Origin of the sequence: Streptomyces sp. NPDC057099, assembly GCF_042671245.1 — a bacterium.
GTDB lineage: Bacteria > Actinomycetota > Actinomycetes > Streptomycetales > Streptomycetaceae > Streptomyces > Streptomyces purpurascens.
Map to the genome: position 1 here is coordinate 1 of NZ_JBHUTX010000016.1, position 56,736 is coordinate 56,736.

Consider the following 56,736-nt stretch of genomic DNA (forward strand, 5'->3'; position numbering starts at 1 on the left):
GCCTGAAGCCATGGCTTCAGGCCCCCGCTCGCGTTCCCCTGAGGATGCAGGAGTGAAGCACTGCACTGGACCGAAGTCGGGGCGGAGCTGGCGATGTTCGCCAGCAATCCGGTCCGCAGCCCGCCGCCGTAGAGCAGACGGTGTGGTGGGCTCAGAGCTCGGGCGGTTCGCCGGGGGCAAGGTGGAGAACGGCCAGATACTCGCTGTAGGGCCATCTCTTCCCCCCCCCACCGGCTGCCACCGGAGGCGTCGGGAATCCACATTCCGTCGAGGAGGTACTTGTCGTCGAAGGCCGCGACGCGGTCTTTCTTCACCGCTGCCGCCATCAGCACCTGGATCCCCAGCAGAAGCACCGTGGAGGCTTCCCTGGCGGCGCAGACCTCAGCGTGCCCAGCGGCGAAGATCTTCATGTCCGCGTCGTCGATCGGCTCGGGAATGCCCGCACGGCCGTGTACCGCCTTCTCGTGCAGGGCAATCGCCTGCGCCACTCCCGTCGCGACCGGCGCGTCGCTGCCACCCGCATGGTCCGGGAAGTGTGTCCCAGATGCTCGGCGACCGCTCGTGCGTGCACGGGCAGTGCTTCGGCGTGGTGCTGCAGCTGCCGCTCGGCCGCCTCGACGAGGAGGCAGGGATGCGCAGCGTCGGGGTGCAGCAGCCGGACGAACCCTTCGAGCGCTGCGCGCAGGTAGACGAGCCGGACCTGGTGCAGCTGCCATTCCTCCATCATCTCTGTCCAGACGGCGTCGAAATCGCCGCCTACCGAGCACATGCCGCCGTCGTCGTAGGACATGTCGAAGGTCATCGTGCGCAGCCCCTGGGCGAGGCGCAGCCACTTGTAGGCGCTGTCCCAGACCTCCTGCGCCCCAGCACTCCGGCGACCGTGGAGGCGTGCTCGACCCAGTCGGTGATTTCACGGACGTGGTCCTCGGGCTCGGACAGCGCGAGGGTTGACGGCGTGCGGTAGGAGGGCAGGCAGGAGCCGCCTGTTTGGGTGGTGGTCATGGACCGAGCGTCTCACGCACCACTGCCAATCACACCGGGATCGAAGACTGGTGCGAGGCTCATGTGCTGGTGGTTCGCCGCACGAGCCGGTGACCTCGCAATTCCCTTTCACAGCGGACGAGTTCGCGCTCCCAACCCTCTTCAGTACCAATCAGGTGCGGGCTCTCGTAGAGGCCGGCGCGTACTTCGGCTTCGGTGAGGCGCCGGTACTTGGGTGCGTCGGGATCATCCTCGGCGAGGAACTCGTGCTTGCGGTGCAGCAGGGGACGGTTGGTGGAGTCCGCGTACGAGGTGAAGGAGGACTTGAGGGTCTTCAGGTCGACGGCGTACGAGGCCGCGATTCGCGGGTGGGGATCCGCGTCGAACTCGGGATAGTCGAGCCAGCTGACCCCGCGGCCCTGATGGCGGAGCTTGACGACAGACCACTCGCCAGGACGGCCGGCGGCAATGCTCGCGCACTGCTCGTACAGGCGCAGCACGGCCGGGATCCGATGGAGTGCGCGGCGGTGAACGTATAGGGCGGTCGCGGTGAACTTGCCGGCGATCGATCCGTTCATCGCCCGGCGGACGTAGGCGTCGTCGCGCAGTTTGAACAGCAGCCGATCCGCTCGGTGGCACGCCTCGGTGTACGACGGGAAGAAGGCACGGATGTCCAGTTGAACTGGCAGGGGCAGACTGCTGACCGGGCCCCGGCCGTGAAACAGCTCCAGCGCGAGGAACTGCAGTGTGTCGAGGGCTCCCCGCTCGGCGCTTCGTTCTACCTTCGCGGGGTCGGCTTCCTGCTCGGCAAGACGCTTGAGTTCAGCGGGGCGCAGGTGGCCGAGGAGGCTGATGATGGGCTGCGGCATTTCCTCCAGCTGAGGCATCCTGCCGCGCTGTTCAAGATGATCGACGACCGAGGTGATCGCCGAGGCGGTGTCCTCGGAGGCCAGCCACCCCCCGTCAGGAGCGACCTGTCGGGCGAGGTAACTCAGGCGGGCCGCATCGTCCTTGAACGCGTAAACAATGCCGGGCGCCGCCGACACGCAACGGACGCCGGTGGCCTCCTCGACGTAGTCGCGCAGCTCGCCAGCGGCGTAGAGGCGCTGGAAGGTGCGGCGCTGCGTGAGAATGCCGTCGCCGTACTCCGCGCCTTTGATCTGGTTGCGCTCCCACCTCAGCCGCGCGGATACGACCAGCACCGATTTAGCGAGGTCCCAGGCTCGTAGGAGCGTCTCACGTCGTTCGGCGGGATCCTCAATGACGTTCAGGACGTAGGTGAGAAGGACCACCTCGGCTGGCTCACGCCGCCCGTCCGGGAAGTGGACCGGGTCCCACCCCGCGGCGTCGAGGCCGAGGTGCTGCAGTGCCCGTACATCGCCGCCCCGTCCGCACCCGTAGTCCAGTACTCCCGTGTCGGGTTCCAGCTGGAGGTCGCCGACGGCGCGACGAGCCGGCAGCGAGAGGCCGACTCGGCCGATCGCGGTCTGATGCCTCTGGCTGCTCCAAAGCTGCTGTGTCATCGGCGTCCCCTGAGTCCACGGACAGGCCAGCATGCGACAGCACCGAACCTTAACTGACACCCGATCCGGCGACCCGGCTTACGCGGAGTCGCACCTCCCAGCTGACCTCGGGTGACGCTGCTCTCGTCACGATTGCGGGCGGGGCGGGTCGTCCACGTGACAACGCCGAGGGGTCTGCCCGGATTACGCCTGAAGCCGACAGGAGGGTGCGACTGCCACGCAGGTGACCCGGATCTCCAAAGAGGTGTGCCGCTCGCTTCAGCGCAGGGTGATGGGGCACTTGGGCACGCCGTTGGCGAGTAGCCCGGCAATCAGGCCGGGGAGGCCGTCCGGATAGATCGTCTCCGGCGTCTGCCGCAGTGGGGGCTCCGCCGCAGTGAATCCGGCATTTACCGCGACGGACGCCCCGGCCCCTGACCAGGACGTTGGATACCCGCAGACGACACCTGGCCGTAGCTATACGAGAACCGAGCCAACTAATCTGGCGGTAGATCTTCTGACCCGGAAAGGGAGGCCGCCGTGCCCGACCCGAGCACCCCCGACGAGGACGGCGAAAACGCCGCCTCCGTCGAGACCGCCAAGCCCCTGTCCAAGAAGAAGATCCTCCTCGTCCTCGGCATCGGCGCCGTGGCCGTCGTCGCGGTCGGCGGCCTGCTCATCAAGCTCGCCCAGAAGAACTACGCCACCGAGGACGTCGAGACTGACGAGTCACTCGATTTCAGGGTTCCGACACCCGCGGAGCTTGAGTTCGCCGCCATCGTGCGCGCTGCCGCAGAAAGCGTGGGGAAGATCATGAACGTCTCCACGAGCGGCTTCACCGTGGAAGCAAAGATCCGATCCAACTCCGGCAGGGGAACGTGGACGGCGTACTTCCAGTTTGATGAGGAGACAGGCCACTGCCACTACTCCCATCCCTACCGGGGCGCGACCGCGCCTCGGTTCTTCATCGAGGAGGTCCAACGGCGACTCAGCGAAGCAGCGGCCGCCTGACAGCCAGTTCCCCGCTCAGCTGGGGCAGCCAGCGGTAAGGACCCTCCCTGCACAGCGAGGGAGACGGCCATCTCCCTCGCCCAGCCGGCCCGGTACGGGATCTCCCGCTGCCCGTCCCAGATGAACGTACGCACCGCGGCCGCTAGGGATGAGGTGCGTGCTCCTGGCTGCTTGTTGGTCCGGACAGTCAGCGGGCGCGATTCCACCAGTCGACGCTCTCCAACGCTAGGACCTGTTCCTCCAGGACACGGGCGGCCTCGCCATCTGCGGTGATAGCCCAGCAGACATGCAGGTCGGCCCACGTCAAGGCAGCCTTACCCCACCCGGTCGCCCGCATCGGCTGGCCGCTCTCGACTTCCGCAAGGCGCTCGCGCAACCAGTCCAAGTCGGCCAGCGCCCGGTCGAAGACCGCCTCTCCAAGCCCAGAGGCCAATGCCTTTCCACTGGTGTACCGCCGTATCCGGCCCCGCAGCCCCTCGCCCTGGCGCTCACCCGACATGCCCACGTAGACAATCGGGCCGTTCTGGCCCCGCCTGGCAAGGTAGACGCCCGGCAACCGCGGTATCTCAGCGCCGACCAACGGCACCCACTCCGACCACGCAGCCAAGGCCAGGACACCCTGCCTGATCACCGGATGCACTCGTCCGACTCCGCCAGCTGCGGCCGACGGTTCCTGCTCTTCGGCTTCCTCGAAGAGCTCAAGTAGGTCAGGTTCGCGGGGGCTGGCCTCCCTGGCCTTGGAAATGTCGGGGACCTTGGCGGTCTTCGGAGCGCAGGCACCCGACGGCGTCCAGGACAGGAGCCCAACAGGCGGACCTACCGGCTCCAGGCCAACGTCGCGGATCTGCTGCCACGTCCGAAAGCGCTTGGGCAGCGTCTGCGGGGTGAACTCGCGCAGTTGCTCGGGCTCCGGCACAGCAACGTCGTCCTCGAAGTACGGGTCGCCGAACAGGTCGTAGCCCATCGGCTCACGGTGCATCATCAGTCCTCTGGCCGGAGGTACAGGGTGCTGATCAGGCTACGTAGCAGGGCCCGGCCGGCGGGGCCGAACTTCGGATCAGGCAGTGCCGAACAGAACATGATGGCGACTATTGGCTTTCATCCGCCTTCGTCGAGGGCCCTGCGCAGGTCCTCGACAAGAAGGTTCCCGATCTTGGCTTCGAGCTGGTCGATCTCGGCCAGCAGCCCGGCCTTGCGGGCCTTTGCCTCCTCGATCTGGGCCAGGGCGGCATGGTGATGGTGGCGCTCCGCGCGGAACTCGGTGAGGGCACTGCGGAACTCAGCGCCCTCAGCTGTGTCCGCCTTCACAGGCGACGTGCAGTTCTCCCTGCCTCATCACACCAGCCGCCGGCGGGAGCCGAGCTCTTGGCGGTTGCGGGCCTGGTCGGCAGTGTCCGGGATGGTGCAGCGGATCCCGCGGCGGCGCAGGTAGACGCGGTTTCTGCGGGAGGCGTACGCCTTGTCAGGTAGGACTCAACACGATCCGAAGGTCACTGGAGCGCCAGGCGACTTGACTGGGCCAGAGAAATAGCTTCCGCCCTCGTTGTGGTGGTGCAGCAGCAGGACCCGCTGGGCATCGTCAAGGGCGACGACGCGGGCGGCCTCCCGCAAGGGCGGGCTGATCATGCTGCCCATTGTGGCGTTCAGGTCCTCTCTCGACGAGACAGTCCCCCACTCATACGGTGTTCTGATCTCTGGCCGGGAAGGGCGCGAGTGCGTGGGCAGGTGCGTGCAGCCCAGCCGCACGGAGGACGTCAACACCTGGCGCAGTCGGACAGAGCGAGGTGCCCGAATATCTCGGGATCCGGCCCCGTGTGGTTGCTACGGTCCCGTACATGACGCTGCCTGTGACTCCTGCTGTTGATCTGCGCAGGGAATCGCTCGATGGAGTGCTGGACCGTGTGGAGCGGTCGCTGCAGGTGCGTCTCGACCGGGAGACGGTGGTGTGCAAGCGCCGTACGGTCGGGGCTCGGACGGACCGCGACAACTGGGTGCGCGTCGAGCGACGGGGGTTCGACCGGATCGGGGCCCAGGGGTGGAATGGCCCTGAATCCGCTGCTGTCCTGAGCGGGGTCGTCATGCCCTCGTGGTACGCAGGGTTCTCGTGGCGCGAGCCGGGTGAGCCGGTGATGTGGCGGGCGGATGAGATGGAACTGGTCAACGCCGCGCCTATCGGACAAGCCGCTCTTGTAATCGAAGATCCTCATCTCCCGGATGCGTGGTGGTCCGCGCTGAACGCTTCCCTAGACGCGCTCGCTACCCAGTCCGCACCCCGTGTCGCCACGCCTGACACCGAAACCATTAGAGGTCCTAACAAAGCCGTTGGACGTGGCGGTGGGTGATGAGGCAGGTGGCGAGGCCGAGAAAGGCTTCGTGGATGTCGTCGCGCCGTTCCCAGCGGATGCGCAGGCGGCGGAAGCCGTGCAGCCAGGAGATGGTGCGTTCGACCACCCAGCGGAAGATGCCCAGGCCAGAGCCGTGTGGCTGGCCGCGTTCGGCGATCACGGGCCGGATGCCGCGCTGCCACAGCAGTCGCCGGTACTTGTCGTGGTCGTAGCCGCGGTCAGCGAACAGCATGTCCGGCCGTCGCCGTGGCCTGCCGACGACGCCGGCGACCGGTGGGACCTTGTCCAGCAGCGGGATCAGCTGGGTGACGTCGTTGCGGTTTCCGCCGGTCAGAGACACCGCGAGCGGGATGCCCTGCCCGTCGGTGAGGACGTGGTGCTTGCTGCCCGGCCGTGCACGGTCGACCGGGCTGGGTCCGCTTTTGGGCCCCGCCGGGCCGCCCGCACGTGGGAGGAATCGATCACCGCCCTCGACCAGTCCAGTTGCTTCGCCGACCGCAGCTTCTTCAGCAACACCAGGTGCAGCTTCTCCCACACACCGGCCTCGTTCCAGGCGGCCAGGCGCCGCCAGCAGGTCATGCCCGAGCCGAAGCCGAGCTCCTGGGGCAGGTACTCCCACTGGATGCCGGTGTGCAGGACGAACAGGATCCCGCACAGAGCCTGCCGGTCCGGCACCGCGGCCGGCCCGTCACCAGCTTCGGCCCCGGCTCGGGCAGCAACGGCTCGATGAGCGACCACAGTTCGTCCGACACGATCCACGGCCGCGACTGACGCTTCCCCACGACCCGACCAACGAGCAGACAAGCGGATGGTTACTTGATCAACAACTTCTGTTAGGACCTCTTAGGCACGAGCTGGTGACAGCAACCCTCGGGGAGGTCTTTCCCGAGGTGACCGACACCACGGTGGAGGAGTGGTTGCCGGCCCATGCCCACCTGACGTGGGCGAACGTCACAGGCCCGGAATTCTGCATGATCGACTGGGAAGACTGAGGCATGGCACCACGAGGGCTGGACGCGGCAACGCTATGGGGCCACTCCCTCGCCGTCCCGGCCTTGGCGGAACGCGTGTGGAGCGAGCGTCGGCGGGACCTGGAGAGCAGGTCCGGTCGGCTGATGGCACTGTTCATGTGCGCGAAGATCGCAGGGCCACACGCGCACCCCGAGGATCCCCGGCTGGAGCCGGCCAGGAAAGAAGCCGCGCAGCTCCTTTCTGAGCTTCACGACTTCGGACGACGGCCTCCGGGCAGCTGCCCGGACTGGCCGTCATCCGGCCTCTGGCCAGCCGTCGAATGAAAGGATCGGGCCGCCGTCCAGGTACCGCTTGACGGCGACCAGGGTGGTGTGTGTGAACGGTTGCGGCAGATCATCCGGCGGCACCCAGGCGATGGTGTCGTGCTTGCGCGGCTCCGCGTTGTGGGGAATACCGCTCCACCGATCGGTGTGGAAGACCAGGGCCATGAACATCCCTGGGACCTCAGCTCCCCAGGAGCCGTGAACGACGTGGCCCAGGCGTAGGTCTGCCTCGACGGCCACGACGCCCGTCTCCTCCTTCAATTCCCGTACAGCGGTCGCGGTGATCGGTTCACGGGGCTCACCCTTGCCACTGGGGACATCCCACTCGCCAGGCGCGAAATCCAAGTGCGCGCTCCGCCGCAGGACGAGGAGTCTGCCGCTGTCCGGATCCGTGACGAGAACAGCGGCGATGAGCCGCGTCGTCATCGGTTCGCTCTTCCACCGGGCTGCTGGCTGATTCAACTTAGTCAAATCGCCTTCCTCCAAACGATCTCGAGCTGTGGGCGCGATATGCCCAGCACCGGGGATCGGTCAGTCTGCCGCAGCAGCCGTTTGGGCCGCCTCGATTTTTTCGCGCTCGGGTCTTGTCGAGACCTTGGGGCGGGCCCGTGGCGTCTATCACGTCGCGCTGATAACGAAGTTGATCGCGGAGGAGACATCGCCGGCAACGTGAGTGGGTCGGTAGGCGTCCTGGAGCCACGGCCGCCCACCCGACACCCACACGCTTCGAAGACCGAGCGCATTCGCTCCCGCGATGTCGGCGTGCGGTGAATCACCGATGATCCATCCGCCAACGCGGGGAGCTCCGACGGCTTCCGCCGCCGCTTGGAAGATCTCCGGGCCCGGCTTCTTATGACCGACGTGTTCGGAGATCACCCAGCCCTGGACGAGCCGGTCAAGCCCCGTGTTGCGGATCTTCGCTTCCTGCTGCACGGTCCGGCCGTTGGTGACGATCACGCAGGTCCAGCCGCGGGACAGCGCCTTGGCGAGCGCCTCGCGAGTGGTCCCGGCCAGTACGACGCGATCAGCCGCGCCACGGTCAAGAAGAGTCCGGATAGCACTCTCAGGAAGCGCCGTCCCATAGCGGTCCGCCATGGCCTCGGCGACAGCGGGTTTGGGTGTGTAGCCGCTCGCGTCGAGGGTCATCAGCCAGTCGATGTCGGTTTCAGGCAGTGCATGCTCCGCCAGGAGAGCAGTCGCCGCAGCCCGGAAGGCGGCGTCGCGGTCTACCAATGTGTTGTCGAGATCCAGCATCAGCAGCTGCATGAGCGGCAGTAGACCACGAGCCATAGCCTCCGGGCAGGTGGGTTTCCCGGCCGCGAACCGCGTGATCTCAAGATGAACCAACGTAGGTGGTCGCGCTCGGACTGGCCTTCGAACCGGACCGACGTCAGTGCGAGAGCCGGGCATCCACGAGTAGGCGCACACGATGAGCACTCCGTCCCGGAGCCCACTCAACGAGTTCGGCCGGGGACTGCCTCCGGGCGCTTGGCCCTGCCCCGGCACATCGGCTGGGGCCCGCACGACGAGTACGACCTAGCCGGCGCACCGTCGACTGACCCGCATCGGTCGGCGCGGTCGGTGACGGCTTCGGTCTCCTCCCTTCCCTCGATGGCTCAGGGAGGATGCGGGCTGGCATCGCAGGCCACCCGGCACCCGAAGCACCGCTGAGATTGCGGCGAGCTGATGACGGCTCGGGCAGGTGAACGCAGCCTGCTTCGAAGCGGGGCAACATAGCGCGGGATCGCCGGTTGGCCAAACCGGCGACCCCGCGCATCATTGGTGGTCCACCGCCATTACCTGCCCGTACGTCGGAGGGCACGATCACCACAACATCCGCAGCAGCCCAGCCCCGTACGCCTTCACGTCGCAAACACACCGGACGGCTACGCCGCCGCGTAGCTGGCGCGGAAGAGGTCTACGGCCCGCTCCATGTCCCGCTCGGAGCGCAACTGCACCTCCAGGTCGCCCGTGCCGTGGTGGCCCAGCCCCGTCACATCCCGAGTGAAGCCAGGCATGAGGTCGACCTCCTTCGGGTCGGCCTTGAGATAGACGAGGAGCTTGGTCTTCTGCGGCGGGCAAACGCAGGCGAAGTTCCGCAGGCGCTGATAGGCCCGGTACTGCTTGCGCTGCACCCGGCTGACGCCGTCCCCGAGGCCGAGCAGCACCTCATCAACCGCCTCCGCCAGCTCCGCCAGCGCACCGCCCTGCTCTCGGGCGGGCGGCAGCCCGGCCGCGCTCCCGCGAGCCCGCCGCGCGGCTGGCGTCCGCCCGGTGACGGAAGCCACGGTCTCAAGCCCAATCAGGTCCTTGCCGAAGAACCGGTAGCGGACCAGGTCGATGCTGCGCCTGTGCTCGCGTACGGCGTGCCCGTCGTAGCGGGTGAAATCGCCGGCGACACAGATCAGCCGGGGTGCGCTCCACAGCACCTGGGACGCGGCCGATACCCCGAGCCGGTCGCGGACCAGGTGCCGGAAGGCGTCCTTATGCGCCATCAGCCACGCCATGTAGTACAGGCCCTGATTGATCACGCCGGCCGCGGTGCCGCGCTTGAACTCCACGACCACCGGCGCCCCGTTCTCATCGAGCCCCAGCGAATCGATCCGGCCGCCGTCAGAACAGTCGATGACGTACTCGCTCGCCAGGAACCGCACCCCCAGCATCGTCTCCATGTGCGCCTCGACGAGGCCCTGCACATCCGCCTCGACCTCGGCAAGACGCGGCGCGACCTCCGTCACGCCGCCATTCGTCGTGTGGAACAGCTTCAGGCCCGACACCTTCTCCTCCTCGGCTCGAAGATCGAGAACGCAGGAGAGCGGTAGATCTATTTCCGCGCGGGCCCACCGAACAGGTGAGGAGATGCGAGACGGTGACCCCTTGGCACAGTCGGGAACCCCTGCATCCCATCCGTCCCAGAGGTACCCTCGTCCCACATACGTCCCACAAATCCCCTGACAGCGTGTCAGCGAGGAAGAAAGTGGCAGGTCAAAGCACCTGCCGACGAGATGCGCCAGGCGCCTTCTAAGCACCTAGTGCATTACGGCATGGCGCGTACAACTGTGCTAGCGGCATCTTCCTGACGCACGTTCGCATTTTCTGGCAACAAATCGCTTGCACCGTACGACGATCGTTCGAACGTCCGGAAGCCAGCCGACGCGGTCGGCACCGCGTCGTTCGTACCACTACCCAGCCGTTCCTCAGATGTATGCCACTTACGACTCGTTCCATCTGACTCGCCGCCCGTCAACGAATCCGCGCTCTGCAATCGAGGACGGGATACGTCCTACGTCCTGGCCTTCTCCGGGAGCCACCCGGCAGCGTTCGCCGTCGCTTACACGATCACCCCACGGGATGCATCGAACACATGAAAGCCAGGCATCGAACATGCGCACCCATTAGAGTGAGGCGATTAATGCACCTCCGATGGAAACAATCATAGGACACTAGACGGATTGCCCGACAGGCGCATCAAACGAAATTCGAACTGGTGATAGACAACGCGCTGCAGCAATGAAGCGACTGTCAGTGCCGCTTGGTACACAGTTCGTCGCTCGGGGAGCAGGTCCCCGACGTGACGAGTGGAGGCACCTCGGTGCAACTGACCTCGAATCAGCTGGCAGCGATCGACACCCTGGACCGGCACCTGGGAATCGTCGCGTGCGCTGGGTCCGGAAAGACCGAAGTCATCGCCCGGCGCGTGGTGAAGTTGCTCCGACAGCCCGGTGTCGAGCCGCGGCACATCGTCGCCTTCACTTTCACCGACCGGGCGGCCGGAGAGCTGAAACAGCGCATCGTCTCTCGTGTCCGAGAGGAGCTGGGAGATGTCCGTGGACTGGCGGAGCTCTTCGTCGGCACCATGCACGGATACGCCTTGAGCATGCTGCAGTCCCAGGTGCCGGAAACATTCAAATGCACCGTCCTCAGCGATGTGCAGGCTCGTGTTCTGATCGACCGCAACAGCCGGGCCAGCGGCCTCACGACCACACAGATCCGCACCAAGGACAAACCGACCCGCCCGATGAAGCGGTACGTGAACTCTCGTCTCTACCAACGGGTTTTGGGCATGCTCCGTGAGGACGAGATCGACCAGGACAAGTTGCCGTCCGACGTGCTTGACGGCCTGAGCAGTTACCGGGCGTTGCTCAGGCGCCTTCACTACCTCGACTACAGCGAAATCCTCCGACTCGCCGCGGACCTGCTGCTCCCGCCCCCGAGTACGGGAGGGCCGGCCACCGAACCTGTGGTCAATCTGCGCGCCCACGTGCGGGACACGGTCCGCTACGTCGTGGTGGACGAATACCAGGACACCAACCCGGTCCAGGAGCAGTTGATCGCCGGCCTCATCCAGTTCGGCGCGAACCTGTGTGTCGTCGGGGACGACGACCAGACGATCTACCAGTGGCGCGGAAGCGCGGTGAACAACATCCTGACGTTCGCCACCCACCACGGCAGCGCCAGGACCGTCACACTCAACGAGAATTTCCGCTCGTCCAAGGCGGTGGTCGACCTCGCCCGCCGGGTGGCCGAGGGCATCGATCCCTCGCGTCGGCTGAGCAAGGCGATGATCGCCAGTGGCCACCAGAGCTATGACCGCGGCGACCTGCTGGCCCTCTCTTTCAGTACGCCGCAGGAGGAGGCCGCCTGGATCTGCGACCGCATCGAGTGGATGATCGGCCTGCCCTTCACCGACCGCGCCGGCGCGCCGCCACGGGGACTGGCGTACTCGGACTTCGCCATCCTGTTCCGCAGCGTGTCGGGCGACGCCGACCCACTGGTCACGGAGATGCGCGCCCGGGGCATCCGCTACATCATCAAGGGCCTGAGCCGCCTGTTCCAGACGCCCGAGGTTCAGGCCGCCAAGACCTGCTTCGACTACATCGCCGGAACCGTCGACGGCGACGCCGTCGTCACGGCCTGGACGGACGCCCGGCTCGGGCTCCGCGAGGAGGCCCTGAAGCTCGGTGTGAAGATCCTCGACGAGGCCCGCGGCTGGGCGGAGGGCATGCCCTGGGACACCTACACGATCCAGGGCACCTACCAGCGATTCCTGGGCGAGGTCGGCGTCCGCGAGGAACACCTCACGGCCGAGGTCGGCCGCGAGCGCAGCGAGCTCGCCTTCTACAACCTGGGACGGTTCAGCACCGCCATCGGCGACTACGAGCGCATCCACTTCCTCAGCAGCCCGCCCGAACGGTTCGCCACCTTCTCCAAGTGGCTGGAGCACCAGGCCGGCGACTACTACGAGGAGAGCGACGCCGACGCCGGATACGCCCGGCCCGACGCCGTCACGATCGCCACCGTCCACCAGGCCAAAGGCATGCAGTGGCCGGCGGTGTTCGTGCCCTGTATGCGCCGCAACCGCTTCCCCAGCAAACGGCAAGGCGGACTCGGTGTGTTCCACATCGTTCCGGAGGCCGCCGTCAACGACGCCGACCGCTACCGAGGCAGCGAGGACGACGAGCGCCGGCTCTTCTACGTGGCCGCGACCCGCGCCCAGAAGTACCTCGCCCTCTCCTTCTCCCCCGGGCCGGGCAAGCTCTACCAGCGGGAGTCGCAGTTCTTCGCCGAGGCAACCCGCAACACCTACGTCCTGACCCAGGAGGCCGCCAGGCCCGACGAGTCCACGCTGAACCGGCTGCCCTCAACCCCCCTGGCCGACACGCCCGACATCGTCTTCAGCTTCAGCGAGCTGAAGTACCTGTTCGAATGCCCGTACCAGTTCAAGCTGCGATTCCTGTACGGCTTCGACTCGCCGTTGCAGAAGGAACTCGGGTACGGCAAGTCGCTTCATGACGTGATGGCGGAGGTTCATAAGCGCGCCGTGAAGGGCGACATCGTCGACACGACGGAGGTGGAGGCGCTCGTCGACCGGCACTTGCACGCTCCGTTCGCACCGGAGCCGCTCAAGGAACAGCTCCGCAACGCGGCCATCCGCTCCGTCCACCGCTACCTCCGCGAAAACGGCTCGCGACTGGCCCTCACCGAGCACTCCGAGCAGCCGGTGGAGGTGCACCTCACGCCGGGGGTGACCGTCAGCGGACGCATCGACCTGATCCGCCGGATCGACACCGGTGAGCAGTCCATCGTGGACTTCAAGTCCAAGGAACGCGCCCAGGCTGACGCTGTCACCCGCGATCAACTGCACATCTACGTCGCTGGGTACGAAGAGCTGAGCGGCAAGCGCGCCGACCTCGTCGAGGTCCTGAACCTCGACGAGGGCAGCCGCAGCAGCCGCGAGGAGGTCAACGACACCCTGCTGAAGGAGATCTCCGGCAAGGTCGCCAAGGCCGGGGACCAACTTCGCCACAACGACATGCCCCGCAAGACCTCGTGGTGCGGCACCTGCGCCGCCTGCGACTTCGCCGCGATCTGCCGGGACCGGCCCAGCACTCCGTAACACTGCACAACCACGTCGGCCCCTTGGGCCGCGGTGTTGTGTGACCCGGCACCACGGCCCAACCTCCACACCTCCGACGCGACCGGCGAGGGCGTCTGGAACCCGGACCAGGTCGAGGCGCTCTGGGGGGTGATCACTCGTGCACCGTGTAGGCGACTTCTCCCCCCGCCGAGGTATGCGGCTCGATGGTGACCCGGACCGTGTGCGTAGAGGTCTTGCCGCGAATCCGCTTCCGGAAGCCGTCCAAGACCCAGACCTTCAATCCGCCCTGGCGCTCTCGTGAGTCGCTCATGGCAATGGTCATTTCCAGCTCGATGCTGCTGTACTGAAATCGTAGAAGGTTATTGGCGCCCCCGTGTGCCGCAGCCGTCAGCTCGTCATACGTCGCCTGGATGGCTTCCTTCAGACCGATCACCGCGAGTGCCCCCCGCCGTCAAGGAATAGAAGGGCTAACGCTAGACCACGTCGGCAAGTTGTTGTTGCTCGGATGCCGAAGGCCGGGGGGCTTTCCCCTCTGCCTCTGGCGTTACCCCTTCGCGAACCGTGGCGACATGGCATCGGGCGGCGGATCGGGGACGTCGCTCATCGCGCTCTTGAAGTCGTCGGAGGGCCCGTCGGGCATCAGGTACCGCTGTGGCGGCTGACTGACCTGCATCTCGCGGTCCCGCACCGGTGGCAGTTCAATCCCCTGCAAAGGCGTGTCGTCGGGGTGGTGGAACAGTTCCCTGCGCGCGTTGCATGCGAAGCGCTGGTTCAGCTCCTTGGCCAGCTTGGTATGGGTTCGCACAACGAAGTCATCGTGTCCCGGCGACGCCATGATGATGGCCGCCCGGCGATCGATGGGTATCAGGATCGCAGCTGCGTTGCCGATGCCGACGCCCAAAAGCCTCGGCATGTTCTCCTCACGCACCAGCGTCACCGGATGATCTGGGATGAGCAGCGCGCGGCGCTCGAACTTGATCAGACCCCAGGAGCGCGCCATGAACACCTCGTACGCCGTCTTCATGGACTCGCCCATCGCCGCCATGTGGTCGTTGACCGACATCTCGACGTAGTAGCCCTCGAAGTCCGTTAGCTCTTCCCAGAGCGCCTCTACCTTCTCGTCCGGGACGGGCTCTGCGGCGTTCTCTTCGAGGCGCTTACGGATCTCGGGCTTGCCGCCCACGGCAATCAGGGCCTTGCCAAGATGATCGGCGATCTCGTTGTTTCTCGCACGGGCAGCAGGGATCCGCGCGTGTTGTGCCGCGATCCACTCTGCGAGGACCGCCCGCTCGTCGATCGGCAGGGGCCACTCCCCGTTGATGACCCTGCGGATGATCTTCGCCGCCTTGTCCTCAAGCTCGGCGAGCAGATCCTCCACAGTGTCGTCGAGCTGGCCTTCCTGATCCAGGATCGAATAAAAGTCGCGGCGGACAGTGACGTCGGCGATCCCGACCGATCGGCGCTCGCCCCCGCCGAGAGGCACTCGGATGATCTGCTCGCCATCGGCGAAGCGTCGCAGAAGCAGACGCGGCACGGTGTGATGGCGGCGCTTCAGCTTCGGCCCTTTTGGAGACTTACCCATGTCATGACTTTACGGGCACCCCATCACATCGTCATGACCTTTTCACGGGGTCACGTTCCTGCAGACAAGACCTCAGCCACCCCAGCCCCGATGCCCTGACCAGTCCCGCAATACGCCTGACACCCCATCAGAACGAGCGTCAAATGAGCGTCACGAGCGTCATTTCAGCGTCAAGATATCGCCCGTAACGCCCACACCGCACATAATGCGCACGCACGAAACCGCAGGTCAGGAGCCCTTTGCGACCGGTTCGAGGATCGCCACACACTCCACATGATGCGTCATCGGGAACAAATCAAACGCCCGAAGCGTCCGCACCCGATACCCCCCATCCCGGAAATACCCCAAGTCCCGCGCCAACGCCGCCGGATCGCACGCCACATACGCGATCCGCCGAGCCCCCAGCGACGACAGATGTTCCACCGTCTTCCGCCCCGCCCCCGCCCGCGGCGGATCCAGGACGATCAGGTCGACGTCCGTGATGCCCGTACGCGGCAGCACGCTCTCGACCTTGCCCTGCTCGATACGCACGCGGTCGAAGTCCGCGAGGTTGTGACGGGCATCCTCCACCGCCCGCTTGCCGGACTCGATTCCGAGGACCGCCCCGCCGTCGCCGACCCGGTCGGCGAGGGCGCCCGCGAAGAGGCCGACGCCGCAGTAGAGGTCGAGGGCCATGTCGCCCTTGCGCGGGAGCAGGCCCTGCATGACCGCCGTCACCAGGGTGTCGGCCGACTTCGGGTGGACCTGCCAGAAGCCGCCGTTGCCGACCCGGTGGGTCCGGCCGTCGGCGCGTTCGCGGACGAAGGGGCGGCCGTGGACGCGGTGGACGCCGCCGGTGCGTTCGTCCACTCGCAGGACGGACACCGGGCGGTCCAGTTCGACCAGCGGCAGGCGCGCGCCCGGCTTCGGCGTCAGGACCACCTGGCGGTCCTGGGAACCCGTCGCCGCGATCGCCTCGACGGAGTCCATGCCGGTCCAGTCGCGCTTCTCGACACCCAGCTCGCTGACCTCCTCGGCCGCGATCATGCAGTGGTCGATCGGCTCGACCTCGTGGGAGCGGTGCCGGCGCAGGCCCGCCCGGCCGTCGGCGGTGACGGCGTACTGGACGCGGGTGCGCCACGCGGGGACCTGGCCCGCGGGCAGCTTGTCGCCCTCGGCGGGCAGCACCGTGCCGTCCCAGCCGGCCTCCTCGGGCGTGAGCCCGGCGAGCCGCTGGAGCTGTTCGGCTATGACGTCGGCCTTCAGGCGCCGCTGCGCGCCCGGCTTGGCGTGCTGCCAGTCGCAGCCGCCGCAGCGGCCGGGGCCGGCGAACGGACAGGGCACGTCGATGCGGTCCTTGGAGGCGTCCAGGATCTCGACCGCGTCGGCGCGCAGGAAACGGGCACCCTCCTCGCCGTCCGTCACCCGCGCCACGACCCGCTCACCGGGCAGCGCGTGCCGTACGAACAGCACCTGCCCCTCGGACGTACGGGCGATGCAGTGGCCGCCGTGGGCGACGGGGCCGACCTCGACCTCGTACTCCTCCCCCACCAGCGACTTCCTCGGTTCTGCCTGCATGGCGGGGTGACTCCAAAAGCGTGAGGGGAAAGATCAAAGGGGTGCGGCCGAACGGAAACGGCCGGACAACAGCCCACCAGTCTACGTGGCTGTCGCCCGGCCGATTCACGCCCGTTTCGCCGAGGCCGCGGCCTCGGCAATTCACGCCCGTTGCACAGAAGCCTCGGGCCCGTCGAATCCCTGGTCTCAGCCCTTCGGCTCCGAGGACTCCTTCGACCGCACCTGCGCCGGCCCACGCCGCACCGACCCCGGCGCGTTCCAGTCCTGCTGCTTGCGGGCACGCCGCTTGGCCGCCTCGGAGGACTGGAGCTGGTAGGGCACCGAGGTCACCATGATGCCCGGCGTGAAGAGCAGCCGGCCCTTGAGGCGCAGGGCGCTCTGGTTGTGCAGCAGGTGCTCGTACCAGTGGCCGACGACGTACTCGGGGATGATCACGGACACTGCGTCCCGCGGCGATTCCTTGCGCAGTCCCTTGACGTACTCGATGATCGGCCGCGTGATCTCGCGGTAGGGCGAGTCCAGGACCTTCAGCGGTACGTCGATGCCGCGCCGCTCCCACTCGTCCCGCAGCGCCTTGGTCTCCGCCGGGTCGACGTTGACGCTCAGCGCCTCCAGGCTGTCCGAGCGCATCAGCTTGGCGTAGGCCAGGGCGCGCAGCGTCGGGCGGTGGATCTTGGAGATCAGGACGACGGAGTGGATGCGGGAGGGCCGCACGCTGTCGTCGCTCGGGCCCTCGGGGGCGGCGATCTCCTCGGCGACGCGGTCGTAGTGCTTACGGATGGCCGACATCGTCACGTAGAAGATCACCATGCCGAGCAGGGCGACCCACGCGCCGTGCGTGAACTTGGTGACGAGGACGACGACCAGCACGAGGCCGGTGAAGAAGGCGCCGAAGGCGTTGATCGCGCGGGAGCGGATCATGTGGCGTCGCTTGGCCGGGTCGGTCTCCGTCGCCAGGTGGCGGTTCCAGTGGCGGACCATGCCGGTCTGGCTGAGCGTGAAAGAGACGAACACGCCGACGATGTACAGCTGGATCAGGCGTGTGGAGTCGGCGCCGTAGATCCCCACCAGGAGTCCGGCGGCGCCGGCGAGGAGCACGATGCCGTTGGAGAAGGCCAGGCGGTCGCCGCGGGTGTGCAACTGGCGGGGCAGGTAGCGGTCCTGGGCGAGGATCGAGCCGAGCAGCGGGAAGCCGTTGTAGGCGGTGTTCGCGGCGAGGAACAGCACCAGCGCGGTGGCCGCGGCCAGGATGATGAAGAGGAAGCTGCCCTTGCCGAAGACGGCCTCGGCGACCTGGGAGATCACCGGGTTCTGGACGTAGTCCGCGCCGAGCGGGACGCCGTTGTGGATCAGGTCCTTGGCCGGGTTCTCGGCCATGCGGACGTCGGTCGCGGCGGCCAGCGCGATGATGCCGCAGAACATGGTGACGGCCAGCAGTCCCATCGCCGCGAGGGTGGTCGCGGCGTTCTTGGACTTGGGCTTGCGGAAGGCCGGGACGCCGTTGGAGATCGCCTCGACGCCGGTGAGGGCGGCACAGCCGGAGGAGAAGGCGCGCAGGAGGAGGAAGACGAGGGCGAAGCCCGCGAGGCCCTGGTGCTCGGGTTTGATGACGTAGTCCGCCGTCGGTGCCCGCATGGTGTCGTCCAGGACGAGCCCGCGGAAGGCGCCCCAGGCGATCATGGTGAAGACGCCCGCGACGAAGATGTACGTCGGGATCGCGAAGAGCGAGCCGGACTCCTTCACCCCGCGCAGGTTCATCAGGGTCAGCAGCACGATCACGCCTATCGCGCAGAGCACCTTGTGCTCGACCACGAACGGGATCGCCGAGCCCAGGTTCTCGATGCCGGAGGAGATCGACACCGCGACGGTGAGGACGTAGTCGACGAGCAGCGCGCTGGCGACGGTGAGCCCCGCCTTGGGGCCGAGGTTGGTGTTGGCCACCTCGTAGTCGCCGCCGCCGCTGGGGTAGGCGTGCACGTTCTGCCGGTACGAGGCCACCACGGTGAACATCAGCACGACGACCGCGACGGCGATCCACGGACTGAAGTGGTACGCCGTCACGCCCGCGATGGACAGGACCAGCAGCACCTCCCCGGGCGCATACGCCACGGAGGACAGCGGGTCGGAGGCGAAGACGGGTAGTGCGATGCGCTTCGGCAGGAGCGTTTCCCCGAGCCGGTCACTGCGCAGAGCGCGCCCGATCAGGATCCGCTTGGGCACGTCGGTCAGTTTGGACACAACAGAGGATCGTAAGCGTTCGATTGCGGGCTCGCCCACCCGCCACCCCTCATCGGCCTCCACTCTGCTCTCCGAGTGAATTCAGAGGCCGCTGCGGCTGCGGATTCCGCAGGTCAGCCGACTCTCATGCCTATATGACTAAGCTCCGTCCGTTTCCCGGCCGTTGTCGACCCCGGAGGTCCCATGTACACGCCCGCAGAGCTGATCGGCGCCGCGGCCACCGTCATCGCCCTCGGAATCCTGACTCTTGCGAGCGTGCGCAGCATCAACCGCCGCTGATCAGCTCGGTGACACGGGCGCACAGTTCCGTCCGCCCGATGCTGTCGGCCCGGGTCGCGGGCACCGTGCAGGCGTACGCCCCCGCCACCGTGCCGTACAGGGCGCAGCGGCGGGGCGGCTCGGCGTTCAGCCAGGCGTAGAGGAACGCGGCGGCGAAGGCGTCGCCCGCGCCGTTGGAGTCGACCACCGGTGACGGAGGTACGGCGGCGGGTACGTGAGTCAGCTCATCGTCGGCCAGCAGGTAGGCCCCGTCGGCCCCGGCGGTGGCGACGACCGCCCGCGCCCGGCCCCGCTCGGTGATCCGCCGCATGGTGCGCTCCGGGTCGGCCAGTGCCGCGCTGGACAGGAAGACCAGGTCGGCCTGGTGGGCGAAGGTCTCGTGGTAGGGGTTGGACCCGTCCCAGTCGTGCAGGTCGGTCGAGACGGTCACGCCGGCCTCGCGCAGGGCGGGCAGCGCGTGGCCGCACGGCTGGGTGATGACGACGTGGGCGTGCCGGCTGACGGCGGCCAGCTCCCGCACCGTGGCCTCGGGCAGCCGGTCGGCCTCCGCCGTGCGCGTGGCGTCGTAGAGGGAGAGCCGTCTGCCGTCCGGGCCGACGAGGTTGACCGCGCGCTTGGTGCCGAGCGGCTGGGGGACGGCGGTGAGCGCGATCCCGCGGTCACGGTGCAGGGCGCGGACGAGGTCGCCCTCGGGGTCGTCGCCCAGCATGTCGAGGTGATGGGTGCGCAGGCCGAGCGCGCTCGTCCCCAGCGCGACGAAGTCTCCGCTCTGGCCCGCGCGCGTCACGATCCCGGGCCTGATCATGTGACTGTCGGCGAGCGGCACGGGCAGTTCGGGCACGTGCACGATGGTGTCCACGCCGGCGCCGCCCAGGACCAGGACGTCGATCTCGGTGCTCATGGTCTCTTCCTCCCCCGCCGAGGGCAGCTGCCCCCCGGCCCCGGTCGAAGCAGGCTCCGGCCCGGGCAGGGCCGTCGGCAACCCCCTCGACTTTGCCGATACGTTGGAGTCGGGCAGTCGAACGCGGCACCGCCCCGCAGGGCATCATGGCCTGATTCCCCCGGCATGATGTTGCCCGGCGGTCCGCACGCAGGCCGCGATGTGATGCCCGGCGAGCCGAAAGAGAGACATGATCAGGACATTCATGCAGGTCAGAGGGCCTGCAGGAAGCGCGGTGTGACGCGATGCATATTGTCATCATGGGGTGCGGGCGAGTGGGCTCCGCCCTCGCCCAGAACCTGGAGCAACAAGGCCACACGGTCGCCGTGGTCGACCAGGACCCCACCGCCTTCCGCCGCCTGGGGTCCTCCTTCGGCGGCCGCCGGGTCACCGGGGTCGGCTTCGACCAGGACACCCTGCGGGAGGCCGGCATCGAGGAGGCCGGTGCCTTCGCCGCCGTCTCCAGCGGTGACAACTCCAACATCATCGCCGCACGCGTGGCCCGCGAGATGTTCGGCATCGAGAACGTCGCCGCCCGCATCTACGACCCCCGCCGCGCCGAGGTCTACCAGCGCCTGGGCATCCCCACCGTCGCGACCGTCCGCTGGACGGCCGACCAGATGCTGCGCCGGCTGCTCCCGTCCGGCGCCGAGCCGCTGTGGCGCGACCCCACCGGCGGCGTCCAGCTCGCCGAGGTGCACGCCTCCACCGCCTGGGTCGGCCACAAGATCAGCCGGATCCAGGAGGAGACCGGTGTGCGCGTGGCGTTTCTGACCCGGCTCGGCGAGGCGGTTCTGCCCACCTCGCAGACGGTGTTGCAGGAGGGCGACCTGGTGCACGTGATGATGCGCACCGACGAGGTCGACACGGTCGAGGCGGCGTTCGCCAAGGGTCCCGAAGAGGAGGGCGGTCACTGATGAGGGTCGCCATTGCCGGAGCCGGCGCGGTCGGCCGCTCGATCGCGGGCGAGCTGCTGGAGAACGGCCACGAGGTCCTGCTCATCGACAAGGCGCCGACGGCCATCTCGGTCGAACGCGTCCCACAGGCCGAATGGCTGCTCGCCGACGCCTGCGAGATCACCTCGTTGGACGAGGCGGCGCTCCAGCGCTGCAACGTCGTCATCGCCGCGACCGGCGACGACAAGGTGAACCTGGTCGTCTCGCTCCTCGCGAAGACGGAGTACGGCGTTCCGCGGGTGGTCGCGCGGGTGAACAACCCGAAGAACGAGTGGCTCTTCAACGAGTCCTGGGGCGTGGACGTCGCCGTCTCCACCCCGCGTCTGATGTCCGCCCTGGTCGAGGAGGCGGTGAGTGTGGGCGATCTGGTCCGCCTGCTCCGCTTCAGCCACGGCGACGCCAACCTGGTCGAGCTGACCCTGCCGGAGGAGTCGGCCCTGGCCGGCACGCAGGTCGGCGACGTCGAGTGGCCCGAGGACACGTCCCTGGTCACGATCATCCGCGGCACCCGCGTCCTGACGCCGTCCCGGGAGGACTCCCTGGAGGCGGGCGACGAACTCCTCTTCGTGGCCGCGCAGGCGCGTGAGGAGCAGCTGGAGGACCTGCTGTCGGTGCGCAAGGACAACGCGAAGAGCTGAGGCGGAGCCCTTCGGGGCAAACGGAAGGGGCGTCCCGAGTGCTCGGGACGCCCCTTTCTCTCAGCTCTGGAGACTCACTGACCTCAGCTCTGGAGATCTACTGCTCGGCGGACCGGGCAGCGGCCTCCCGCTCCCTCTCCCGCTCCCTCTCCTCGGCGGCCTTCTCCTCCGCCTCCATCTCCGCGAACACGTCGATCGGCGCGGGCGCCTTCGCCAGGAACACCCAGGTCAGCCACACGGCGAGCAGGAACGGCGGGATCTTCAGGGCGATCAGGACCCAGCCCAGCTGTGTGGTGTCGGCCCACCAGTACAGCGGGAAGAGGATCGCGCACTTGGCGAGCAGGATCGCGCCCCACGCGTAACTGGCCTTGGCGTAGGCCTTCTTGCGGCCGGGGTTGCGCGTGCGCCAGGAGAGGTTCTCCTTGAAGACCGGGCCGAGGATCAGCCCGATCAGCGGGACGCCGCACAGCGTGGTGACGATGTACGCGAGTCCGAGGCCCAGCGTGTAGAGCATGCCGGGCAGATAGAAGTCCTTGGCGTTGCCGGTCATCATCGCGAAGACGACACCGAAGGCGACGCCGAAGACACCGCTGAAGGCGTGCTTGACGGTGTCCTTCATCACCAGCCGGACCACGACCAGCACCAGCGACACGGCCAGTGCCGCGATCGCCGACAGATGCAGATCCTTGTTGATCGTGTAGATGGTGACGAAGAGCAGGCCGGGCAGCACCGTCTCGACCATGCCCCGGACGCCGCCGAACGCTTCGAACAGGGCGGCCTCGGTCACCGCCCGGGCGTCGTCCGCAGATGTCTCTTCGGTCGGCTTGTCGAGCGACGTCACCGGCTACTCCCGTCCGAGGGGTCTCAGTTCGTACTTGGGGTTGAACAGCACCCGGCGGCCTCGGCTCATCGAGATCCGGCCCGATGCGATCAGCTTGCGCCCCGGTTCTATGCCCACGATGGAGCGCCTGCCGAGCCACACCACGTCCAGCGCGGCGGAGCCGTCGAACAGCTCGGCCTCCAGGGCCGGGACTCCCGCGCGCGGCCGCAGGGTGACCGTGCGCAAGGTACCAGTAACCGTCACTATCTGCCGGTCCTGACAGTCTCCGATCCGGATACAGCCGGTCGTCTCGGTGTCCTCCCGCAGCTCCTCGGACTCCAGGTCCTCCTGCGACGAGGAGAGCCGGTCGAGCATGCGCCGGAACCGGCCCGCCGGCTTCTGCGAACGAGGAACAGCACTCATGACTAGAGCGTACCGGGGCCCGCCGACAGCCACGCAGCCCTGGGGCACAGGCCTTACTTCTCGAAGCGGTAGCCCATCCCCGGCTCCGTGATGAAGTGCTTCGGATGCGAGGGGTCCGCCTCCAGCTTCCGCCGCAGCTGTGCCATGTACACGCGCAGGTAGTTCGTCTCCGTGCCGTACGACGGCCCCCACACCTCCTGGAGCAGCTGCTTCTGCCCGACCAGGCGGCCGCTGTGGCGCACCAGGACCTCCAGCAGATGCCACTCCGTGGGCGTCAGGCGTACGTCCTTCCCGGCGCGGTTGACCTTCTTCGCGGCCAGGTCGACGGTGAACTCGTCGGTCTCCACGATCACGTCGTCCTCACCTCCTCCGGCCGGCTCGGCCCGGCGTACGGCGGCGCGCAGCCGGGCCAGCAGCTCGTCCATGCCGAACGGCTTGGTGACGTAGTCGTCGGCACCCGCGTCCAGCGCCTCGACCTTCTCGTCGGAAGAGTGCCGGGCGGAGAGCACCAGGATCGGCACCCGCGTCCAGCCGCGCAGACCCCTGATCACCTCGACGCCGTCCATGTCGGGCAGTCCGAGGTCGAGGACGACCACGTCGGGGTGGCGGGCGGCGGCGAGCTCGAGAGCGCCGGCGCCGTCGTGGGCCGCGTCGACCTCGTACTTGCGTGCCCTGAGGTTGATCACGAGAGCGCGCACGATCTGGGGCTCGTCGTCGACCACCAGGACGCGGGTCATGAGGCCTGCCTTTCGGGTTCTGCCGCGTGGAACGGCTCCGGGCGAGTTCCCGCCGCGCGGAGGGTGAGGACCATGGTGAGCCCGCCACCGGGCGTGTCCTCGGCGTTCAGGGTGCCGCTCATGGCCTCGGCGAAGCCGCGTGCCACCGCGAGCCCCAGCCCCACGCCGGCGCCGCGCGGGGCGTCGCCGTAGCGCTGGAAGGGTTCGAATATGCGGTCCTTGGCCTCGTCCGGGACGCCCGGCCCCCGGTCGACCACCCGCACCTCCACCCGGTCGGCGAGCGCGCTGGCGGCGACCAGCACGGGCGAGCCGGGCGGACTGTACTTGACGGCGTTCTCGACCAGGTTGGCCATCGCCCGCTCCAGCAGCCCCGGGTCCACGGCGACCATCGGCAAGGTCTCCGGGACGTCCAGGTCGGCGCTGCCCTCGGGCACCCCGCCGAGAGCCATCGGCACCACCTCGTCGAGGTCGATCTCGCGGATCAGCGGGGTGACGGTGCCGGTCTGGAGGCGGGACATGTCGAGCAGGTTGCCGACGAGGTGGTCGAGGCGGTCCGCGCCCTCCTCGATGCCCTCCAGCAGTTCCGCCTGGTCTTCGTCGGACCACTCGACGTCCTCGGAGCGCAGAGAGGTCACGGACGCCTTGATCCCGGCGAGCGGGGTGCGCAGATCGTGGCTGACGGCGGCCAGCAGCGCCGTACGGATGCGGTTGCCCTCGGCGAGCGCGCGGGCCCGGTCGGCCTCCTCCTGGAGCCGGCGGCGGTCCAGTACGACGGCGGCCTGGGCGGCGAAGGCGGCCAGCACCCGGCGGTCCTCTGCGGGCAGGACACGGCCGGTCAGCGCGAGCGCCATATGGTCCCCGACCGGCATGTCCACGTCCGCCTGCTCGGGCCGCTCCACGGGATGTCCCAGCCCGACGCGGCCCGCGCAGGTCCACGGCTCGACATCGCTCGCCCGTTCCAGCAGGGCCGCCGACTCCATGCCGAAGGTCTCCCGGACCCGTTCCAGCAGCTCCTCCAGGCCCGTCTCGCCACGCAGCACGTTGCCCGCGAGGAAGGACAGGATCTCGGACTCGGCCCGCAGCCTGGCCGCCTGGTGGGTGCGGCGGGCCGCGAGGTCGACCACGGAGGCCACCGCCACACCGACGGCCACGAAGATCACGATGGCGACGATGTTCTTCGGGTCGGCGATCGTCCACCGGTGCAGCGGCGGTGTGTAGAAGTAGTTCAGCAGCAGCGACCCCACCGCCGCCGAGGCCAGCGCGGGGAGCAGCCCGCCGAGCAGGGCCGCCGCCACCGTCAGCGCCAGGAACAGCAGCATGTCGTTGGCGAGACCGAGGTCGACGGTGTTGAGCAGCGCCGCCAGGGCCGGCGGGCCCGCGACGCCGACGATCCAGCCCCACACCCGCCGGGAGCGCCCGAGGCGCGCGTCCTGGGCCACCGGCAGTCCGCGGCCCTTGGCGACCTCCTCGTGGGTGACGATGTGCACGTCGAGGTCGGGCCCGGACTCCCGGGCGACCGTAGCGCCGACACCGGGCCCGAAGACGTACTGCCAGGTCTTGCGGCGTGAGGAGCCCAGCACGATCTGGGTGGCGTTCACGCCGCGGGCGAAGTCGAGCAGGGCGGCCGGTATGTCGTCGCCCACGACGTGGTGGAAGGTGCCGCCGAGGTCCTCGGCCAGGGTCCGCTGCATCGCCAGTTCCTTGGGCGAGGCCGAGGTCAGTCCGTCGCTGCGGGCTATGTAGACGGCGAGCACCTCGCCGCCGGCGCCCTTCTCGGCCAGACGTGCCGCCCGGCGGATCAGCGTCCGTCCCTCGGGGCCGCCGGTCAGGCCGACGACGATCCGCTCGCGCGATCCCCAGATCCTCGACACCCGGTGCTCGCTGCGGTACTGGGTGAGGTAGGCGTCGACCCGGTCGGCCACCCACAGCAGCGCCAGCTCGCGCAGGGCCGTCAGGTTGCCGGGCCGGAAGTAGTTGGAGAGGGCCGCGTCGACCTTGTCCGGCTTGTAGATGTTGCCGTGCGCCATCCGCCGCCGCAGCGCCTCGGGCGACATGTCGACCAGCTCGATCTGGTCGGCCCGCCGTACCACCTCGTCCGGCACGGTCTCCTGCTGCCGCACCCCGGTGATCGACTCGACGACGTCGCCGAGCGACTCCAGGTGCTGGATGTTGACGGTCGAGATCACGTCGATCCCGGCCGCGAGCAGCTCCTCCACGTCCTGCCAGCGCTTGGCGTTGCGGGAGCCGGGGACGTTCGTGTGGGCCAGTTCGTCCACCAGGGCGACCTGGGGGCGGCGGGCGAGGACGGCGTCGAGGTCCGTCTCGGGGAAGACGCCGCCGCGGTACTCCAGCCGCCTGCGCGGCACCTGCTCCAGGCCGTGCAGCATCACCTCGGTGCGGGGCCGGTCGTAGTGCTCGACGAAGGCCACCACGCAGTCGGTGCCCCGCTCGATGCGCCGATGCGCCTCGGAGAGCATCGCGTACGTCTTGCCGACGCCCGGTGCCGCACCGAGGTAGATCCGAAACTTGCCGCGTGCCATGGCCTCATTGTCTTCCGGTCCGCTGCCTGCGCAGCGTCGACCTTACGGCCGACACCTGCGGCATATGGGTGCCGGGCGCGGCCGCGGACCGTCTTTGACGGAACTCTGACGCGCCCGGCAGGTCAGGGCCTCAGCCGGGATTGTCGCCGTGGGTGAGGGTCTCCCAGGCGACGAAGAGGTTGTTGCTGCCGGCCGGGCGCCCCCGCTCGGTCAGTGTCTCGGTGTTGGTCATGGCATGCCCGAGGCGGTTGGCCAGGGCGTTGTGGCCGACCTCGGGGACCGGCCCGAGCCCGAGCTCGAGCGAGCCGCCGCACAGCCAGCCCGGGGCGGCGGCGCCGAGCTGGTACTTGGCGTGGAAGCCGAGCCCGTGCCGCAGCCGCTCGCCCACGTCGGTGCCGTAGAGGTCCTGGCCCTGGATCCGGCTGGTCTCGGCGACGTGCGAGACGGCGGAGAGGCCGTAGCCGGTGTGGGTGAAGTCCCGGCAGGTCTCCTGGCTGAGCCCGTCGACGAAGGCCGACTGCCCCTGCCAGTACCGGACGATCTTCTCCCGGGTGTTCAGGTTCTGGCTCGGCACGGTCCTCGGCAGCTCACCGTCGGAGGCCAGGTAGACGTAGGCGGCCGTACGCGTACGGAACTTCGCCATGGCCTTGTCGTACGACGCCTTGTCCTCCAGGAAGACGGAGATGCCGACGGCGGCCTCCATCATCGACAACTCCCAGTTCCCGTTGGAGTTCGAGCCGTTGATCACCTCGGGGAGATAGACGTTCCGCAGCATGGTGGCGAAGCGGCCGGAGTTCGCCCAGGTCCCGGTGTACGTGTGCTTGATGATCTCGGCGGCCCTGGGCCAGGAGGAGCCGGCCCAGCCGGTCTGCAGCGGCGCGTTGCTGTCGGTGTGGTCTCTGATCACGGCCGACCAGGCGTCCATCAGCTCGATGGCCTTGCGCGCGTGCCGTTCGTCGCGGGTGATGTACCAGGCGAGGGCCTGGGTGTAGGCGGCGATCGCGTCCTCGCGCTCGTCGGTGCAGCCGTGGTTCGGGTTGGAGTAGGAACCGCACTCGACGACGGCCCGGGGTTGGGGCGTGCGGTTCAGGTCGGCGTACCTGCTCGCCATCATCCGGTCGAAGGCGCCCTTCCAGGGCTGGGCACCGGAGGTGACCTTGGAGCGGGTGAAGTCCAGCTGCCCCTTGGAGACGGTGACTCCGGGGTGGACGAAGCTGCTGGGAGCGGCGTTCGCGGGCCAGGCGAGGAGACCGGCGACGAGGGAGGCCGTGGCGGCCAACAGAGCGGTTCTGCGCATGCGTAGGAGCTCCGTTCTCATATGTGAACGTGAAGCGCCTTTATGAACAGACGCGGTGAACGGAGACGGTAGGTACAGACCAATAAGCCGTCAAGGGTTCACGCATGAGAAAGGGCCGCACCCCCTGCGGGGTACGGCCCTGCTGTCTCTACGCGCCTCAGCGGACCTCGGTGATCTCCGGTCCGCGCTGGAGCTGGCCCATTCCGCCGGCGAAGCGGGAGCCCTCCTCCTGCTGGACGCCCTCGGGGACCATCTGGGCGTCGTTCGGCAGCTTCAGGACGATCGGGTCGCGAGGCGCCATCGGGCCCTCGCCGCGGACCACGACCGTGTCCCGGAAGATCTGCTCCAGCAGCCCGGCCGCCTGCGGCTGCACCGCACCCTGGCCCGAGATGACCCCGCGCAGGAACCACCGGGGCCCGTCCACGCCGATGAACCGCACGACCTGGAAGCCGCCGGTGCCGTCCGGCAGCTGCACCGGCACCTGGGCCCGCAGCTCCCAGCCCAGCGGACCCTCGACCTCGTCGACGATGCCGCCCTGCTGGGTGATGCCCGAGCCGATCTCCTCGCGCACCTCGCCCCAGATGCCCTCACGCTTGGGCGCGGCGAAGCCCTGCAGCTGGACGGCGCTGTCGCGCAGCACCACCGTCGCCGCCACGATCGCGTCGCCCGCGACCTCGACCCTGAGCTCCATGCCCTCGACGCCCGGCACGAACAACCCGCCCAGGTCGACCCGGCCCTCGGCCGGATCGTGGACCTCGGAGCTGTCCCAGGGCCCGTCGGGCCGCGGCGCCGGCTCGAGCCTCAGGCGCTCACGCTCGTCCGCCTCACTGTCGACACCGTCGACGACCTGCTCGGTCTCGCCGGCCGCGTCCTCGGCGGCATCCCTATTCTTGCGACGTCCGAACACGTCACTGTCCTTCCCGGTCGGATACGACCGAAGCGTATCGATTCCCACCCGTCCGACCGCCCAGGGCGGCCTGACCGCTTGTGCCGCTCGTCCCGTCCACCGCCGCATGGCCTCCGGTGGACCCGAAGCCCCCCTCGGCCCGCGCCGAGTCGGGAAGTTTTGCCACCTCTTGGAAGCGAACCTTCTCGACCTGCTGGACTACCAGTTGGGCAATCCGGTCGAAGCGCTCGAACCGCACGGCCTCGCGCGGGTCGAGATTCACCACGATCACCTTGATCTCCCCACGGTACCCGGCATCAACCGTCCCCGGGGCATTCACCAGGGCGACGCCGCAGCGGGCGGCCAGACCGGATCGCGGGTGCACGAAGGCCGCGTACCCCTCCGGCAGCGCCACAGACACTCCCGTGGGCAGCACGGCCCGCTCGCCCGGCTCCAGTTGGCACGCCTCGGTGGTGCGCAGATCGGCTCCCGCGTCACCCGGCTGCGCATACGACGGAAGGGGTACGTCCGGGTCGACGCGCCGGATCAGCACGTCCAGGGGCTGACGGCTCGCGGGGCTCGTGGGAGTCATGGGGCTTTCCGTGCTCGCGGGGTCGGTGGAACCGGTGGGGCTGATGGGGCCGGCTGGGCTCACGGGGCCTTCCAGGCTCACGGATTCACCTCGAAGGCACGGGCGCGCCGGACCTGGTCCGGGTCGTTCATGGCCGCCTGGATCTCCTCCTGGCGGCCGTGGTCGACGAAGTGGTCGACCTTCACCTCGACGAAGAGCGCGTCGGCGCGCACGGCGACGGGCCCGTCGGGGCCTCCCACGCGTCCGGTCGCGGTCGAGTAGATCTTCCGCCCGGCCACCGCCGTCACCTCCGCCTGAAGGTGCAGCGTGGTGCCGACGGGCACGGGCCCGACGAAGTCGGTCTCCAGCCGCCCGGTCACGGCGATCGTGCGCAGCAGCCAGTTCAGCGAGCCGAGGGCCTCGTCCAGGGCGGTGGCGAGCACCCCGCCGTGCGCGAGTCCGGGGGCGCCCTGGTGGGCGGGCCGCACGGTGAACTCGGCGGTGAGTGACACGCCCTCGCCGGCCCGCGCCTCCAGGTGCAGCCCGTGCGGCTGGTCGCCGCCACAGCCGAAACACTGGCCGTAGTGCGCGCCGAGAAGCTCACCGGGCGCCGGAGCGTCCGGATGCCGCACCGGTCGCACGGCGTCGGCCGGAGGCTGAAGAGCTGCGGAAGTACGACTCACAGCCGGAGACCTTACCCGCGCGTCGGCCCGTTCCGGACACCGTGTCAAGCTTGGCTCCATGCAGCTCTCCGCCGCCCCGTACGAAGAACGCCTCACCGCCCCCCGGACGTGGTGGCTGATCTCGTTCCTCGTCGGCGTCTCGATGGCCCTGATCCTGCTTCCGTTCGGCACGCTGCCCATGCTCGGCGGCCTGGCCGGAGGCACCGCGGTCGCGGCCGTCGCCGCGAGTTCGTACGGCGCGGTCCGCATCCGCGTGGTGGGCGATTCACTGATCGCGGGCGAGGCGAAGATCCCGCTGGCGGCGCTGGGCGACGCGGAGATCCTGGACGCCGAGGAGGCGCGCGCCTGGCGCACGTACAAGGCCGACCCGCGCGCCTTCCTGCTGCTGCGCGCCTACATCCCCACGGCCCTGCGCGTGAAGGTCACGGACCCGGAGGACCCGACTCCGTACCTGTACCTGTCCACGCGCGAGCCGGAGCGTCTGGCGGAGGCGCTGAGGGCCACGAAGCCGGCGAAGCCGGAGTAGTACATCCGAGCGGGCCTTCACCCGACGGCGGACGGGCGGCCTTCAGCGCCCGTCGTCGTGCTTGCCGTCCTTGTCGTCGCGTTCCGCGTCCGCGCGGCGGCCCAGGGGGTCACTGGTGATCTCGCCCATCTCCAGGGCGTCCGCCGGACGTTCCAGGGCGGGAAGCGCCTCCAGGGCCTCCCAGGGCACCTGGAGCTTGCGCAGGTCCGCACGGATCCGGGCGGCGAGCTTTCTCGTCTCGCTGCGGTTCATGGCCGCCCCCACGGCCGCGCCCACCAGGAACGGGATCAGGTTCGGCATGCTGCGGACCATCCGCTTCATGATCCGCTGCCGCAGTTCCCGCTTCATGCGGCTGTTCAGCGCCACGCTCAGCGTCGACGGCTTGGTCGCGTCGATCCCGCGCTCCCCCGACCACGAGTCGAGATACGCGGTGCTGCGCTGCTTGAGGTTGCCGGGCGGCCGTACGCCGTAGACCTCGTGAAGTTCGGCGATCAGCTTCAGCTCGATCGCGGCGACGCCGGTGACCTCGGCGGCCAGTTCCGTCGGCAACGCCGGCGGCACGGGAAGCATCGCGGCCGCGCCGATGCCCGCTCCGACCGTGGCCGTCGCGCTCGCCGCACCCGCGACGAGTTTGTCCGCGAGCTCTTCGGGCCCGAGGCCCGGGAACTGCCTGCGGAGCGTCGCCAGATCCCGTACGGGGATCCGCGGCGCCAGTTCGATGATCCGGTCGGCGAGGTACGCGAGCCCCGCGCGAGCCCGGACACCGCCCTTGCGGGCGCTCTCCCTGGCCCTCTCCCGGATCGTCCCCGCCCGCCGTCGGGAGACGGGCGCGGGGACATCCACGGACGCCGGGAGGTCACCCCGGTCCGAGGCCGGTTCGAGCGAGGCCGCCCCCGTACCGGTTGGGCCTCGCTCGTCGTCACGCACGCCGTACTGCGGGCCGTCCGTCGGCCCTTCGTCCGCTTTCCGCTTGGAGAAGCGGCGCTTCCAGGGAGGGGTCGAGCCAGTCACGGCCGACCCGCCCTCAGTCGCAGTCGCGGCAGATCGGCTGACCGTTCTTCTCCCGGGCCAGCTGGCTGCGGTGGTGCACCAGGAAGCAGCTCATGCAGGTGAACTCGTCCTGCTGCTTCGGGAGCACCCGGACGGCCAGCTCCTCGTTCGAGAGATCGGCTCCGGGCAGCTCGAGGCCTTCGGCGGCCTCGAATTCGTCGACGTCCACTGCGGAAGCCGACTTGTCGTTCCGGCGAGCCTTCAGCTCTTCGAGGCTGTCCGAGTCGACGTCGTCGTCGGTCTTGCGTGGAGTGTCGTAATCGGTTGCCATGGTCGCTCTCCCCCTCTGGGTGTCTGCGGTGTCTCCAGCGCACGTAACGCGTGAGAGGCCGGACTTGTGCCCGACCTGAGGCGGAGATTTTGCCTCACATCAAGGTCTGTTACTCAATCGACACCCAACCGGACTCCTGACGAGTGATCGGCTTGGATGGCGATGGGGACCGTACACGGTCCGAATGCCGCACCTCAAAGGCGTCTCACCCTGTACTTCCCGTGATCAAGACCCCCGAAAACCGGGATTTTCCCGGCTTTCCGACGGGACTCATGATCACGGAGAGTAGATGGCCGGAAAGGCGCCCCTGTGATCGATCACACACGGGGTGCGCGAGGTGAGGCCTCAGAAATTCCGCGCAAAGCGAACATCCCCGTGCGTCGCCGAGTTGATCGGCGACATGATCTCAGATGGGCAGCGTGACTCGCATCACGAGCCCACCTCCCTCACGTGGCTGGGCGTAGATGTGCCCGCCGTGTGCCCGGGCCACGGACCGGACGATGGACAGACCGAGTCCGACGCCCTTGTCGCTGCCCGTGCGCTCCGTGCGCAGCCGCCGGAACGGCTCGAAGAGATTGTCGATCTCGTACGCCGGCACGACCGGGCCCGTGTTCGAGACGACCAGGAGCGCCTGGCCGTGCTGGACCTCGGTGGTGACCTCGACCCAGCCGTCCTCGGCGACGTTGTAGCGCACGGCGTTCTGCACCAGGTTGAGCGCGATCCGCTCCAGCAGCACGCCGTTGCCCTGGACGACCGCCGGCTTCTGTTCGCCACGGATCCGCACACCCTTGTCCTCGGCCTCGCCGTGCACCTGGTCGATGGCCTGCGAGGCGACCTCGGCGAGGTCCACCGGGCCCCGCTCCACGATCTGGTTGTCGCTGCGGGCGAGCAGCAGCAGGCCCTCGACGAGCTGCTCGCTGCGCTCGTTGGTGGCCAGCAGCGTCTTGCCGAGCTGCTGGAGCTCCATCGGTGCGCCCGGGTCGGACAGATGCACCTCCAGGAGCGTGCGGTTGATCGCCAGCGGCGTCCTCAGCTCGTGCGAGGCGTTGCCGACGAAGCGCTGCTGGGCGGTGAAGGCGCGCTGCAGCCTCTCCAGCATGTCGTCGAAGGTGTCCGCCAGCTCCTTCAGCTCGTCGTCCGGGCCGTCCAGCTCGATCCGACGGGACAGGTCGGAGCCCGCCACCGCGCGGGCGGTACGGGTGATCCGGCCCAGCGGGGACAGGACCCGGCCGGCCATGGCGTAGCCGAAGGCGAAGGCGATGACCGCCAGGCCCAGCAGGGCCAGGAGCGAGCGGCTGAGCAGGTTGTCCAGGGCGGCCTGACGCTGGTCGTTGACGCACTGGTTCATGGCGTGGTTGAACTCGGCGGGCGAGGCCTGGCTGGGCAGGTTGCAGATGTCGCTGGTGACCTTGCCCTCGACGATCTTGAACGGCAGCTCGCTGCCCACGTTCAGCGCCTGCGCGGCCAGCAGGTAGATGATCGACAGCAGCAGGATGCCGGCGATCAGGAACATGCCGCCGTAGAGCAGCGTGAGCCTTATGCGGATGGTCGGGCGCAGCCACGGGAAGGGCGGCGCTGGCCTTCTCGGGTCCCAGGTGGGCTTCGGGGGCGCCTGCGGGGGCGCGGGAGTCGCTGCCACGGGGGATCAGATCCGGTAGCCGGAGCCGGGGACGGTGACGATGACGGGCGGCTCGCCGAGCTTGCGGCGCAGGGTCATGACGGTCACGCGCACGACGTTGGTGAACGGGTCGGTGTTCTCGTCCCAGGCCTTCTCCAGCAGCTGTTCCGCCGAGACGACGGCACCCTCGCTGCGCATCAGCACCTCCAGGACGGCGAACTCCTTGGGTGCGAGCTGGACCTCCTTGCCGTCGCGGAAGACCTCGCGGCGGTTGGGGTCGAGCTTGATGCCGGAGCGCTCCAGGACGGGCGGCAGGGGCACGCTGGTGCGCCGGCCGAGGGCCCGCACGCGCGCGATGAGCTCGCTGAAGGCGAAGGGCTTGGGCAGATAGTCGTCGGCGCCGATCTCCAGGCCCTCCACACGGTCGCTGACGTCGCCGGAGGCCGTGAGCATCAGCACGCGCGTGGGCATGCCCAGCTCGACGATCTTGCGGCAGACGTCGTCGCCGTGCACGAGGGGGAGGTCGCGGTCGAGTACGACCACGTCGTAGTCGTTGACGCCGATGCGCTCGAGGGCGGCCGCGCCGTCATACACGACGTCGACGGCCATGGCCTCCCGGCGCAGTCCGGTGGCCACCGCATCGGCGAGCAGTTGCTCGTCCTCGACGACGAGTACGCGCACGTCCCTGGTCCTTCCTCATGTCCACCCGCACAGCGCTTCACGGGCGCATGCGGGCAGGGGTCTTCGACGGTCTGTTGGTGTGTTGCCCTCCATCCTGCCCTTTTCGGCCATAAGTCGGAGGTAAGGCGGGTGAGGGAGAGGTCGGGCGCGGGTGTGAGTGCGGGTGCGGGCGCGGGGAATAGGAGATTTTCTCCTCCGGTTAGGTTTCCACGGAAGGGAGCTTGGGGAGGACGGCTTTACATCCCACGATCACACTCTGCTGGCACCGCACCACCATGCGGTGCGCATCAATCCGCTTTTCCGCAGAGCGGGCGTGGGTGTCCGGCACCGCCGCCGCCCAGCACAGCGGCGCTGGGCATCCACCGCAGACGTGATCGTCCCTTCCGGACGGCACACCCCCGTGCCATCGACCCACGACCCAGGACGAGGGGGCGCAGCATGGACGCATTCACCGCAGGACTTCTGCAGCGCATAAGGGCGACCGAGTCCGATCTCGACCGGGCTCGCGACGAGGGCGACGACTTCCTCGTCGAGGTGGAGCAGGGCGAGCTCGACGACCTGCGCCGCCTCGCCGCCGAGCACGGTGTGGAGGTCGGCGCAGCGAGCGTCTGATCAGGCCGTACGCAGCGGGCCCCGGCGAATCCAGCGCCGGGGCCCGCTTCGTCGTCGTGCGGGCCCGTTCACCCGGTGTTCGGCATGGCGTCGGCCGTCGTACGCCGGGCCCGGCCGTCCTCAGTCGTGCCAGGCGCCGAAGTCCTCCAGGAGGCGCTGGAGGGGCTCGAAGACGCCCGGGGTCCCCGCGACCGTCAGATCACCGGACGGGCGCTCTCCGGGGCGTCCACCGGTCAGGGCGCCCGCCTCCCGGGCGATCAGGTCGCCCGCCGCCAGGTCCCAGGCGTGCAGACCGCGCTCGTAGTAACCGTCCAGGCGTCCCGCGGCCAGGTCGCACAGGTCGACCGCGGCCGAGCCGCCGCGCCGGATGTCGCGCAGCAGCGGGATCAGGCGCCGGGCGACCTCGGCCTGGTGGGTGCGGACCTCGGCGACGTAGTTGAAGCCCGTCGAGACCAGCGCCTGGTCCAGGGGCGGCGCGGGACGGACGGCCAGCCGGCGCTCGCCGTCCCAGGCGCCGGTGGCCCAGGCTCCGCCGCCGAGCACGGCGTGGAACGTCTCGCCGCGCATCGGGGCCGTGACGACCCCGACGACGGTCTCGCCGTCCTGCTCGGCTGCGATGGAGACGGACCAGGTGGGCAGCCCGTACAGGTAGTTGACCGTGCCGTCGAGCGGGTCGACGACCCAGCGGACGCCGCTGGTGCCCTCCGTGGAGGCGCCCTCCTCGCCGAGGATGCCGTCGTCCGGGCGGCGCTCGGCGATCAGGCCGGTGATCAGCTTCTCGGCCGCGATGTCCATCTCCGTGACGACGTCGATGGGGCTGGACTTGGTCGCGGCGACCGCCAGGTCGGCCGGGCGCCCGTCCCGCAGCAGGGCGCCGGCGCGGCGGGCGGCCTCCTGGGCGAGGTCGAGCAGGTCCGAGTGCAGGGGGTCGGTCACAAGGCTCCTCACGCGTAGGTGCTGTCGGCGCCCGCCGCGGCGGGCCGGGAGGCGCGGGCCGGGCAGCAGCCGACCGGGCAGAGGTCGTGGCTCGCCCCGAGGGCGCCCAGGGCACACGGGGCGACCTCCTGCCCGCGCTCGGCGGCGGCCCGCTCCACGACGAGTTCGCGGATCGCGGCGGCGAACCTCGGGTCGGCGCCGACGGTGGCCGAGCGGCGCATCGGCAGCCCCAGCTCCTCCGCCTTCGCCTTGGCCTCCGTGTCGAGGTCGTAGAGGACCTCCATGTGGTCGGAGACGAACCCGATGGGCGCGATCACGACGGCGGGGACACCGGCCGCGTGCCGCTCCTCCAGGTGGTCGCAGATGTCGGGCTCAAGCCACGGGATGTGCGGGGCTCCGGAGCGGGACTGGTAGACGAGCTGCCAGGGGTGGTCGACGCCGGTGCGCTCCCGGACGGCGTCCGCGATGAGCTTCGCCACCTCCAGGTGCTGCCGGACGTACGCGCCGCCGTCGCCGTGGTCCTCGACGGGCCCGGAGGTGTCGGCGGAGGCCGTCGGGATCGAGTGGGTCGAGAAGGCGAGGTGCGCCCCGTCCCGGACGTCCTCGTCGAGCTCGGCGAGGGACCGGAGCACACCGTCGATCATGGGTTCCAGGAAGCCCGGGTGGTTGAAGTAGTGCCGCAGCTTGTCGACCCGGGGCAGCTCCAGGCCCTCGCTCTCCAGGGCCGCGAGCGCGTCGGCGAGGTTCTCGCGGTACTGGCGGCAGCCCGAGTACGAGGCGTAGGCGCTGGTGGCGAGGACCAGGACGCGGCGGCGGCCGTCGCGGACCATCTCGCGCAGCGTGTCCGTCAGGTACGGCGCCCAGTTGCGGTTGCCCCAGTAGACCGGCAGGTCGAGGCCGTGGTCGGCGAAGTCCTTGCGCAGGGCGTCCAGCAGGGCGCGGTTCTGGTCGTTGATGGGGCTGACCCCGCCGAACAGGAAGTAGTGCTGCCCGACTTCCTTGAGGCGTTCCTTGGGGATGCCACGCCCGCGCGTCACGTTCTCCAGGAACGGGACCACGTCGTCCGGGCCTTCCGGGCCGCCGAAGGAGAGCAGCAGCAGGGCGTCGTAGGGGGTGACATCGCGCGCGTCTGGCATGGGTCGATCCTGCCACCCTGCACTGACACCCGGGAAACGGCGGGGTGACACCTGCGCGGCAGCCGGGTCGGGGCCGGTCCGGGCCGGGCCGAACGGGTACCGCGGGGCGTTCCGGGACGTAAGCTGTGTCGACTGCGTTCGCAGCTTACTGAGCCCTTCGGAGACCCCGTTGCCCAGCCCCTACCGCGCCCTGTTCGCAGCCCCAGGCTCCAAGGGTTTCTCCGCTGCGGGCTTCCTCGGCCGGATGCCGCTGTCGATGATGGGCATCGGCGTGGTCACGATGGTCTCCCAGCTCACCGGGCGGTACGGCCTGGCCGGTGCCCTGTCGGCCACCATCGCGCTGGCCGCCGCGGTGGCGGGACCGCAGGTCTCGCGGCTGGTCGACCAGTACGGGCAGCGGCGGGTGCTGCGCCCGGCGACGCTGCTGTCGCTGACCGGCGCGGCCGTGCTGCTGTTCGCCGCGCACTACGGGTGGCCGGACTGGGTGCTGTTCGTGGCGTGTGCGGGCATCGGCTGCGTACCGAGCGTCGGCGCGATGATCCGGGCCCGCTGGGCGGCGCTGTACCGGGGCACGCCGCAGCTGCACACCGCGTACTCCTTCGAGTCCGTGGTGGACGAGGTGTGCTTCGTCTTCGGGCCGATCATCTCCATCGGCCTGTCCACGGCCTGGTTCCCGGAGGCCGGTCCGCTGCTCGCCGCCTGCTTCCTGGCGGCCGGCGTCTTCTGGCTGACCGCGCAGCGCGCCACCGAGCCCGAGCCGCACCCGCGCGAGCGGCACGGCGGCGGCGGTTCGGCGATCCGCGCGCGGGGCCTTCAGGTCCTGGTGGCCACGTTCGTGGCGACCGGGGCGATCTTCGGGGCGGTCGACGTGGTCACCGTGGCCTTCGCCGACGAGGAGGGGCACAAGGCCGCGGCCAGCGTCGTCCTCGCGCTGTACGCGGCGGGCTCCTGCGTGGCGGGCATGATCTTCGGGCTCCTGCACTTCGCCGGGGCGCCGGAACGTCGGTGGCTGCTGGGCGTGTGCACCATGGCCGTGAGTATGATCCCCCTCCTACTGGTCGGAAACTTGCCGTTTCTGGCCGTGGCGCTGTTCGTTGCTGGACTGTCCATCGCTCCGACGATGATCACGACGATGTCCCTCATCGAAGAGCACGTACCACGTGCGCAGCTCACCGAGGGCATGACCTGGGTGAGCACCGGGCTCGCGGTGGGGGTCGCACTCGGCTCCTCCGCGGCCGGCTGGGTGATCGACGCGGCCGGGGCGCGTGCCGGGTACGGGGTTCCGGCGGTCGCCGGGGCCGTCGCGGTCGCGGTGGGTTTCCTGGGATTCCGTCGGCTCAAGCGGCCGGCTCCGGGTCGGGGAGGCTCCGTTGAGCAGCACAGCGAACGGAAAGAACGGCACGTGGCGTAACTGGGGCGGCAACGTCTCCGCGCGTCCCGCGCGGCAGGTCACCCCGGCGTCCGTCGACGAGTTGGCCGCAGCCGTGCGGCAGGCCGCCGAGGACGGCCTCAGGGTGAAGGCCGTCGGCACCGGGCACTCCTTCACGTCCATAGCCGCGACGGACGGTGTATTGATCCGCCCTCAACTGTTGACCGGCATACGCGGCATTGATCGCGACGCCATGACGGTCACGGTGGAGGCCGGCACCCCGCTCAAGAGGCTCAACATGGCCCTCGCGCGTGAGGGCCTGTCGCTCACGAACATGGGCGACATCATGGAGCAGACCGTATCCGGCGCCACCAGCACGGGCACGCACGGCACGGGCCGCGACTCCGCCTCGATCGCCGCCCAGATCCGGGGCCTGGAACTGGTCACCGCCGATGGCTCGGTTCTCACCTGTTCTGAGAAGGAGAACCCGGAGGTCTTCGCCGCGGCCCGCCTGGGCCTCGGCGCGCTGGGCATCGTCACCGCGATCACGTTCGCCGTCGAGCCGGTCTTCCTGCTCACGGCCCGCGAGGAACCGATGCCGTTCGACAAGGTCCTCGCCGACTTCGAGGAACTCTGGGCCGAGAACGAGCACTTCGAGTTCTACTGGTTCCCGCACACCAACAGCACCAACACCAAGCGCAACAACCGCAGCGCGGGCCCGGAGAAGCCCGTGCCGCAGCTCCAGGGCTGGTTCGAGGACGAGTTCCTGTCCAACGGCGTCTTCCAGGTGGCCAACTGGGTCGGCCGCGCGGTGCCCGCCACGATCCCCGCGATCGCGCAGATCTCCAGCAAGGCCCTGTCCGCGCGGAGCTACACCGACATCCCTTACAAGGTCTTCACGTCTCCGCGCCGGGTGCGCTTCGTGGAGATGGAGTACGCCGTTCCGCGGGCGGCCGTCGGCGACGCGCTGCGCGAGCTGAAGGCCATGGTCGACCGCTCGGGCCTGAGGGTCAGCTTCCCCGTCGAGGTGCGTACCGCTCCCGCCGACGACATCACCCTGTCCACCGCCTCCGGGCGCGACACCGCGTACATCGCCGTCCACATGTTCCAGGGCACGCCCTTCCAGCGGTACTTCACCGCGGCCGAGCGCATCTTCACCGCCCACGAGGGCCGTCCGCACTGGGGCAAGGTCCACACCAGGGACGCCGAGTACTTCTCCCGGGTGTATCCGCGCTTCGGCGAGTTCACGGCGCTGCGGGACCGTCTCGACCCTGATCGGCGGTTCCAGAACGACTACTTGCGGCGGGTTCTGGGGGCGTAGGCGACGCGCTGGGGGGCGCGCTCCCGGAATCCGCACCCCCCTCTTCGCTCGGCGCGGGCGTCGGTCCGGTCGCCGTACCGGTGTCCTCGCCGGGAGAGGGCGGGGTGTCCTCACCCCGCGGTGCGCCGGCGCCGGTGTCCTGGCCCGTGCCTGACGGGCTGGGCGTCGCGGTGTCGCCGCCGGAATCGGAGCCCCCGGAGTCGTCGGCGGTCCCGGAGTCGTGGGCGGTCCCGGAGTCTCCCGAACCCCGGCCGCCCGAACGCCCGGAGCCCGACGCGGCATTGCCGCCACCGGAGAAGGCGTCGCCGACGGTCGTGCTGCGTCCGCCACTGAGGTTGTGGCCCGAGGCGAGCTCGTAGGTGGTGATTCCGGCCATCGTGACGCCGAAGACCACGGCCGCCGCGAGCAACGGTCGCTTCCACCCCCTGACCCGGGCACGGTAGACGGTGCCCTCGCTGAACTCGCCGGGCGCCGGAGGCGCTTGTTCCGCGGGCCCGGCCGCCGCCCTGGCAGGCACGGTGGCGGCACCGCGGATCTGCTCGCCGGTCTGCTTGAAGAAGTGCTGGAAGAGGGAGCCGCCGCAGGTGGCGACGACACTGACGACGCCGGCGCCGAGGATCGTGCCGTAGACCCCGAAGCAGGACGCCAGTTTGGCGGCCAGGACCGCCGCGAGGGCGCCGCCCGCGACCTGGGGCATGTTCAGGTCGATCCGCTTGCGCCCCTCCCTCTCCGGATCGCTCGTTCCACCGACACCATCGGGCCTTTCACGCATCCCCGGATCTTGCCTGCCTTTCCCGTACACGGTCGTTCATCTGCACAAGAAGGGGACGGCTGACCGAAACCGATAGTTCCGTTTCTGGTGATTACGTGAACTTCCCCACGTTCAAGATCACGAATTGGGGGCAGGGGGCGACCAAGTCCCCCCTCTTGTCAGAAGTTGGGCGGCGTGCCAATCCACGCACGTGGCCCAAATGGAGTACTGTGGCGAGCCCTGGGTCCGGTCTCCCACCAGGGTGTACGGGGCCTTTAAGGACCGCCGGGAGGGGGCTAGTTGCACAGGGTGACAGAGTTCGTCACTTAGCGTTGCGAATAGGTAACCGTGCCATAACGGCGATCCAGGGCCCGTGCCCGACACGCCGGGCAACTCGGCAAGGTTGTGGCAGGCTGCACCCGGGCAGGCCACACTCGACTAGCGGAAGCAGCGACGCACGTGACGTCGGCAGGCACCACCCGGGAGGTCCCCATGCCCGAACTGCGTGTCGTGGCCGTCTCGAATGACGGCACACGGCTGGTGCTGAAGGCTGCGGACAGCACGGAGTACACGCTTCCGATCGACGAACGTCTCCGCGCCGCCGTGCGCGGCGACCGTCCCCGCCTCGGCCAGATCGAGATCGAGGTGGAGAGCCACCTCCGCCCCCGCGACATCCAGGCGCGTATACGAGCCGGCGCGACCGCGGAAGAGGTCGCGCAAATGGCAGGCATCCCCGTCGACCGGGTGCGCCGCTTCGAGGGCCCGGTGCTCGCCGAGCGTGCGTTCATGGCCGAGCGGGCCCGCAAGACCCCGGTCCGCCGCCCCGGCGAGAACTCCGGTCCGCCGCTGGGCGAGGCCGTGCAAGAGCGGCTGATGGTGCGCGGTGTCGACAAGGACACCGTCCAGTGGGACTCGTGGCGTCGCGACGACGGCACGTGGGAGGTCCTGCTGGTCTACCGCGTCGCCGGCGAGCCGCACTCGGCGAGCTGGACCTACGACCCGCCCCGGCGGCTCGTCCAGGCCGTCGACGACGAGGCGCGCATGCTCATCGGCGAGACCGACGACCTGGCCGCGCCCGAGCCCAGCTTCCCGTTCGTCCCGCGGATCGCCCGGCTGCCGCGCGACCGGCCGCTGGACCGGCCCGTCGAACGTGAGCGCCCCGCCCTGCCCGCGCAGGCGTCCGAACCGCTCGAGGAGAGCACGGCTGCCACCGCCGAGCGGGACTCGCTGACCAGTCTGCTGGAGGCGGTGCCGAGCTTCCGTGGCGACCTGGTGGTGCCGGAGCGCCCGGCGCCGGAGCCCGACGAGGAGGAGCCCCTCGTCGTCGAGCCCGAGGAGGAGGAGCCCCCGGCCCCCGCCGCCTCGGCCGGTTCCGCCTACGCTGACGTCCTCATGCCGCGCTCCGTCGGAAGCCACCGCGACCGGCTCATCGGTTCCACCGACCGCCAGGCCGAGGCCGACGGCGTCCGTCCGGGTCGCAGAGCCGCCGTCCCGAGCTGGGACGAGATCGTGTTCGGGACGCGGCGCAAGAAGCAGGAGTAGCCGGGACAAACGGCGTTGACGCCGACCCTACGGCCCTGAGGGCCGCGCCTTCCGGGCGCGGCCCTCGGCGCACGCAGGCTACTGAGGATCCGGCCCCACCGCGACCGGCCGGTCCGGGTCCGAGGACCACTCCGACCACGACCCCACGTACAGCGCCGCCGGAATGCCCGCGACCGCCAGGGCCAGGACCTCATGGGCCGCTGACACCCCCGACCCGCAGTACACGCCGACCCGCGCGCCTTCGGACACCCCGAGCCCCTTGAAGCGCTCCCGAAGCTCCCGCGCCGAGCGGTAACGCCCGTCCGGCCCCACGTTCTCGGTGGTGGGCGCCGACACCGCGCCCGGAATGTGCCCGGCCACCGGATCGATCGGCTCCACCTCGCCCCGGTACCGCTCCCCCGCCCGCGCGTCCAGCAGCACCCCGGACCGCGCCAACTCCGCGGCGGTGTCGGCGTCGAGCCGCCCCACCGCCCCGGGCTCGGGCACGAAGTCGCCCTCCGCCGGCGTGGGCACGGACTTCTCCAACGCCCCCTCCCAGGTCGGCAACCCGCCGTCGAGGACCCGCACGTCCGGGTGACCCGTCCAGCGCAGCATCCACCACGCCCGGGCGGCCGCCCAGCCCTGGCCGCCGTCGTAGACGACCACCGGCGTTCCGGACGACACGCCCGCCCGGCGCATCGCGGCGCCGAAGTGCGCGAGGTCGGGCAGTGGATGCCGGCCACCCTCGCCCGGCGCGGAGGCCAACTCCCGGTCCAGGTCGACGAAGACGGCCCCGGGCAGGTGCCCGGTCTCGTAGTCGGCCCGGCCGTCGTACGGTGGCTCACCCGCTGCCCTGGCCGCGGTGAGCTGCCAGCGGACATCGAGCAGGACCGGCGGGTTGGCGCCCGTCAGATCGTTCGCGAGGTCGGATGCGGAGATGATGGCGTTCATGGCCCCATCCTCGCGCACGGGGGTGGCCGAGCCGTCTATGTCCGGCTACTCTGCTCGGCCGGACCGGGACGATCACGTGGCGTACGGGAACGAGCACATGCTGTACAGCTGAACGACACCTGCCGACAAGCGCGCCGCAAGGGACAGCGCCCCGCACATCGGGCATTCTCCCGGACACGGGTCGCCCCACAGGGCGGGCCCCACGAGGGCTGCGGAGAGCACGGCCACCGCGAGGCCGAGAAGAGAGTGACAATGACCGACGCACGGGGGGCCGCCCGCCCGAACGGCGAAACGCCCCCTCGGCACGCGCCCGGCACGCCCTGCTGGGTGAGCCTGATGGTGCACGGGCTGGCCGCGACCGAGGAGTTCTACGGGGCGCTGTTCGGCTGGGAGTTCCGGCCCGGGCCCCAACAACTCGGCCCGTATGTGCGTGCGCTGCTGGACGGGCACGAGGTCGCGGGCCTCGGCCAGCTGCCGCCCGACCGCCAGCTGCCCATCGCCTGGACGCCCTACTTCGCCTCCCGGAACGCGGACTTGACCGCCGAGACGGCGCGCAGCTGCGGCGGCACGATCGGCGTCGGGCCGCTCGACGCCTCCGACGCCGGCCGACTCGCGATCGGCTCCGACCCTTCAGGTGCGGTCTTCGGCATCTGGCAGGCCGCCGAGCACCTCGGCACGGCCGTCTCCGGCGTCCCCGGGACGCCCGCCTGGAACGAACTGCTGACCTTCGAGTCGGCGCGCGTCGCCAAGTTCTACCAGGCGGTGTTCGGCTACGAGGAGGAGCCGGTGGTCTCCGCCGACTTCGACTACGTGACCCTGCTCCGCGGCGGCGAGCCCGTCGCCGGCATCCACGGCATGGGGCAGGCCCTGCCCCGCGACCGGGGCCCGCACTGGGTGACGTACTTCCAGGTCGCCGACGTCCACGACACGCTGGACCATCTCGTCCACCTGGGCGGGCACGTCCTCAGGCCGGCCCACGACACCGCGCACGGCCGGGTGGCGACCGTGGCGGACCCGGAGGGGGCGCGGTTCGCCGTGCTGCAGCGCTGACGTACCGCCGGGGCGGTCAGGCCGACGACATCGGCAGCACGTCCGGTGACAAGGCCGCCGCGCGGGCCGTCGCCGCGGTCATCCGGCGGCGGTGGTGGCGGCGGCACAGCACCTCGTACCCGACCTCGTCGGCGGAGTGGGTGACATCGCCGACGACCACCTGGGCGCCCTCGACGACCATGGCCCCGCCTATCGTGCGGGCGTTGTGCGTGGCGCGGGCGCCGCACCAGCACAGGGCCTCGACCTGGAGCACCTCGACCCGGTCGGCCAGTTCGACCAGCCGCTGGGAGCCGGGGAACAGCTTGGAGCGGAAGTCCGTCGTGATGCCGAAGGCGTAGACGTCGAGGCCCAGGTCGTCGACCACGCGCGCGAGTTGGTCGATCTGCTCCGGCGCGAGGAACTGCGCCTCGTCGGCGATCACGTAGTCCGCACGGCCGCCCTGCGAGAGGTGGTCGACGAGATAGGCGTAGAGGTCCTGCCCGTCCTCGACCTCCACCGCGTCCGTGACGAGGCCCAGGCGCGAGGACAACTTGCCCTCGCCGGCGCGGTCGTCGCGCGAGAAGATCATGCCCGCCAGGCCGCGCGCCGAGCGGTTGTGCTCGATCTGGAGAGCCAGCGTCGACTTCCCGCAGTCCATCGTTCCGGAGAAGAACACCAGCTCGGGCATGGGAAGGTGAGCACCTTTCGGTGAAGCGGGGATGGGGCGGTACGTCAGGAGCGTACTTCGAGCAGGGGGACCAGCTGCTCGGCAGGGGTCATCGAACCGTGGTTGCCGACCATCGCCGACTCGTTCGGCTCCCGCTGGGAGGCGATGATCAGGACATCGTCCCGGGCGGCGGCGACCACGTCGCCGATCCGGCCGTACACCCGCTCGTCGATCCGCGGGCCGAACCAGCCCGCCGCGATGGCCTCGTCGCGGGAGGCGACCCAGAACTGCTCGCCGAGCACCTCGCGCCAGCAGGTCAGGACGTCGTTGGCGGCACCGGGCACCGCGTAGACGTGCCGGGCGCGGCCCTCGCCGCCGAGCAGGGCGACTCCGGCGCTCAGCTCCCAGTCCTCGTCGAAGTCGATGCGGTGCTGCTCGTCGAAGGGCACGTCGATCATGCCGTGGTCGGCGGTGACGTAGAGGGCACTGCGGGGCGGCAGTTGCTCGGCGAGGCGCTGGACCAGGCGGTCGGCGTACATGAGCTGGCCGCGCCAGGCGTCGGAGTCGACGCCGAAGCGGTGGCCGGCGCCGTCGACCTCGGCGAAATACGTGTACACCAGGGAGCGGTCGCCCGCGGCCAGTTGTTCGGCCGCCAGGTCGACGCGGTCCTCGCCGGGCAGCCGCCCGAGGAACCTTCCGCCGCTGAGCGCGACCTTGGTCAGCGGGGTGTTCTCGAAGGTCGGGGACGACACCTGCGCGGCGTGCACACCCGCCTCGTGCGCCAGCTGGAACACCGTCGGGTACGGCTGCCAGGGGCCGGGCGGGGCCCACGGCTGCCAGCGCAGCTGATTCATCAGCTCGCCGGTGTCCGGATTGCGCACGGTGTAGCCGGGCAGGCCGTGCGCGCCGGGCGGCAGGCCGGTGCCGACGGAGGCGAGGGAGGTCGCGGTGGTCGCCGGGTAGCCGGCGGTGAGCGGGCGTCCGGTGCCGCCGCGCGAGGTGGCGAGCAGGGACGTCATGAACGGGGCGTCCTCGGGGTGCGCCCTCAGTTGCTCCCAGCCGAGGCCGTCGATCAGGAACACGCAGTTCCGGTCGGCGGGGGTCAGCTCGGAGATCGCGGCGCTCATCCCCGGCACGCCGAGGCCGGCGGCCAGGGTGGGCAGCAGATCGGCGAGGGAGCCGCTGCCGTACTCGGGGACCGGTGCGGAGGCTACGGCGAGCGGTTCGGGGTGGTGGTCCCAGGCCGTGTCGGGCTGTGCCATCAGCGGGTGGTGTCCGCGGTCGCCTCGGAGAGGGCCTGCGCGAAGGCGAGTGCCTGGCGCACGGTCTCCGGTCCGTCCCCGGCCTCGCTGACGCGCAGGCTGAGGTCGTCCGCCGTCGAGTTGCCGGTGTAGCCGTGGTCCGCCTCGCAGTTGGGGTCGCCGCAGGCGGCAGGCTCCAGGTCGATGCGGGAGACGGCGCCCCAGCCGATGGTGAGGACGACCTCGCGGGGCAGGGTGCCCGGCTTGTACGACTCCGGGTTGGCGACGACCCGGCTGACCACGATCGACGAGATGCGGCCGATCTTCACGGACTCCGTCGACGTCGTGGCGTACGGCGTCGGGGAGGTGCTGTCGGCGGCCTGCTCGTCGGTGTGGCTGACGATGAAGCGGTTGTCGGTGAGGACGAGCACCGTCACGTGCCGCCGCACCTCGTTCTGGTCGAACGTCGTTTCCTGGTGGACCAGGTACGACCGCATGGGCTCGCCGCCCACGGCGGCCTCCACCGCCTCGGCCACGAGGGCCGGGTAGTAGCCGCTGCGCTCGATCGCCGCCCGCAGCCCCTGGGTCGTCGTACTGGTCTTGGCCATGACGCCCATCCTACGGGGGCCCACTGACTGCGAGGCACAGCTCGCCCCCTGTCAGTACGCGGGGAGGGTCCGCGGGCCGAGGTCGTCGCGGGCGGGCGGGGTCGCCAGGCGGACTGAGGCGCCCAGGACGCTCAGGCCGTGCGAGGCGACGACGACCGGCTCCAGGGTGACCGCGACGACCTCGGGGTGGTCGTCCACCAGCCGGGACACCCGCAGCAGCAGCTCCTCCAGGGCGCGGGTGTCGGCCGGAGCGGAGCCGCGCCAGCCGAACAGCAGGGGTGCCGTGCGGATCGACCGCACCAGCGAGCCCGCCTCCCGGTCGGTGACCGGGATCAGCCGGTGTGCCGTGTCGCCGAGCAGCTGCGATGCGGCGCCGGCCAGCCCGAAGGAGAGCACGGCTCCGGCCGCGGGGTCGATGACGGCCCGTACGACGACGTCGACACCGCGCGGCGCCATCCGCTGCACCACGGGGCGCAGCTCGTCCGGTGCGCCGAACAGCTCGGTCAACTCGGTGTAAGAGCGGCGCAGTTGGTCCTCGTCCGTGAGGTCGAGGCGGACTCCGCCCAGGTCGGCGCGGTGGCGCAGGTGCGGGGCGGTGGCCTTGAGGGCCACGGGGTAGCCGAGGGTGCGGGCGGCCTCGGCGGCGGCGTCGGGGGTCGGGGCGGGCGGGGCGCGGTGGACGTGGACGCCGTAGTGGCCGAGCAGGTCGCAGGTCTCTTCCGTGCCGAGTGTGAGTCCCTGTCCGCGCGCGAGCAGCCCGTCGATCAGCGCGGCGGCGCCCCTCTGGTCGATGTCCTCGTACTCGGGCACCTTGCCGGGGTCGGCGGCGTCGCGCCGCCACTGCGCGTAGGTGACGGCCTGGGCGAGGGCGCGGACGGCGCGCTCGGCGGCGGGGTAGGCGGGGATGAGGTGGGCGCCGTCGGGGGGCTCGGCGGCGGGGGGTCGTTCCTCGGCGGACGGAGCGGCGGTTTGCGGTGGAATATCCGACTCTGCCTGTGGTGCCGTGCTCGCCGCCGCCGACAGGGCCTCGGCCAGGCCGCCGAGTTCCACGTGCACGACCAGGACGGGCTTGGCCGGGGTGGCGGCCGCCGCCGAGCGCAGGGCCTCGGCGAGGGCCGCGTCCGCGACCGAGACCTCCCCCACCGCCGGTATGGCAGTGACGACGACCGCGTCGCACCGGTCGTCGGCCAGTGCGCGCGAGAGGGCCGCGTGGAAGTCCGCCGCGGAGGCGGCCGTGGTCAGGTCCTGCGGGGGGTGCGGCCGGAGCCCTTCGGCCAGGCACGCGTCGTACGTGAGCAGGCCGAGCGACTCGGAGTTGCCGAGGATCGCCACCCGGGGCCCGGCCGGCAGCGGCTGGCGGGCGAGGAGCAGGCCCGCGTCCACCAGGTCGGTGATGGTGTCGACGCGGATGACGCCGGCCTGCCGCAGCAGGGCCGAGACGGTCTCGTGCGGCAGCCGGGTCGCCCGGACGGCATGCCCCTGGGGAGCGGCTCCGTGCCGCGCGCCCTGGACCACGACCAGCGGTTTCGCCGCGGCCGTCCGGCGGGCGAGGCGGGTGAACTTGCGGGGGTTGCCGATGGACTCCAGGTACATGAGGACGACGTCGGTGTCCGGGTCCTCGTACCAGTACTGGAGTACGTCGTTGCCGGAGACGTCGGCCCGGTTGCCGGAGGAGACGAAGGTGGAGACTCCGGTCACACCCGTGACGCCGCCGCCGCGGCGGTGCAGCCGGGACAGCAGGGCGATGCCGATGGCGCCGGACTGGGCGAACAGGCCGATCCGGCCCGGGCGGGGCGTCTCGGGGGCGAGGGAGGCGTTGAGCCGTACCCGCGGGGAGGTGTTGATGATGCCGAAGGCGTTCGGCCCGATGATCCGCATGCCGTACGTGCGCGCGTGCCGCACGAGTGCGCGCTGGCTCTCGCGCCCCTCCAGGCCGCTCTCGGCGTACCCGGCGGAGACCACGACGAGCCCCTGCACGCCGTGCTCGCCGCACTCGGTGACGACCTCGGGGACGTACTCGGCCGGTACGGCGACGACCGCGAGGTCGACCGGGCCGTCGATGTCGCGCACCGAGCGGTGGGCCGGCACCCCGTCGAGCTCCTTCTGCTCCTCGGGGAGGGCCTTGTTCACGGCGTACAGACGGCCGGTGAACCCGGAGTCGCGGATGTTGCCGAGGACGCTGCGGCCCACGCCGCCCGGTGTGCGGCCGGCGCCGATGACGGCGACCGAGCCGGGCGCGAGCAGCCGCTGCACGGACCGGGCCTCGGCGCGGTGCTCGCGCGCGTACTGCACGGCGAGGGAGCGGTCGGTGGGTTCGAGGTCGAACTCCAGACGGACCACGCCGTCCTCGAAACTGCGCTTCTGGGTGTAGCCGGCGTCCGTGAACACCTTGATCATCTTGTTGTTGGCGGGCAGCACCTCGGCGGCGAAGCGGCGGATGCCGCGCTCCCGGGCGACGGCGCCGATGTGCTCCAGCAGGGCGGAGGCGACGCCGCGGCCTTGGTGGGCGTCCTGGACGAGGAAGGCGACCTCGGCCTCGTCGGCCGGTGCCGACGCGGGCGTTCCGTCCGCGCCGATCCGGTCGTAGCGTACGGTGGCGATGAACTCGCCGCCGACCGTGGCCGCGAGTCCCACCCGGTCCACAAAGTCGTGGTGCGTGAAGCGGTGGACGTCCTTGGCGGACAGGCGAGGGTACGGCGCGAAGAAGCGGTAGTACTTCGACTCGTCGGAGACCTGCTCGTAGAAGCTGACCAGACGATCGGCGTCATCAACGGTGATGGGCCGGATGCGCGCGGTACCGCCGTCGCGCAGCACCACGTCGGCTTCCCAGTGGGCGGGATACTCGTGCCGGTCCGGCGAGGTCTGCATGGGCCCCAGAGTACGGCTAGCGTCCGACAGCGGACGCGAGGCAGTCTGTGGAGGGCGTCAGTCGGATCGAGGCCGCGATCCGACGGCACCCCGGGGCGGTCACCAGGACCGCTCCGGCACAACTTCACGCTGTGGGAAACTGGTCTAGACAACCCTGAACACCGAAGGGCAGCAACACATGGCTGAGCGCCGCGTCAACGTCGGCTGGGCCGAGGGCCTCCACGCCCGCCCCGCTTCCATCTTCGTCCGAGCCGCCACGGCCGCAGGCGTCCCGGTGACGATCGCCAAGGCAGACGGCAACCCCGTCAACGCGGCCTCCATGCTGGCCGTCCTCGGCCTGGGCGCCCAGGGCGGCGAGGAGATCGTCCTCGCCTCCGACGCCGAGGGCGCGGACGCCGCCCTGGACCGGCTGGCCAAGCTGGTCTCCGAGGGGCTCGAGGAGCTTCCCGAGACCGTCTGAGTATTTCCCGCGCCCGACCCGGCGCACCCTGAAGAGCTCGTCCGAATTCATCGGGCGAGCTCTTCGCCTTTTCCGCGCATTTCCTGTCGGCGGGCAGCAGAAATAATCCCCCGCGAATTACCCACTCTTTGTATACGGCTCTCGTGTTAATGCCGCAGGCTTGCCGTGTTTACGGCATGTTGCGAGTTCCTCACACGCTCGGCGCGCTCCCCGGCGGAGCCGAAACGCAGCCGGTGCGCGGCCGTCGCGCGCTCGGTGTGCAGCGCCGTGACCGCCCGCGCGCGCTCGCTGTCCCCGCGCGCCACCGCGTCCACGATCGCGCCGTGCTCGGCCCAGGACTCCACGGGTCCGGCCGGTGCCTCCACGGCGTACATCCAGGCGATCTTGTGCCGGAGCTGGGTGAGCATCGAGGTCAGCGCGGGGCTGCCGGAGGCCTGGGCCAGCGTCTCGTGGAACCAGCCGCCCAGCGAGCGCAGATCGTCGCTGTTGCCCCGGCGGGCGCGCTCCTGGCCGAGCCTGACCAGGCCGCGCAGGACCTTCAGATGGGCCTCGGTGCGGCGCTGGGCGGCGCGCGCGGCACCCAGCGGCTCCAGCAGCATGCGCATCTCCAGCAGGTCGGCGGCCTCCTGCTCGGTGGGTTCGGCGACACACGCGCCCGCGTGCCGCCGGGTGACCACGAAGCCCTCGGCCTCCAGGGTGCGCAGGGCCTCCCGGACGGGGACGCGCGAGACGCCGTAGCGGCGCGCGAGGAGTTCCTCGGTGAGCCGGCCGCCACGCTCGTAGACACCCGCGACGATGTCGTCCCGGATGGCCGTGCACACCGAGTGCGCGGGAATACGCATGACCGACCTCCCCATTAATCCCCGTGAAACGCCGACAGGTGACGTGTGTTCCGTGACTCTATTGCAATGAGCCGGAATTTCCGACGGCAGGCAGGAAATCAGGGATATTTTTTGGACAGTCGGCCGCGGCGAACGCCGAAAGCCCCGGCTCGGGGAGCCGGGGCTTTCGGGAAGAACAGTCGCCGTCGGATGTTCAGACGTTCACACCGTGCGAGCGGAGGTAGGCGACGGGGTCGATGTCGGAGCCGTAGTCGGGGCCGGTGCGGGCCTCGAAGTGCAGATGCGGGCCGGTGACGTTGCCGGTCGCGCCGGACAGGCCGATCTGCTGGCCGGGGGTGACCTTCTGGCCCACCGAGACGCTGCTGGACGACAGGTGGCCGTACTGGGTGTACGTCCCGTCGTTCATCTTGATGACGACCTGGTTGCCGTAGGAACCGCCCCAGCCGGCCTCGACGACCTCGCCCATGCCGACCGAGTGGACGGCCGTGCCGCTGGAGGCGTGGAAGTCGACACCGGTGTGGCTGCCGGAGGACCAGACGGCGCCGCCGGACTTGTAGCCGGTGGAGACGTACGAGCCGGAGATCGGGGACACGAAGGTGTTGAGGCGCTTGCGCTCGGCCTCGCGGGCGGCCCGCTCCTTGGCCTCGCGGGCCTTCTCGGCCCGCTCCTTGGCCTCCTTGGCCGCCTCGGCGGCGCGCTCGCGGGCGGCCTCCTCGGCCTTCTTCTTGGCGACGGCCTCTTCGGCCGCCTGCTTCTGGGCGACGGCCTGGGCGTCGATCTTCTGGGCCACGGTGTCGCCCATGGTGACGACCGGGGTGAGGCCCGTCTGCTCGACAGCGGGCTCCGCGGCGAAGGCCGGGGCGGCCACGGTGCCGACGACACCGGTGGTGGCGAGGGCCGCGACACCCGCGACGCGGGCCGTGCGGCGCTGGATCCGGCTGGGACGACGGTGCTTCCCGGTGGCGCGCGTGAACGCCATGTGGTGGCTGGTCCTTTCCTTCCCTCTCGCCTACCGGGTTAGCTGACGGGTTCGGAGCAGGAAGGTCTCCTACGGACCCCCTCGCGACTCGCGCGGGCGTCCGATTCACCCCAGGGACTACGTGGGTCCCCGGCTCCCCTGGCTCGCGCCGTACGGGGACTCGGCGATGACTGTCCGGTGCCGCGGGTGCGGCGCACTGCCTGACGAACAGCCCGGACGACGCTAAGCGGCGCCACTTTCAATTCCCAAACGGATCCAGGCTTTTGTAGCGCATCCCACAGGGCAGACAGGCAACTCCCACACCAATTCGGGCATAAAGGAGCCCTGGTGCCTTAGAAGACAACCAGGGCCCCTACGGCGCGTGCCGCTCGCCTCCCGCTACTCGGCGGCGACTACGGCGACTTCACCGATGCCGAGGGCCTCCACGGGGCCCTTGATCTGCGCCGCGTCGCCGACGAGGACGGTCACCAGACGGTCTCCCGGGAAGGCGCTGACGGCGGCCGCGGTGGCCTCCACGGTGCCGGTCGCGGCGAGCTGCCGGTACAGCGCGGCCTGGTAGTCGTCGGGCAGGTGCTGCTCGACCTGGTCGGCCAGCGTGCTCGCGACGGCCGCCGCCGTCTCGTACTTGAGCGGCGCCACGCCGACCAGGTTCTGCACGGCGACGTCCCGCTCGGCGTCGGTCAGCCCCTCGGCGGCGAGGGTGCGCAGCACCGTCCAGAGGTCCTCGAGGGCGGGGCCGGTGTTGGGGGTGTCCACGGAGCCGCTGATGGCGAGCATCGCGGCACCGGTCCCGTCCGGGGCGGACCTGAGGACCTGGGCGAACGCCCGCACGCCGTAGGTGTAGCCCTTCTCCTCGCGCAGGACGCGGTCCAGGCGGGAGGTGAGGGTGCCGCCGAGGCAGTACGTGCCGAGCACCTGGGCGGGCCAGACGCGGTCGTGCCGGTCCGAGCCGATCCGGCCGATCAGCAGCTGCGTCTGGACGGCGCCCGGGCGGTCCACGATGACGACCCGGCCCGTGTCGTCGGCGGTCACCGGCGGCACCGGCCGCGGCTCGGCCGAGGAGCCGGTCCAGGCGCCCAGCGTGTCGCCGAGCAGCGCGTCGAGGTCGATGCCGGTGAGGTCGCCGACGACCACGGCGGTGGCCGTCGCCGGGCGGACGTGCTTCTCGTAGTAGCCGCGTACGGCCGCGGAGTCGATCGCGGCGACCGTCTCCTCGGTGCCCTGCCGGGGCCGCGACATGCGCGAGCCCGCCGGGAACAGCTCCTTGGAGAGCTCCTTGGCGGCACGGCGGGCGGGGTTGGCCAGCTCGTGCGGGATCTCGTCGAGACGGTTGGTGACCAGCCGCTCGACCTCGCTGTCCGCGAACGCGGGTGCCCTGAGGGCGTCGGCGATCAGGCCGAGGCCCTTGGCGAGCCGGGAGGCGGGGACCTCCAGGCTCAGCCGGACGCCCGGGTGGTCGGCGTGCGCGTCGAGGGTGGCGCCGGCGCGCTCCAGCTCGGCGGCGAACTCCTCGGCGGAGTGCTTGTCGGTGCCCTCGGAGAAGGCCCGCGCCATGATCGTGGCCACACCGTCGAGGCCGGCCGGTTCGGCGTCCAGGGGGGCGTCCAGCAGCACTTCCACGGCGACGACCTGCTGGCCGGGGCGGTGGCAGCGCAGCACGGTGAGGCCGTTGTCGAGCGTGCCGCGCTCGGGGGCCGGGAAGGCCCAGGGCTTGGCCTCGCCCGCCTGGGGCCGGGGGTGGAAGTCCATTGTGGCGAGCTCGGTCACTTGGCCGCCTCCTCGTTCTCGTTCGTGGCCGCGGCTGCGGTGTCCTCGATGGTGTCGGCGTCCTCGCCGGCCTCGTCGGCCTCGTCGGCGACGGGCTCGTAGACGAGCACCGCGCGGTTGTCGGGCCGCAGGCGGGCCTTGGCGACCTCCTGGACCTCCTCCGCCGTGACCTCCAGGACGCGCTGTACGGCGGTCAGGGCGAGCTGCGGGTCGCCGAACAGCACGGCGTACCGGCACAGTTCGTCGGCTCGGCCGGAGACCGTGCCGAGCCGGTCCAGCCACTCGCGCTCCAACTGGGCCTGGGCGCGCTCCATCTCCTCGGCCGTGGGGCCCTCCTCGGCGAACCGGGCGAGCTCCTCGTCGATGGCGGTCTCGATGACCGGCACCTCCACGTCACCGGACGTCTTCACGTCCAGCCAGCCCAGGGAGGGCGCTCCGGCGAGCCGCAGCAGACCGAAGCCGGCGGCGACGGCCGTACGGTCCCGCCGTACGAGGCGGTTGTAGAGCCGGGAGGACTCGCCGCCGCCGAGGACGGTGAGGGCCAGGTCGGCCGCGTCGCACGCGCGCGTGCCGTCGTGCGGCAGCCGGTAGGCGGCCATCAGGGCACGCGCCGGGACCTCCTCCTCGACGACCTCGCGCAGCTGCTCGCCGATGGTCTCCGGCAGCGTGCCGTCACGCGGCGCGGGCTTGCCGTCGTGTCCCGCGACGGAGCCGAAGTACTTCTCGATCCAGGCCAGGGTCTGCTCCGGGTCGATGTCGCCGACCACGGAGAGCACGGCGTTGTTCGGCGCGTAGTAGGTGCGGAAGAACGCCCGCGCGTCCTCCAGGGTCGCCGCGTCCAGGTCGGCCATCGAGCCGATCGGGGTGTGGTGGTAGGGGTGGCCCTCCGGGTAGGCGAGGGCGGTCAGCTTCTCGAAGGCGGTGCCGTAGGGGACGTTGTCGTAGCGCTGGCGGCGCTCGTTCTTGACGACGTCCCGCTGGTTCTCCATCGACTCGTCGTCGAGCGCGGACAGCAGCGAGCCCATGCGGTCGGCCTCCAGCCAGAGGGCGAGCTCCAGCTGGTGGGCGGGCATGGTCTCGAAGTAGTTGGTGCGCTCGAAGCTGGTGGTGCCGTTGAGCGAGCCGCCCGCGCCCTGGACGAACTCGAAGTGGCCGTTGCCCTTCACCTGGGCGGAACCCTGGAACATCAGATGCTCGAAAAGGTGAGCCAGGCCGGTACGCCCCTTGACTTCGTGGCGCGAGCCGACGTCGTACCAGAGGCACACCGCCGCGACCGGGGTCAAGTGGTCCTCGGAGAGCACCACGCGCAGGCCGTTGGCCAGGCGGTGCTCGGTCGCTGTCAGGCCCCCGGAGCCTGCCTGGGCTGTGGCCGTGTGACCCATGGGCATGTACGTCCCTTCGATCGCGGTGCGGTCGTTCCGACCGCGGATTCCTGCCGGTCCTGCCACTGTATGCAAGCGCGCGAAGCACTGGTGAAGTTCCCGGCGGCGTACGCGGAGAGCGAGAATCGGTGACCCGCCGTGCCGGTCCGGACGGCGCGGCGGACGTCGGAGACCGGGTCCTGGTCCCGGTTGTCAGTGCGGCGGTCCACAATGGTCGGCGTCAGATCCGGATCGCAGAGGCAAGGAGCCGGCAGCGATGGCCCGCCGCAGCACGAAGACCCCGCCGCCCGACGACTCGTACGAGGAGAGGATCCTCGACATCGACGTCGTCGACGAGATGCAGGGTTCCTTCCTCGAGTACGCGTACTCGGTCATCTACTCCCGCGCCCTGCCGGACGCACGCGACGGCCTCAAGCCGGTGCACCGCCGCATCGTCTACCAGATGAGCGAGATGGGCCTGCGCCCCGAGCGCGGGTACGTCAAGTGCGCCCGTGTCGTCGGCGAGGTGATGGGCAAGCTGCACCCGCACGGCGACGCGTCGATCTACGACGCCCTCGTGCGCATGGCCCAGCCCTTCTCGATGCGCGTCCCCCTGGTCGACGGCCACGGCAACTTCGGCTCGCTGGGCAACGACGACCCGCCGGCCGCCATGCGGTACACCGAGTGCCGGATGGCCGAGGCGACGAGCCTGATGACGGACTCCATCGACGAGGACACCGTCGACTTCAACCCCAACTACGACGGCCAGGAACAGGAGCCGGTGGCCCTGCCCGCCGCCTTCCCGAACCTCCTGGTCAACGGCGCCTCGGGCATCGCGGTCGGTATGGCCACGAACATGCCGCCGCACAACCTGCGCGAGGTCATCGCGGCCGCCCGCCACCTGATCCGGTACCCGAACGCGGATCTCGACGCCCTGATGAAGCACGTCCCGGGCCCCGACCTGCCCACCGGCGGCCGCATCGTCGGCCTGCCCGGCATCCGGGACGCGTACGAGACGGGCCGCGGCACGTTCAAGATGCGGGCGACCGTCGCGGTGGAGACCGTGACGGCCCGCCGCAAGGGTCTTGTCGTCACTCAGCTGCCCTTCACGGTCGGCCCGGAGAAGGTGATCGCCAAGATCAAGGACCTGGTCGGCTCGAAGAAGCTCCAGGGCATCGCCGACGTCAAGGACCTCACCGACCGCCAGCACGGCCTGCGCCTGGTCATCGAGATCAAGAACGGCTTCGTGCCGGAGGCGGTCCTGGAGCAGCTGTACAAGCTGACACCGATGGAGGAGTCCTTCGGCATCAACAACGTGGCCCTGGTCGACGGCCAGCCGCTCACACTGGGCCTCAAGGAGCTGCTTGAGGTCTACCTCGACCACCGCTTCACCGTCGTACGGCGGCGTTCGGAGTTCCGCCGCGGCAAGAAGCGCGACCGGCTGCACCTGGTCGAGGGCCTGCTGACGGCCCTCCTGGACATCGACGAGGTCATCCGCCTCATCCGCTCCAGCGAGAACTCCGCGCAGGCGAAGCAGCGCCTGATGGAGCAGTTCTCGCTGAGCGAGGTGCAGACGCAGTACATCCTCGACACGCCGCTGCGCCGTCTGACCAAGTTCGACCGCATCGAGCTGGAGACGGAGAAGGACCGGCTCACCGCGGAGATCGAGGAACTGACCCGGATCCTCGACTCGGACGCCGAGCTGCGCAAGCTGGTCTCCTCCGAACTGGCCACCGTCGCCAAGAAGTTCGGCACCGACCGGCGTACGGACCTGCTGGAGGCGGGCGGCACCCCGGTCGCGACGGTGCCGCTCCAGGTGGCCGACGACCCGTGCCGGGTGCTGCTGTCCTCGACGGGTCTGCTGGCCCGTACGGCGAACGGCGAGCCGTTCGCGGAGGACGCCGGCGCCGAGCGCGTGAAGCACGACGTGATCGTCTCGGCGGTGCCGGCCACCGCCCGTGGCGAGGTGGGCGCGGTCACCTCGACGGGCCGGCTGCTGCGGCTGAACGTGATCGACCTGCCCCAGCTCCCGGAGTCGCTGTCGACGCCGAACCTCGCGGGGGGCGCCCCGTTGGCGGAGTTCGTCTCCCTGGAGGACGACGAGACGGTGGTCTGCCTGACGACGCTCGACGAGTCGTCGCAGGGCCTGGCGATCGGCACGGCACAGGGTGTCGTCAAGCGCGTGGTGCCGGACTATCCGTCCCACAAGGAAGAGCTCGAGGTGATCACCCTCAAGGAGGGCGACCGGATCGTCGGCGCGGTGGAACTGCGTACCGGCGACGAGGATCTGATCTTCATCTCCGACGACGCCCAGCTGCTGCGCTACCCGGCCGCGCAGGTCCGCGCCCAGGGCCGCGCGGCGGGCGGCATGGCGGGCATCAAGCTCACGGAGGGCGCGAAGGTCATCTCCTTCACGGCGGTGGAACCGGCGGCGGACGCCGTCGTCTTCACCGTCGCGGGCTCGCGCGGCACGCTGGACGACTCGGTCCAGACGACGGCCAAGCTGACCCC

48 protein-coding genes, 4 pseudogenes and 1 riboswitch (1 of these 53 only partly in view) are annotated in these 56,736 nt (G+C 70.0%); of the genes and pseudogenes, 14 read left to right on the top strand and 38 right to left on the bottom strand.

Annotated features, from left to right (window positions below):
* The 3 genes and pseudogenes from ACFT4A_RS21105 to ACFT4A_RS21115 all read right to left on the bottom strand — a co-directional run.
* A pseudogene (locus ACFT4A_RS21105) lies at positions 1-410 on the bottom strand (hypothetical protein); the annotation flags it as partial.
* Complete coding sequence (locus tag ACFT4A_RS21110; protein WP_382832339.1) at positions 407-802, bottom strand: hypothetical protein; 396 nt, start codon at positions 800-802, stop codon at positions 407-409. The pseudogene ACFT4A_RS21105 and the gene ACFT4A_RS21110, both read right to left, overlap by 4 nt.
* Before the next feature lie 259 nt (positions 803-1,061).
* Positions 1,062-2,504: a DNA phosphorothioation-associated putative methyltransferase gene (locus ACFT4A_RS21115; protein ID WP_382832340.1), complete on the bottom strand. Its 1,443-nt coding sequence runs from the start codon at positions 2,502-2,504 to the stop codon at positions 1,062-1,064.
* A 519-nt stretch (positions 2,505-3,023) separates the two neighbouring features.
* Here ACFT4A_RS21115 and ACFT4A_RS21120 point away from each other — a divergent pair.
* Positions 3,024-3,494, top strand: a complete 471-nt coding sequence (locus ACFT4A_RS21120; protein WP_382832342.1) for a hypothetical protein — start codon at positions 3,024-3,026, stop codon at positions 3,492-3,494.
* 187 nt (positions 3,495-3,681) lie between these two features.
* Here the strand turns inward: ACFT4A_RS21120 and ACFT4A_RS21125 are convergent, their stop codons facing one another.
* Positions 3,682-4,458, bottom strand: a complete 777-nt coding sequence (locus ACFT4A_RS21125) for a hypothetical protein (protein ID WP_382832344.1) — start codon at positions 4,456-4,458, stop codon at positions 3,682-3,684.
* Between the two features lie 134 nt (positions 4,459-4,592).
* A complete protein-coding gene (locus ACFT4A_RS21130) occupies positions 4,593-4,802 on the bottom strand; it encodes a hypothetical protein (RefSeq protein ID WP_382832345.1) in 210 nt (69 codons plus the stop codon).
* 527 nt (positions 4,803-5,329) lie between these two features.
* On the opposite strand from ACFT4A_RS21130, the pseudogene ACFT4A_RS21135 reads away from it, so the two are divergent.
* Positions 5,330-5,797 (top strand): annotated as a pseudogene (locus tag ACFT4A_RS21135) (hypothetical protein); the annotation flags it as partial.
* 7 nt (positions 5,798-5,804) lie between these two features.
* Here ACFT4A_RS21135 and ACFT4A_RS21140 read toward each other — a convergent pair.
* Positions 5,805-6,621 (bottom strand): annotated as a pseudogene (locus ACFT4A_RS21140) (IS5 family transposase).
* Between the two features lie 72 nt (positions 6,622-6,693).
* On the opposite strand from ACFT4A_RS21140, the pseudogene ACFT4A_RS21145 reads away from it, so the two are divergent.
* Positions 6,694-7,059, top strand: a pseudogene (locus ACFT4A_RS21145) (hypothetical protein); the annotation flags it as partial.
* A 45-nt stretch (positions 7,060-7,104) separates the two neighbouring features.
* On the opposite strand, the gene ACFT4A_RS21150 reads toward ACFT4A_RS21145, so the two are convergent.
* From ACFT4A_RS21150 to ACFT4A_RS21160, 3 genes are all read right to left on the bottom strand, one after another.
* Positions 7,105-7,560: an NUDIX domain-containing protein gene (locus ACFT4A_RS21150; RefSeq protein ID WP_382832347.1), complete on the bottom strand. Its 456-nt coding sequence runs from the start codon at positions 7,558-7,560 to the stop codon at positions 7,105-7,107.
* 192 nt (positions 7,561-7,752) lie between these two features.
* Positions 7,753-8,400 carry an HAD family hydrolase gene (locus ACFT4A_RS21155; protein WP_382832348.1) on the bottom strand — a complete coding sequence of 216 codons (648 nt, stop codon included), beginning with the start codon at positions 8,398-8,400 and terminating at the stop codon, positions 7,753-7,755.
* A 620-nt stretch (positions 8,401-9,020) separates the two neighbouring features.
* A complete protein-coding gene (locus ACFT4A_RS21160) occupies positions 9,021-9,911 on the bottom strand; it encodes a DUF5655 domain-containing protein (RefSeq protein ID WP_382832350.1) in 891 nt (296 codons plus the stop codon).
* Between the two features lie 815 nt (positions 9,912-10,726).
* On the opposite strand from ACFT4A_RS21160, the gene ACFT4A_RS21165 reads away from it, so the two are divergent.
* Entirely contained in the window at positions 10,727-13,531 is a 2,805-nt protein-coding gene (locus ACFT4A_RS21165) for an ATP-dependent helicase (RefSeq protein WP_382832531.1), read from the top strand.
* Positions 13,532-13,664: 133 nt separating this feature from the next.
* Here ACFT4A_RS21165 and ACFT4A_RS21170 read toward each other — a convergent pair whose 3' ends face one another.
* From ACFT4A_RS21170 to ACFT4A_RS21190, 5 genes are all read right to left on the bottom strand, one after another.
* A complete protein-coding gene (locus ACFT4A_RS21170; protein WP_382832352.1) occupies positions 13,665-13,946 on the bottom strand; it encodes a trypco2 family protein in 282 nt (93 codons plus the stop codon).
* Between the two features lie 111 nt (positions 13,947-14,057).
* A complete protein-coding gene (locus ACFT4A_RS21175; protein ID WP_382832354.1) occupies positions 14,058-15,095 on the bottom strand; it encodes a DUF4238 domain-containing protein in 1,038 nt (345 codons plus the stop codon).
* 228 nt (positions 15,096-15,323) lie between these two features.
* Positions 15,324-16,652 (bottom strand): class I SAM-dependent RNA methyltransferase, encoded by a 1,329-nt coding sequence (locus ACFT4A_RS21180; RefSeq protein ID WP_382832356.1) that lies wholly within the window; start codon positions 16,650-16,652, stop codon positions 15,324-15,326.
* A 186-nt stretch (positions 16,653-16,838) separates the two neighbouring features.
* Complete coding sequence (locus tag ACFT4A_RS21185; RefSeq protein WP_382832357.1) at positions 16,839-18,890, bottom strand: APC family permease; 2,052 nt, start codon at positions 18,888-18,890, stop codon at positions 16,839-16,841.
* Positions 18,891-19,155: 265 nt separating this feature from the next.
* Positions 19,156-20,070, bottom strand: coding sequence for an adenosine kinase (locus ACFT4A_RS21190; RefSeq protein WP_382832358.1), 915 nt, complete (start codon positions 20,068-20,070; stop codon positions 19,156-19,158).
* Positions 20,071-20,354: 284 nt separating this feature from the next.
* Here ACFT4A_RS21190 and ACFT4A_RS21195 point away from each other — a divergent pair, with 284 nt between their 5' ends.
* Together ACFT4A_RS21195 and ACFT4A_RS21200 are read left to right on the top strand one after the other, a co-directional pair.
* A complete protein-coding gene (locus ACFT4A_RS21195) occupies positions 20,355-21,026 on the top strand; it encodes a TrkA family potassium uptake protein (RefSeq protein WP_114255765.1) in 672 nt (223 codons plus the stop codon).
* Complete coding sequence (locus ACFT4A_RS21200) at positions 21,026-21,703, top strand: potassium channel family protein (RefSeq protein ID WP_382832360.1); 678 nt, start codon at positions 21,026-21,028, stop codon at positions 21,701-21,703. The genes ACFT4A_RS21195 and ACFT4A_RS21200 overlap by 1 nt, the downstream gene beginning before the upstream one ends.
* 97 nt (positions 21,704-21,800) lie before the next feature.
* On the opposite strand, the gene ACFT4A_RS21205 is transcribed toward ACFT4A_RS21200, so the two are convergent.
* From ACFT4A_RS21205 to ACFT4A_RS21240, 8 genes are all read right to left on the bottom strand, one after another.
* Positions 21,801-22,544 (bottom strand): DUF3159 domain-containing protein, encoded by a 744-nt coding sequence (locus ACFT4A_RS21205; protein ID WP_382832362.1) that lies wholly within the window; start codon positions 22,542-22,544, stop codon positions 21,801-21,803.
* 3 nt (positions 22,545-22,547) lie between these two features.
* Entirely contained in the window at positions 22,548-22,946 is a 399-nt protein-coding gene (locus tag ACFT4A_RS21210) for an OB-fold nucleic acid binding domain-containing protein (RefSeq protein ID WP_078602751.1), read from the bottom strand.
* 53 nt (positions 22,947-22,999) lie between these two features.
* Positions 23,000-23,683, bottom strand: a complete 684-nt coding sequence (locus ACFT4A_RS21215; RefSeq protein WP_382832364.1) for a response regulator — start codon at positions 23,681-23,683, stop codon at positions 23,000-23,002.
* On the bottom strand, positions 23,680-26,223 hold the full coding sequence (locus ACFT4A_RS21220; protein ID WP_382832365.1) for an ATP-binding protein: 2,544 nt from the start codon (positions 26,221-26,223) through the stop codon (positions 23,680-23,682). Before ACFT4A_RS21220 ends, ACFT4A_RS21215 begins: the two co-directional genes overlap by 4 nt.
* Positions 26,224-26,353: 130 nt before the next feature.
* On the bottom strand, positions 26,354-27,520 hold the full coding sequence (locus ACFT4A_RS21225) for an alginate lyase family protein (protein ID WP_382832366.1): 1,167 nt from the start codon (positions 27,518-27,520) through the stop codon (positions 26,354-26,356).
* 157 nt (positions 27,521-27,677) lie between these two features.
* Positions 27,678-28,427 (bottom strand): DUF3710 domain-containing protein, encoded by a 750-nt coding sequence (locus tag ACFT4A_RS21230; RefSeq protein ID WP_382832368.1) that lies wholly within the window; start codon positions 28,425-28,427, stop codon positions 27,678-27,680.
* 1 nt (position 28,428) lies between these two features.
* The gene (gene dut, locus ACFT4A_RS21235) at positions 28,429-28,998 is read right to left on the bottom strand and encodes a dUTP diphosphatase (RefSeq protein ID WP_382832370.1); all 570 of its coding nucleotides are present in this window, start codon (positions 28,996-28,998) and stop codon (positions 28,429-28,431) included.
* Between the two features lie 77 nt (positions 28,999-29,075).
* Complete coding sequence (locus tag ACFT4A_RS21240) at positions 29,076-29,660, bottom strand: PaaI family thioesterase (protein ID WP_215118087.1); 585 nt, start codon at positions 29,658-29,660, stop codon at positions 29,076-29,078.
* A 58-nt stretch (positions 29,661-29,718) separates the two neighbouring features.
* On the opposite strand from ACFT4A_RS21240, the gene ACFT4A_RS21245 reads away from it, so the two are divergent.
* Complete coding sequence (locus ACFT4A_RS21245) at positions 29,719-30,186, top strand: DUF3093 domain-containing protein (RefSeq protein ID WP_382832372.1); 468 nt, start codon at positions 29,719-29,721, stop codon at positions 30,184-30,186.
* Positions 30,187-30,228: 42 nt separating this feature from the next.
* Here ACFT4A_RS21245 and ACFT4A_RS21250 read toward each other — a convergent pair whose 3' ends face one another.
* The 4 genes from ACFT4A_RS21250 to ACFT4A_RS21265 all read right to left on the bottom strand — a co-directional run bounded on the left by ACFT4A_RS21250 (position 30,229) and on the right by ACFT4A_RS21265 (position 33,806).
* Positions 30,229-31,197 (bottom strand): hypothetical protein, encoded by a 969-nt coding sequence (locus tag ACFT4A_RS21250; protein WP_382832373.1) that lies wholly within the window; start codon positions 31,195-31,197, stop codon positions 30,229-30,231.
* 13 nt (positions 31,198-31,210) lie between these two features.
* Positions 31,211-31,507, bottom strand: a complete 297-nt coding sequence (locus ACFT4A_RS21255; RefSeq protein WP_003993510.1) for a DUF4193 domain-containing protein — start codon at positions 31,505-31,507, stop codon at positions 31,211-31,213.
* Positions 31,508-31,913: 406 nt separating this feature from the next.
* On the bottom strand, positions 31,914-33,146 hold the full coding sequence (locus ACFT4A_RS21260) for a sensor histidine kinase (protein ID WP_382832375.1): 1,233 nt from the start codon (positions 33,144-33,146) through the stop codon (positions 31,914-31,916).
* A 6-nt stretch (positions 33,147-33,152) separates the two neighbouring features.
* Complete coding sequence (locus ACFT4A_RS21265) at positions 33,153-33,806, bottom strand: response regulator transcription factor (protein WP_016432179.1); 654 nt, start codon at positions 33,804-33,806, stop codon at positions 33,153-33,155.
* A 438-nt stretch (positions 33,807-34,244) separates the two neighbouring features.
* Between ACFT4A_RS21265 and ACFT4A_RS21270 the strand changes: the two genes are divergently transcribed.
* Positions 34,245-34,418 carry a hypothetical protein gene (locus ACFT4A_RS21270; RefSeq protein WP_189721794.1) on the top strand — a complete coding sequence of 58 codons (174 nt, stop codon included), beginning with the start codon at positions 34,245-34,247 and terminating at the stop codon, positions 34,416-34,418.
* A 120-nt stretch (positions 34,419-34,538) separates the two neighbouring features.
* Here ACFT4A_RS21270 and ACFT4A_RS21275 read toward each other — a convergent pair whose 3' ends face one another.
* Positions 34,539-35,354: an inositol monophosphatase family protein gene (locus tag ACFT4A_RS21275; protein ID WP_382832377.1), complete on the bottom strand. Its 816-nt coding sequence runs from the start codon at positions 35,352-35,354 to the stop codon at positions 34,539-34,541.
* 8 nt (positions 35,355-35,362) lie between these two features.
* Positions 35,363-36,490, bottom strand: coding sequence for a ferrochelatase (locus ACFT4A_RS21280; RefSeq protein WP_382832379.1), 1,128 nt, complete (start codon positions 36,488-36,490; stop codon positions 35,363-35,365).
* A 169-nt stretch (positions 36,491-36,659) separates the two neighbouring features.
* Between ACFT4A_RS21280 and ACFT4A_RS21285 the strand changes: the two genes are divergently transcribed.
* Positions 36,660-37,901, top strand: a complete 1,242-nt coding sequence (locus ACFT4A_RS21285) for an MFS transporter (protein WP_382832380.1) — start codon at positions 36,660-36,662, stop codon at positions 37,899-37,901.
* Positions 37,861-39,180, top strand: coding sequence for a D-arabinono-1,4-lactone oxidase (locus ACFT4A_RS21290; RefSeq protein ID WP_382832382.1), 1,320 nt, complete (start codon positions 37,861-37,863; stop codon positions 39,178-39,180). Before ACFT4A_RS21285 ends, ACFT4A_RS21290 begins: the two co-directional genes overlap by 41 nt.
* Here the strand turns inward: ACFT4A_RS21290 and ACFT4A_RS21295 are convergent.
* Positions 39,104-39,952, bottom strand: coding sequence for a hypothetical protein (locus tag ACFT4A_RS21295; RefSeq protein ID WP_382832384.1), 849 nt, complete (start codon positions 39,950-39,952; stop codon positions 39,104-39,106). The two genes, ACFT4A_RS21290 and ACFT4A_RS21295, sit on opposite strands and share 77 nt — an antisense overlap.
* A 471-nt stretch (positions 39,953-40,423) precedes the next feature.
* Here ACFT4A_RS21295 and sepH point away from each other — a divergent pair, with 471 nt between their 5' ends.
* Complete coding sequence (sepH, locus tag ACFT4A_RS21300; RefSeq protein ID WP_382832386.1) at positions 40,424-41,473, top strand: septation protein SepH; 1,050 nt, start codon at positions 40,424-40,426, stop codon at positions 41,471-41,473.
* Positions 41,474-41,551: 78 nt separating this feature from the next.
* Here the strand turns inward: sepH and ACFT4A_RS21305 are convergent, their stop codons facing one another.
* Entirely contained in the window at positions 41,552-42,403 is an 852-nt protein-coding gene (locus ACFT4A_RS21305) for a sulfurtransferase (protein ID WP_382832387.1), read from the bottom strand.
* 252 nt (positions 42,404-42,655) lie between these two features.
* Here ACFT4A_RS21305 and ACFT4A_RS21310 point away from each other — a divergent pair, with 252 nt between their 5' ends.
* The gene (locus ACFT4A_RS21310; RefSeq protein WP_382832389.1) at positions 42,656-43,453 is read left to right on the top strand and encodes a VOC family protein; all 798 of its coding nucleotides are present in this window, start codon (positions 42,656-42,658) and stop codon (positions 43,451-43,453) included.
* 16 nt (positions 43,454-43,469) lie between these two features.
* Here the strand turns inward: ACFT4A_RS21310 and ACFT4A_RS21315 are convergent, their stop codons facing one another.
* Genes ACFT4A_RS21315 through ACFT4A_RS21330 form a run of 4 tightly spaced genes read right to left on the bottom strand, consistent with a single transcriptional unit; the run spans position 43,470 to position 48,816 of the window.
* Positions 43,470-44,120 carry a thymidine kinase gene (locus tag ACFT4A_RS21315; protein WP_189721803.1) on the bottom strand — a complete coding sequence of 217 codons (651 nt, stop codon included), beginning with the start codon at positions 44,118-44,120 and terminating at the stop codon, positions 43,470-43,472.
* A gap of 44 nt (positions 44,121-44,164) precedes the next feature.
* Positions 44,165-45,361: an alkaline phosphatase family protein gene (locus tag ACFT4A_RS21320; RefSeq protein ID WP_382832391.1), complete on the bottom strand. Its 1,197-nt coding sequence runs from the start codon at positions 45,359-45,361 to the stop codon at positions 44,165-44,167.
* Positions 45,361-45,948 carry a DUF5998 family protein gene (locus ACFT4A_RS21325; RefSeq protein WP_184589709.1) on the bottom strand — a complete coding sequence of 196 codons (588 nt, stop codon included), beginning with the start codon at positions 45,946-45,948 and terminating at the stop codon, positions 45,361-45,363. The genes ACFT4A_RS21320 and ACFT4A_RS21325 overlap by 1 nt, the downstream gene beginning before the upstream one ends.
* A gap of 51 nt (positions 45,949-45,999) precedes the next feature.
* On the bottom strand, positions 46,000-48,816 hold the full coding sequence (locus ACFT4A_RS21330; RefSeq protein WP_382832392.1) for a GNAT family N-acetyltransferase: 2,817 nt from the start codon (positions 48,814-48,816) through the stop codon (positions 46,000-46,002).
* A gap of 178 nt (positions 48,817-48,994) precedes the next feature.
* On the opposite strand from ACFT4A_RS21330, the gene ACFT4A_RS21335 reads away from it, so the two are divergent.
* Positions 48,995-49,276, top strand: coding sequence for an HPr family phosphocarrier protein (locus tag ACFT4A_RS21335; protein ID WP_003993478.1), 282 nt, complete (start codon positions 48,995-48,997; stop codon positions 49,274-49,276).
* A 146-nt stretch (positions 49,277-49,422) separates the two neighbouring features.
* On the opposite strand, the gene ACFT4A_RS21340 is transcribed toward ACFT4A_RS21335, so the two are convergent.
* The 4 genes from ACFT4A_RS21340 to ACFT4A_RS21355 all read right to left on the bottom strand — a co-directional run bounded on the left by ACFT4A_RS21340 (position 49,423) and on the right by ACFT4A_RS21355 (position 54,252).
* On the bottom strand, positions 49,423-50,118 hold the full coding sequence (locus ACFT4A_RS21340; protein WP_382832393.1) for a GntR family transcriptional regulator: 696 nt from the start codon (positions 50,116-50,118) through the stop codon (positions 49,423-49,425).
* A 193-nt stretch (positions 50,119-50,311) separates the two neighbouring features.
* The gene (locus tag ACFT4A_RS21345; RefSeq protein ID WP_382832395.1) at positions 50,312-51,097 is read right to left on the bottom strand and encodes a M23 family metallopeptidase; all 786 of its coding nucleotides are present in this window, start codon (positions 51,095-51,097) and stop codon (positions 50,312-50,314) included.
* Between the two features lie 12 nt (positions 51,098-51,109).
* A riboswitch (cyclic di-AMP (ydaO/yuaA leader) is annotated at positions 51,110-51,273 on the bottom strand.
* A 202-nt stretch (positions 51,274-51,475) separates the two neighbouring features.
* Entirely contained in the window at positions 51,476-52,864 is a 1,389-nt protein-coding gene (locus tag ACFT4A_RS21350; RefSeq protein WP_382832397.1) for a M16 family metallopeptidase, read from the bottom strand.
* On the bottom strand, positions 52,861-54,252 hold the full coding sequence (locus ACFT4A_RS21355) for a M16 family metallopeptidase (protein ID WP_382832399.1): 1,392 nt from the start codon (positions 54,250-54,252) through the stop codon (positions 52,861-52,863). The genes ACFT4A_RS21350 and ACFT4A_RS21355 overlap by 4 nt, the downstream gene beginning before the upstream one ends.
* Positions 54,253-54,502: 250 nt before the next feature.
* Here ACFT4A_RS21355 and ACFT4A_RS21360 point away from each other — a divergent pair, with 250 nt between their 5' ends.
* Positions 54,503-56,736 carry the 5' portion of a DNA topoisomerase (ATP-hydrolyzing) subunit A gene (locus tag ACFT4A_RS21360; RefSeq protein WP_382832401.1) on the top strand. 223 nt of this gene lie beyond the right edge of the window, so the window shows 2,234 of its 2,457 coding nt (coding positions 1-2,234); the start codon lies at positions 54,503-54,505; its stop codon lies beyond the right edge, outside the window.

Coding starts and splice junctions, on each gene's coding strand:
- ACFT4A_RS21110 (WP_382832339.1), bottom strand. CDS start 802: ATGACCTTCGACATGTCCTACGACGACGGCGGCATGTGCTCGGTAGGC.
- ACFT4A_RS21115 (WP_382832340.1), bottom strand. CDS start 2,504: ATGACACAGCAGCTTTGGAGCAGCCAGAGGCATCAGACCGCGATCGGC.
- ACFT4A_RS21125 (WP_382832344.1), bottom strand. CDS start 4,458: ATGGGCTACGACCTGTTCGGCGACCCGTACTTCGAGGACGACGTTGCT.
- ACFT4A_RS21150 (WP_382832347.1), bottom strand. CDS start 7,560: ATGACGACGCGGCTCATCGCCGCTGTTCTCGTCACGGATCCGGACAGC.
- ACFT4A_RS21155 (WP_382832348.1), bottom strand. CDS start 8,400: ATGCAGCTGCTGATGCTGGATCTCGACAACACATTGGTAGACCGCGAC.
- ACFT4A_RS21175 (WP_382832354.1), bottom strand. CDS start 15,095: ATGGGTAAGTCTCCAAAAGGGCCGAAGCTGAAGCGCCGCCATCACACC.
- ACFT4A_RS21180 (WP_382832356.1), bottom strand. CDS start 16,652: ATGCAGGCAGAACCGAGGAAGTCGCTGGTGGGGGAGGAGTACGAGGTC.
- ACFT4A_RS21190 (WP_382832358.1), bottom strand. CDS start 20,070: ATGAGCACCGAGATCGACGTCCTGGTCCTGGGCGGCGCCGGCGTGGAC.
- ACFT4A_RS21195 (WP_114255765.1), top strand. CDS start 20,355: ATGCATATTGTCATCATGGGGTGCGGGCGAGTGGGCTCCGCCCTCGCC.
- ACFT4A_RS21200 (WP_382832360.1), top strand. CDS start 21,026: ATGAGGGTCGCCATTGCCGGAGCCGGCGCGGTCGGCCGCTCGATCGCG.
- ACFT4A_RS21210 (WP_078602751.1), bottom strand. CDS start 22,946: ATGAGTGCTGTTCCTCGTTCGCAGAAGCCGGCGGGCCGGTTCCGGCGC.
- ACFT4A_RS21215 (WP_382832364.1), bottom strand. CDS start 23,683: ATGACCCGCGTCCTGGTGGTCGACGACGAGCCCCAGATCGTGCGCGCT.
- ACFT4A_RS21220 (WP_382832365.1), bottom strand. CDS start 26,223: ATGGCACGCGGCAAGTTTCGGATCTACCTCGGTGCGGCACCGGGCGTC.
- ACFT4A_RS21225 (WP_382832366.1), bottom strand. CDS start 27,520: ATGCGCAGAACCGCTCTGTTGGCCGCCACGGCCTCCCTCGTCGCCGGT.
- dut (WP_382832370.1), bottom strand. CDS start 28,998: ATGACTCCCACGAGCCCCGCGAGCCGTCAGCCCCTGGACGTGCTGATC.
- ACFT4A_RS21245 (WP_382832372.1), top strand. CDS start 29,719: ATGCAGCTCTCCGCCGCCCCGTACGAAGAACGCCTCACCGCCCCCCGG.
- ACFT4A_RS21255 (WP_003993510.1), bottom strand. CDS start 31,507: ATGGCAACCGATTACGACACTCCACGCAAGACCGACGACGACGTCGAC.
- ACFT4A_RS21270 (WP_189721794.1), top strand. CDS start 34,245: ATGGACGCATTCACCGCAGGACTTCTGCAGCGCATAAGGGCGACCGAG.
- ACFT4A_RS21280 (WP_382832379.1), bottom strand. CDS start 36,490: ATGCCAGACGCGCGCGATGTCACCCCCTACGACGCCCTGCTGCTGCTC.
- ACFT4A_RS21295 (WP_382832384.1), bottom strand. CDS start 39,952: ATGCGTGAAAGGCCCGATGGTGTCGGTGGAACGAGCGATCCGGAGAGG.
- sepH (WP_382832386.1), top strand. CDS start 40,424: ATGCCCGAACTGCGTGTCGTGGCCGTCTCGAATGACGGCACACGGCTG.
- ACFT4A_RS21305 (WP_382832387.1), bottom strand. CDS start 42,403: ATGAACGCCATCATCTCCGCATCCGACCTCGCGAACGATCTGACGGGC.
- ACFT4A_RS21310 (WP_382832389.1), top strand. CDS start 42,656: ATGACCGACGCACGGGGGGCCGCCCGCCCGAACGGCGAAACGCCCCCT.
- ACFT4A_RS21315 (WP_189721803.1), bottom strand. CDS start 44,120: ATGCCCGAGCTGGTGTTCTTCTCCGGAACGATGGACTGCGGGAAGTCG.
- ACFT4A_RS21320 (WP_382832391.1), bottom strand. CDS start 45,361: ATGGCACAGCCCGACACGGCCTGGGACCACCACCCCGAACCGCTCGCC.
- ACFT4A_RS21325 (WP_184589709.1), bottom strand. CDS start 45,948: ATGGCCAAGACCAGTACGACGACCCAGGGGCTGCGGGCGGCGATCGAG.
- ACFT4A_RS21330 (WP_382832392.1), bottom strand. CDS start 48,816: ATGCAGACCTCGCCGGACCGGCACGAGTATCCCGCCCACTGGGAAGCC.
- ACFT4A_RS21335 (WP_003993478.1), top strand. CDS start 48,995: ATGGCTGAGCGCCGCGTCAACGTCGGCTGGGCCGAGGGCCTCCACGCC.
- ACFT4A_RS21340 (WP_382832393.1), bottom strand. CDS start 50,118: ATGCGTATTCCCGCGCACTCGGTGTGCACGGCCATCCGGGACGACATC.
- ACFT4A_RS21345 (WP_382832395.1), bottom strand. CDS start 51,097: ATGGCGTTCACGCGCGCCACCGGGAAGCACCGTCGTCCCAGCCGGATC.
- ACFT4A_RS21355 (WP_382832399.1), bottom strand. CDS start 54,252: ATGCCCATGGGTCACACGGCCACAGCCCAGGCAGGCTCCGGGGGCCTG.